We start from the raw sequence: 57671 nt of genomic DNA on the forward strand, positions 1-57671 counted from the left end.
CATCCGCGCTTCGTTGGTGCACGTTTTGCAGAATACAAACCTAAATTCAACTATGCATTTAGCCTTTTTTTTAAATACCGGGTGTTTTCCCGGCGACATCACGGGGTGCGGTCTTTCCGCATAAAAATAATAGTTGGTTATTCGGGATGGGAAAAATGCATACATCCGAGTTGCTAAAACATATCTATGACATCAACCTGTCATATTTACTGCTCGCGCAGCGATTGATTAGTCAGGACAAAGCGTCCGCGATGTTTCGTTTAGGTATTAACGAAGAGATGGCAACCATGCTGGGCGGGTTAACCCTGCCGCAAATGGTTAAACTGGCTGAAACGAATCAACTGGTTTGCCAGTTCCGCTTCGATAATCCTCAGACTATCACGCGGCTGACACAGGAATCTCGTGTGGACGATCTGCAACAGATCCATACCGGTATTCTTCTCTCCACCCGCTTGCTCAACGAAATCAGCCAGCCTGATGACGCAGCCCGTAAAAAAAGAGCGTAGAAATGAGCGAGAAAAGCATTGTTCAGGAAGCGCGTGACATACAGTTGGCCATGGAGCTGATTACACTGGGTGCTCGTTTACAAATGCTGGAAAGCGAAACTCAGTTGAGCCGTGGTCGTCTCATCAAACTGTACAAAGAGTTACGTGGTAGTCCCCCACCGAAAGGAATGTTGCCGTTTTCAACGGACTGGTTTATGACCTGGGAGCAGAACATTCACGCCTCAATGTTCTGTAATGCCTGGCAGTACCTTCTCAAAACCGGTTTGTGTAGCGGCGTCGATGCCGTGATCAAAGCGTATAAACTTTACCTTGAACAATGCCCACAGCAGGAAGAGGGTCCCCTGCTGGCGCTGACCCGCGCATGGACGCTGGTGCGTTTTGTTGAGAGCGGAATGCTTGAATTGTCGCGCTGCAACTGCTGCGATGGCAATTTCATTACCCATGCTCATCAGCCTGCAGGCAGCTTCGCCTGTAGTTTATGTCAGCCTCCATCCCGTGCAGTAAAAAGACGTAAACTTTCCCGGGATGCTGCCGATATTATTCCACAACTGCTGGATGAACAGATCGAACAAGCTGTTTAACCCGAACGTGTGGGAAAGATTCCAGCAGCGGTAAGCCATTACCGCTGCTTTTTTTTATCCTGGATTCGGTAAACGCTGCGAGCTGAACGTCCTTGCCATAGTCACTAGCGGAAGGATGATGTCGTGCTTATCTTATTAGGTTACCTGGTAGTTCTCGGTACAGTTTTCGGCGGTTACATGATGACCGGCGGGCACCTTGGAGCACTCTATCAACCGGCTGAACTTATTATCATCGGCGGCGCAGGGGTAGGGGCTTTTATCGTTGGCAACAACGGGAAATCGATCAAGGGGACGCTGAAAGCTATTCCATTGCTGTTCCGTCGCTCGAAATACACCAAAAGCATGTATATGGATCTACTGGCTCTGCTCTATCGCCTGATGGCGAAGTCGCGCCAGCAGGGGATGTTCTCGCTGGAACGGGATATCGAAAACCCGAAAGAGAGCGAGATTTTTGCCAGCTACCCGCGCATCCTTGCCGATGCCATGATGCTGGATTTCATTGTCGATTACCTGCGCCTGATCATCAGCGGCAATATGAATACCTTCGAAATTGAAGCGCTGATGGACGAAGAGATCGAAACCCACGAGAGCGAATCCGAAGTGCCGGCCAACAGCCTGGCGCTGGTGGGGGACTCATTGCCGGCCTTCGGTATCGTGGCGGCGGTCATGGGGGTTGTTCACGCGCTGGCCTCGGCGGATCGCCCGGCGGCAGAGCTGGGGGCGCTGATTGCCCACGCCATGGTGGGAACCTTCCTCGGTATTTTGCTGGCGTATGGTTTTATCTCTCCACTGGCCAGCGTTCTGCGCCAGAAGAGCGCGGAAACCACCAAAATGATGCAGTGCGTGAAGATTACGCTGCTCTCTAACCTCAACGGTTATGCGCCACCGATCGCGGTTGAGTTTGGCCGTAAAACGCTTTACTCCAGCGAGCGTCCGTCGTTTATCGAGCTTGAAGAACACGTGCGTGCGGTGAAAAACCCAAACCAACAGACGACAACTGAGGACGCATGAAAAACCAGTCCCATCCGATCGTCATCGTAAAAAAGCGCAAGCATAAGGGGCATGGGCACGGTGCGCATGGTTCCTGGAAAATTGCCTACGCCGATTTTATGACCGCAATGATGGCCTTCTTTCTGGTGATGTGGTTGATCTCGATCTCCAGCCCGAAAGAGCTGATTCAGATTGCGGAATACTTCCGTACGCCGTTGGCGACTGCGGTCTCCGGTGGGCCGCGTATCTCTAACAGTGACAGCCCGATCCCCGGCGGCGGTGATGATTACACCCAGAAGCAGGGTGAGGTGAAAAAAGAGCCGAACATCGATGAGCTGAAGAGAAAGATGGAGCAGGCGCGTCTGAAGAAACTGCGCGGCGATCTCGATCAGCTGATTGAAGCGGACCCGAAACTGCGCGCGCTGCGACCGCATCTGAAGATCGATCTGGTGCAGGAAGGGCTGCGTATCCAGATTATTGATAGCCAGAACCGCCCGATGTTCAAAACCGGTAGCGCCGAGGTTGAACCCTATATGCGCGATATTTTGCGCGCCATTGCCCCGGTGCTGAATGGTATTCCAAACCGCATTAGCCTGTCAGGCCACACGGATGACTTCCCGTACGCCACGGGCGAGAAGGGATACAGCAACTGGGAGCTTTCTGCCGATCGTGCCAACGCCTCGCGTCGCGAGCTGGTGGCGGGTGGGCTTGATGATGGCAAGGTACTGCGCGTGGTCGGCATGGCAGCAACCATGCGTGTCTCCGACCGCGGGCCGGATGACGCCATCAACCGTCGTATCAGTCTTTTAGTGCTGAACCAGCAGGCGGAGCAGGCCATCCTGCATGAAAACGCCGAAAGTCAGAATGAGTCACTGGACGATTTAAAACAGCCTGGGGCCGTTCCTTCGGCTGCCGTTCCAACATCGCCACCAGCCAATCCGAGGTGATAGCGTGAGCATGGATATTAGCGATTTTTACCAGACATTCTTTGATGAAGCCGACGAATTGTTGGCGGATATGGAGCAACATTTGCTGGATTTGGTGCCAGAAGCGCCAGACTCCGAGCAGCTCAATGCCATCTTCCGCGCTGCGCACTCCATTAAAGGCGGAGCCGGAACATTTGGATTTACCATCCTGCAGGAAACCACCCATTTAATGGAAAACCTGCTTGATGAAGCACGACGCGGTGAGTTGCAGCTCAATACCGACATTATCAACCTGTTTTTGGAAACCAAAGATATTATGCAGGAACAGCTCGACGCCTATAAAAGTTCGGCAGAGCCTGATGCCGCCAGCTTTGAATACATCTGCAATGCGCTGCGCCAGCTTGCGCTGGAAGCAAAAGGTGAGGTCGCCGCAGCCGTTGTTCCTGCAGCCAAACTGAGCGTTGTTGATGCGCCAGCGGCTGAAGATGCAGCACCTGCCGCCGCTAAAGCGGGGAAACTGCGCGTTGTGCTGTCGCGCCTGAAAGAGAACGAAGTCAACCTGCTGGAAGAGGAGCTGGGTAACCTGGCGACATTAAGCAACGTGGTAAAAGGCAAAGACAGCCTTGCTGCGACGCTCGATGACGGTATCAGCCAGGACGACATCGTGGCAGTGCTGTGTTTTGTTATCGAAGCCGATCAAATCGCCTTTGAAACGGAAGCGGTTGCCGTTGACGCGCCTGCTGCAGTGGGGGAGGTTGCCGCTGTGGCTCAGGCTGCTGCGCCCGCGGTCGCCCCTGCTGCCCCGGCGTTGAAAGCCGTTCCTAAAGAGGCTGCTGCCCCGGGCCGTGGTGAAAAACCGGCGGCGCGCTCCAGCGAATCGACCAGTATTCGCGTTGCCGTAGAGAAGGTTGACCAGCTGATCAACCTGGTCGGCGAGCTGGTGATCACCCAGTCAATGCTGGCCCAGCGTTCTAACGAACTGGACCCGGTCACGCACGGCGATCTGATTACCAGCATGGGGCAGTTACAGCGTAACGCCCGCGATCTGCAGGAATCGGTGATGTCCATCCGTATGATGCCGATGGAATACGTCTTCAGCCGCTTCCCGCGTCTGGTGCGCGACCTGGCCGGTAAACTCAATAAGCAGATTGAACTGACGCTGATGGGCAGCTCCACCGAGCTGGATAAGAGCCTGATTGAACGCATTATCGATCCGTTAACGCACCTGGTGCGTAACAGCCTGGACCACGGTATCGAACTGCCGGAAAACCGTATTGCCGCCGGAAAATCCCCGGTCGGTAACCTGATCCTGTCTGCGGAGCACCAGGGCGGGAACATCTGTATTGAAGTGACCGATGACGGCGCGGGCCTTAACCGCGAGCGTATCCTGGCGAAGGCGATTTCGCAGGGGATGGCGGTCAGCGAAAACATGACCGATGAAGAAGTGGGCATGCTGATCTTCGCCCCGGGTTTCTCAACCGCCGAGCAGGTGACGGATGTCTCCGGACGCGGCGTGGGAATGGACGTGGTGAAGCGTAACATTCAGGAAATGGGCGGCCACGTCGAAATCCAGTCTAAGCAAGGTTCTGGTACCACCATTCGTATTCTGCTGCCGCTGACGCTGGCGATCCTCGACGGTATGTCGGTGAAAGTGGCGGACGAAGTCTTCATTCTGCCGCTGAACGCGGTAATGGAATCACTGCAGCCACGTGAAGAAGATCTGCACCCACTGGCAGGTGGCGAGCGCGTGCTCGAAGTGCGTGGGGAATACCTGCCGCTGGTGGAACTGTGGAAAGTCTTCGAAGTCGACGGGGCGAAAACAGAGGCCACGCAGGGTATCGTCGTGATCCTGCAAAGTGCGGGTCGCCGCTACGCGCTGCTGGTTGACCAGTTGATTGGTCAGCACCAGGTGGTGGTGAAGAACCTCGAAAGCAACTACCGCAAAGTGCCGGGTATTTCTGCCGCCACCATTCTGGGTGATGGTAGCGTGGCGCTGATCGTCGACGTGTCGGCGCTTCAGGGATTAAATCGTGAACAACGTGTGGCGTACACAGCCGCCTGATTAAGTAAAGGGTAAGAACATGACCGGTATGAGTAATGTAACGAAACTGGCGGGCGAGCCATCAGGACAGGAGTTCCTGGTATTCACTTTAGGCGATGAGGAGTACGGCATCGATATCCTGAAAGTGCAGGAAATTCGTGGTTACGATCAGGTTACCCGCATCGCAAACACGCCAGCGTTTATTAAAGGCGTCACCAACCTGCGCGGCGTGATTGTGCCTATCGTTGACCTGCGCGTGAAGTTCAGCCAGGGCGATGTGGAGTATAACGATAACACCGTGGTGATTGTCCTCAATCTGGGGCAGCGCGTGGTCGGTATCGTGGTGGATGGCGTGTCTGACGTGCTTTCACTGACGTCTGACCAAATCCGTCCGGCGCCGGAGTTTGCGGTCACGCTGTCTACCGAGTACCTGACGGGGCTGGGGGCGCTGGGTGAGCGTATGTTGATTCTGGTAAACATCGAGAAGCTGTTGAACAGCGAAGAGATGGCGTTGCTGGATATCGCGGCGAACCATGTAGCGTAGGTAAATGCAAAACGGCAATCCAGGTTGCCGTTTTTTGTGTTTGCTCCCTCTCCCGGTGGGAGAGGGGTGGGGTGAGGGCATCAGGCCACACCCCTTTTGTATTCTTACACTTCCTGCTCTACCAGCTCCGCTTCAGCTTCCCGCGCCCCTTCATTCTGCGACAGCATCGCGGTTGCAATCCCGTTACCCAGCACGTTAATGGCGGAACGCCCCATATCCAGGAAGTGGTCGATCCCCATCAGCAGCAGAATACCCGCCACCGGAATATTAAAGCTTGGGATGGTCGCCGCCAGTACCACCAGCGAAGAGCGTGGTACCCCCGCAATGCCTTTTGATGCCAGCATCAGCGTCAGCATCAGAACGGTAACCTCAGAGAAACTCAAATGAATATTGTACGCCTGAGCGATAAACATTGAGGCAAAAGAGCAGTAGACCATCGAACCGACCAGGTTAAAGGAATACCCAATTGGCAGGACGAAAGAGGCGATGCTGCGCGAACAGCCAAATCGCTCCAGTTGCTCAAGGGTTTTCGGATACGCTGCCTCGGAGCTGCTGGTGGTAAAGGCGACCAGCACCGGATCTTTCAGCATGCTGAGCAGGCGGAACACCTCTTTTTTCAGCACCATGTAACCCACTGCCAGCAACACCATGCAGGTGAGCAGGATCGCCACATAGTAGCCGCCAATAAAGGAGGCATAGTTCAGTAGAATGCCGAGACCCTGGGTGGCAATCACCGACGAGATCGCAGCGAAAATCGCCAGCGGGGCAACATACATGACGTAGCCCGTGACCTTCAGCATGATATGGGATACCACATCCAGCGCCGCGACCAGCGGGGCGTTGAATTTCTGGCCCAGCGACGCGCCGCCGATGCCAAAGAACATGGAGAACACTACAATTTGCAGAATTTCATTGTTCGCCATCGCCCCGGCAATGCTGGTCGGAATGGTGTGGGAGAGGAACGCTTTCAGGGTCATGCCGCCGACGGCCAGCCCGGTTTCCACTGCTTCAGTGGGGATCGTCAGGTTCAGACCGCTGCCTGGATGCTCCAGAGTGACAATAAACAGCCCCACCAGAATAGAAAGTACCGATGAGCTGATAAACCATACCATCGCTTTACCGCCTACGCGGCCAATAGTCGAGGTTTCGCCCATTTTCATAATGCCGACCGTCAGCGTGCTGAAGACCAACGGTGCAATCACCATTTTGATCAGTCGCAGAAAAATATCGGTGAGAAGCGTAATGTTATCCGACCAGGTTTTGATGGCATCCGCAGATGCGTATTCATGAATGGCCGCCCCTGAAAGAATACCCGCCAGCATGAATATCACGATGAAGAGCGTAAGTTTGTTTGCACTTGCCACGAAAAAGACCCCTATGCGCTGTAGATGTCGCCCGCGCAGATATATATGGATTTTTTATTACTGCGCGGGAAATTATTCGGCACATAAATTGAAGTAAAGCGGGGGGAGATACAACTCCTTTTTAAATTTTATTAATTTTGTTGCTAATGCTGCGACGATATATTGTGACGCTCATCACACTTTAATGGGGTATATCCTCAGGCAACATTCGGTAAATTCCGTTTATAAATCAATAACCCAATGTTTCTAAAATCATTTCTCTGTCAATCGGACAAGGGGGTGACTGACATGGCCGCCAGTGGTCGAAGCGATAACCATAAACTAAATTCTCAATAACCCCCTCGGAGGAACATTAAGCGGGGCTAACATCTTGAACGTTAAAACTAAATTGTTGTACGTGAACGGAGACGTCTTCTGGAGGGTGGTAAATGAAAAGAAAACGCCTTTTGACCTGCGCTGGCATTCTGTTAACCGCGACAACCGCCCATCAGGCGCTGGCGGTCACCAGTAGTGGCACTATCGGCGCGACGCTGACATTGACAAACGGGTGCCTGATTAATGGATCGCCCACCCAAAACGGCATTAACTTCGGGACACTGGATTTCGGGACCCATCCTGCAACCTTTTCCACCCTGACGACGCAGTTGACCGGTGCCAGCGGCGGAAACACCTTCACGATTCAATGTACAACCGCCAGCTACACGGTGGCGATAACCGGGAATACCAACTCCACTGCGCCGGGCACCGTCGTTGGCACGACGGGGACACCCGCCCGCTATCTGATCAACACCACCAACACGGCGCAGGGTGTGGCATACAGCCTGTATAGCGACAGCGGATTTAATAACGTTGTGGCGAATAACGCGGCATTGCCGATCGCGTCCACGGCCGGTGGGGTGGACAGTTACACCCTCTACGGGCGTATTACCGGCGGCGGAAACAGCGTTACGGTGGTACCGGGGACCTACACCGACACCATAAATGTCAGCGTAACCTATTAGCCCACTTAGCCCATGAAGACCGCTTTTTCAGGTCTGCGCCACTGCGCAGAGGGGATCGTGCATCTTTTTTTTACGCTGATCCTCGGGCTGGCGCTGGTGCCGGTCGCTATGGCCGTCACGTCGCAGTCCTTTAAGGTCAGCGCGACCATTGTGCCGGGATGCGCGGTGAGCACCGGCAGTGGGGGGCTGTTAGGCACGCTGAACTTCGGTACCCATACCGGCGTGGAGAGTGCTCCGGTGAGCACCAGCTTCGTACCAAACGGGGCACTCTCGATCGCCTGTACGCCAGGCGTGGCGCTGAGTATGAGTATTAACGGCGGGCAGAATTACGCCTCCGTGCGGCGAATGACGCGCAACGGCGGGAACGACGTGGTGGGATACCGGCTTTACAGCAGCAGTTCACTTGCGGCGAACAGCGAAATAGGGGTCAACCAGGCGATTCCGGTGACCTATACCAACAGCAATAACATCGCGCTGCCGCTGTTTGGCGTGGCGCTATTGACCGGGTTCAGCCCGGCAGGAACCTATTCTGATCAACTTACCGTGACCTTGTCATGGTGATAAAGGGAGAGAGTCGATGACGGCATATTTCAGGCGCATATGTCTGGGAAGTTTGCTGGGGGTGATGGCCGTGGCGGCAGGCCAGGTGCAGGCCGCCGCGACCATTCTGTTATGGCCTATCGATCCGTGGCTGGCGGCTGATGCCAAAGCCACGGAGCTGTGGATCCAGAATCAAGGAAACAGCCCAACCACCATGCAGGTACGCATTGTGCGCTGGAAGCAGGAGGGCGGGTTCGAACGTTACAGTGCTCAGCAGGATGTGGTGGCCAGCCCGCCAATTGTCACCATCGCAGCGGGCAGCAAGCAGCTTATTCGTCTTATCAAACAGGGGACGGTTCCGGTGGGGGTCGAGCAGGCCTACCGCATTATTGTCGATGAAATTCCTCAGCCGGACAACAAAGCCGAACCGGCTATCGGCCTCAAACTGCAGATGCGTTATTCCATTCCCCTTTTTGTCTATGGGCAGGGGATCCCGACAAGCAAAGAGGGGGCGCACCATGCGTTTGTGGATACGCACAACCTCAGCTGGCGGGTAAAAAATGAGGGCGGACAGCCTCACCTGGAGGTTAACAACCGGGGAGATGTACACGTCAGGCTCAGTCAGGTTTCGCTGGTGCAGGGCGGGCAGAAACGTCCTGTTGCTGAGGGATTGCTGGGCTACGTGCTGGCGGGCAGTACCCGCAGCTGGGCCATCCCGGCCGGAATTCGGCAGCCAGACCAGATGCGCGCGCAGATTAACGCCAGGGATGAACAATGGCAGTCGACGCCCGTCAACTGAAACCGGCGATGATGATCCTGCTTTGCGTCACGACCAGCGCCTGGGCAGAACCCGGCGATGACAGTTTACCGCCGCCTCCCGAGGCCCGGGCGGTGAACGATGAGGCGGTTTTTCAGCTTGGCCTCATAGTGAACCACTACGATACCGGTCTGGTGGTGCCCGTGACGCAGCGTAAAGGCGCTTACTTTGTCTCGAGCGCCGATTTGCTGCGTGCCGGGCTGCCGCCGGAGCATGTGCCGACCGGCGAGGTGGATCTCTCATCGCTTGCTCAGGTTCGCGTGGAGTACGACAGCGCCGGACAGCGTCTGCTGCTCAGCGTGCCCCGCGAATGGGTGGCCTCCCGGGTGACCTCCTTTGGCGGGCAAACCGCGCAAAGCAAACCCCACTTTGGGCGCGGGGCGCTGCTGAATTACGATCTTTATACCAACCACACGGAACACGTGGGCGGCCAGGCTTCTCTGTGGCATGAGTTCCGCTACTTCAATGAACGCGGCTCGCTCTCTTCTACCGGTTATGTGCGGAAAAATTTCGCTGGCGATGACGGCCAGCAGGCCGGATATGTGCGCTATGACACCACCCTGCTGGTCACCAACGAAGAGGACGCCACCACCTGGACGGCCGGGGATGTGATCAGCGATGCCCTGAGCTGGAGCTCCAGCGTGCGTATGGGTGGGATAAGCTACGGGCGTGACTTCTCCCTGCGCCCGGATCTGGTGACCTGGCCGCTACCGGAATTCTCCGGGGAAGCAGCGGTTCCCACCTCGGTCGATCTCTTTATTAATGGCTATCGGTCTGGCTCTACGCAGCTTCAGCCGGGCCCCTTTACCCTGACGAATCTGCCCTATATTAACGGGGCCGGGGACGCGGTGCTGATCACCACCGATGCGCTGGGACGGCAGGTGAGCACTACGCTGCCGTTCTATGTCACCAGCGAACTGCTTAAACGCGGCTTGAGCGATGGGGCGGTGACGCTGGGAAGCCTGCGGCGCAACTACGGGATCGACAATTTTGACTATGGTCCGGCGGCGGGCAGCGGTTCGTATCGCTACGGGGTAACGGACTGGCTGACCCTTGAAGCTCACGCGGAAGGGGCGGAGTCGCTGGTGCTGGGTGGGGCCGGGACGGTGGTGAAGCTCGGGCACTTTGGCGTTGTGAATACCGCGTATACCCAAAGCCGGATGCGCGGCGATGAGGGCGGGCAGATCGCCTGGGGCTATCAGTACAGCACCAGCGATTTTAGCCTTGCCACTCAACATACGCGACGCGATCGCGGTTTTGGCAACCTGGCCCTCTATGACCAGCCGACGATCTATGACGAAAACGACCGGCCTGTCGCCAGCTTCAGCCGCAATACCGATCAATATTCCCTGACCTTTAACCTTGGGCAGTACGGCAATATCGGGGCTGCCTGGATCGGTGTGGAGAGTTTTGACAGCCAGAAAACAGAACTGCTTAACCTCTCATGGAGCCGCAACCTGTGGGGCGCGAGCAGTCTTTACCTCGCCGCAAGCCGTGATCAGCAGCGGGGCGACTGGACGGTTGCACTCTCGCTACAGGTCCCGCTTGGGGAACGGGACAGCGCCGCAGTCACCTTCGAAAACACGCCGGAGGCAGGCAGCACGCAGCGCATCAACTACAACCACTCCATGCCTTCCGATGGCGGGTTAAGCTGGAACATGGCATGGGCGCATCAGTCGCGGGCGAACAATTATCAGCAGGGAACCTTGGGCTGGCGTAACAATAATATCGAAGTGCAGGGTGGGGCCTACGGTGAAAAGGACATGATGACCTGGTGGAGCGAGGCGCTGGGCTCCATTGTGCTGATGGACGGCGAGCTGTTTGCGGCGAATAAAATCAACGACGCCTTTGTGGTGATCAGCACTGATGGTCAACCGGATGTACCCGTCAGCTATGAGAATCAGCCGGTCGGCAAAACGAATCGCAACGGCTATCTGCTGGTGAGCGGCGTGTCGGCCTATTACCCGGCCAGTTACCGCATTGACACCCTTAATCTGCCTGCCGATACGCGTCTGAAAGAGACCGAACGCCGGATTGCGATCCGCCGCCACAGTGGTTATCTGGTGGACTTCCCTATGGAGCAGGAGCGGGTGGCAAGCGTCATTCTGCATGATGCCGAGGGACAGGCCATTCCGGTGGGCAGCCAGGTCAGACGTGCCTCACGCAGCAACGCGGTGGTGGGTTATGACGGGATCGCCTGGCTGGAAAATCTTAGCGACGTCAATTTGCTGGAGGTTATTACCCCGACGGGGAAACGGTGCCAGGCGACGCTGACCGTTGGCGCGAACCCGGAACACAGGCTGCAAACCTACGGGCCGCTGGTATGTCGGGAGGCACGATGACGCGTTATCTGCTGGTGATTCTGCTGCTCTTCTCCGGTGCCAGCGGCGCGGCCTGCACCGTCAGTACGGTGAATGCGTCGTTTGGCAGCGTGACCTCGTTCGCGCTGAGCGGAACCGGGGAAGTGGAAACCACAGGCACGCTGGTGGTGGCCTGCGATACAGTCCTCAACCTGCTTACCAACGACTCGGTGGCGCTGACTTACACCTCGGCATCGATATTCGCCAACAGTCGCGCCACCCTGAAGCGCACGGACAATGCGGCTATTACCGATGTCATACCCACGCGCCTGTGCGCTGCCTCCGGCTGTGGCGGTAGCAGCGAAGTGCAGATCGGTAATGCCTATACCTGGAGCGGGAACACGCTGCTCGGGCTGCTGGGGTCGAAGCGCTACAACATTCCGCTCTATTTCCGTACGGTGCCGGGACAGAACGTCTCGGCCGGGCCGTATCAGGTGCTGCTGACATTCAGCATTAATTACAACGTCTGTGCCGTTGGCGCTGCCGGACTTTGCCTGACGCCGCAAACCGGCACGGCCACCACCACGATCCTTCTCAACATGACCGTCACTAACGACTGCAGCACCATGACCACCCCGGACGTGAATTTCAACAGCGCGCCGCTGGTACAAAGTTTTCCAACCGTCTCGCAGGCCATCGCCGTCACCTGCACCAAAGGCAGTACCTATACCATAGGGATTAATAATGGTGCCAACGCGCTGAACAACGTTCGTCGCATGGTGAGCGGCAGTAACTACATGAGTTACGACATCTATAAAGAAGCGACCACCAACCGCTGGGGCAGCAGCGGCACCGAACGCTGGACCAGTGCGACCTCGTCCCAGGTCAGTACCGACGGATTACTGCGTACCTACAATTACACCGCCAAAGTCCTGACCGGGCAGGCCACGCCCCCCGCCGGAACCTATACCGACACGCTGATTGTTGACGTGGCGTTCTAACCCCCGCGCTTTTCCCTTTCGCAAATGTAAAGTTCCTGTGGCCTGTGCCGATAACACCGTTAATAAATCTATGAGAAGGTGTTGTATGTTGAACCGTATCCGCGTTGTCACAATGCTCATGATGGTGCTGGTCATTTTCGCACTACTTCAGCTTATCTCCGGTGGGCTTTTTTTCTCGTCGTTAAAACAGAATCAGGACAGTTTCGCCGCCTCAAACGATCTGCGCCTGCAGCAGAGTGAACTCACGTCAACGTGGGATTTGATGCTGCAAACGCGTATCAACCTGAGCCGCTCCTCCGCCCGCATGATGATGGATCCCAATAACCAGCAGAGCAGCGCGAAAACCGATCTGCTGAAAAATGCCCGCGCGACCCTTGCGGATGCCGCAAAGCACTACGACGCCTTTAAGAAGATCGCCCCGCAGCCTGCCATGGAGCAGGTGAGTCAGAACATCGACGAAAAATATAACGCCTACTATGCCGGTCTGACGGAGCTAATCCAGTTCCTGGAGAGCGGCAACATGGACGCCTATTTCGCCCAGCCGACACAAGGAATGCAAAACGCGCTCGGCGCGGCGCTGAGTGAATACGCCAAAGCCAGCGCAGATCTCTACCACTCGGCCTTTACGGAAAGCCAGAATGATTACCGCTTTGCCAAATGGCAGATGGCGGTAATGGCGCTGGCGCTGGCCATTGTGCTGATCGCGGTATGGTACGGCATTCGCCATAGCCTGCTGAACCCATTGGGTCGCGTCATTGCCCATATCCGCGAGATTGCCAGCGGCGATTTGACCAAAACGCTGACCGTCTCCGGGCGTAACGAAATCACCGAACTGGCTAACAGCGTAGACCATATGCAGCGTTCGCTTATCGATACCGTTGCCAACGTGCGTAGCGGCACGGATGCCATCTATACCGGCACCAGCGAAATTGCGATGGGCAATAACGATCTCTCTTCCCGTACCGAACAGCAGGCCTCCGCGCTGGAAGAGACCGCGGCCAGCATGGAACAGCTCACCGCCACCGTGAAGCAGAACGCGGATAACGCGCGTCAGGCTTCTCAGCTGGCAGAAAGCGCGTCCGAAACGGCGCAACGTGGCGGTCGGGTGGTGGATGGGGTGGTGAAAACCATGCATGAAATTGCCGACAGCTCAAAGAAAATCGCTGACATCATCAGCGTGATCGACGGCATTGCCTTCCAGACCAATATCCTGGCGCTGAACGCCGCCGTTGAGGCCGCGCGTGCGGGTGAACAGGGGCGCGGGTTTGCGGTGGTAGCCGGTGAAGTGCGTAATCTCGCCAGCCGCAGCGCTAACGCGGCGAAAGAGATTAAAGCCCTGATTGAAGACTCGGTTTCCCGCGTCGATACCGGCTCCGTGCTGGTGGAAAGCGCAGGGGAGACCATGAATGACATCGTGAATGCCGTTACCCGCGTAACGGACATCATGGGTGAAATCGCCTCTGCCTCAGATGAGCAGAGTCGTGGTATCGACCAGGTTGCCCTGGCGGTATCGGAAATGGATCGCGTGACACAGCAAAACGCCGCTCTGGTGCAGGAGTCCGCCGCGGCGGCGGCTGCGCTGGAAGACCAGGCGAGCCGTCTGAAGATGGCCGTCTCGGCGTTTCGTCTCGCTTCACTCGCTGGAAATACGGTCACCCCGCAAGCCACGTATCGTGCGCCAGCCGCTGAGCCGGCGGCCACGCGTACCCGCGCCGCGACGACCGGACATGATGAAAACTGGGAAACATTTTGACTGACATTTAAACCGCGGCTGCTTGCCGCTTGATGGGAGCGTGGATGTTAAATCGTATTCGTATCTCGACCACACTGTTTTTGATTCTGATCCTTTGCGGTGTGTTGCAGGTTGGCAGTAACGGGTTGTCTTTTTGGGCGTTTCGCGATGGCTATCAGAATTTGCAGGAAGTTGAGGCGAGTAATCAGCAGCGCTCCGCACTGGCACAAACGCGTGCCGTGCTGTTGCAGGCAAGCACTGCGCTGAACAAGGCGGGAACCTTAACCGCGCTGAGTTATCCGCCGGATGATATCAAGGCGCTGATGGCGACGGCGCGCAACAGCCTTAAGCAGGCCGACGCGCAGTTCAAAACGTTCACCGCGCAGGAGGACGTCAGCGAAAAAGGGAAAGCGCTGAAAGCTGCCATGAAGAAGAACTTTGAGCAGTGGCACAGCGATCTGGATCACCAGGCGACCTGGCTTGAGAACAACCAGCTCTCGGACTTTATGAGCGCGCCGGTGCAGGCCTCACAGGCGGCGTTTGATGACAGCTTTAACGCCTGGCAGCAGGACATTAACCAGTTTGTGCAGCGTGCAGGGGAGAGCAGCCGCATGAGCTACCACATGTCCGGCGTGATTTTTACCGTGGTGGTGATTCTGGCGGCGCTGCTGACCGGTGCCGCGCTGCTCTGGTCGCGCAAGATGATTGTTCAGCCGCTGGCGATTATCAGCAGCCACTTCGACAGCATTGCGAAGGGGGATCTGGCGCGTCCGGTGGCGGTGTATGGCAAAAACGAAATTTCGGCGATCTTTGCCAGCCTGAAGGCGATGCAAGGATCGCTACGGGAAACGGTCTCCGATGTGCGCCAGGGCAGCTATGCCATGCACACCGGGATCTCAGAGATTGCGGCTGGCAATAACGATCTCTCTTCCCGCACCGAGCAACAGGCGGCCTCGCTGGCGCAAACGGCGGCCAGCATGGAACAGCTGACTGCGACGGTAAGCCAGAACGCCGACAACGCGCGCCAGGCGTCAGACCTGTCAAAACAGGCGGCGATGACGGCGAAGAAGGGGGGCGACCAGGCGTCTCATGTGGCCAGCACCATGCAGGATATTGCCGCCAGTTCGCAGAAAATTGGCGACATCATCAGCGTGATTGATGGCATTGCGTTCCAGACCAACATTCTGGCGCTGAACGCGGCTGTGGAAGCGGCGCGTGCGGGTGAGCAGGGGCGCGGGTTTGCTGTGGTGGCGGGTGAAGTCCGTAACCTGGCGAGCCGCAGCGCCAACGCGGCGAAAGAGATCAAAGGGCTGATTGAAGAGTCTGTCTCCCGCGTCCAGCAAGGCTCCGCGCTGGTGGATACGGCGGCGAAAACCATGCACGAGATTGTCACCTCCGTTAGGCGGGTGAACGACATCATGGGCGAAATTGCCTCGGCGTCTGATGAGCAGCGTCGCGGGATTGAGCAGGTGGCCCAGGCGGTAAGCCAGATGGATCAGGTCACGCAGCAGAATGCCTCGTTAGTGGAGGAAGCGGCAGCGGCAACCGATCAGCTGGCCAGTCAGGCGGATCATCTCACCGGGCTGGTCGCGGTATTTAATGTCAAAGAGCACGTTGAAGCAGTAACAGAAGTCGGGCGGTCGCAGGCCGTGCCAGTTGTATCCTGAATGTAATTAAGAAGGCGCTATGACATCACCAATGCCTCCAGGGCAAACGTCATTATTGTTGCAGATGACACAGCGCCTCGCGCTGTCCGACGCGCATTTTCGTCGGATATGTCAGTTAATTTACCAGCGTGCGGGGATCGTGCTTGCTGACCATAAGCGAGACATGGTCTACAACCGTCTGGTGCGGCGCCTGCGTACGCTGGGGCTGGATGACTTTGGTCGCTACCTGAGCATGCTCGAAGCGAACCAGAACAGCGCCGAGTGGCAGGCTTTTATTAACTCTTTAACCACTAACCTGACGGCCTTTTTCCGCGAAGCTCACCACTTCCCGGTACTGGCAGAGCACGCCCGCCGTCGCACCGGGGAATATCGCGTCTGGAGTGCGGCGGCTTCGACCGGGGAAGAGCCTTACTCGCTGGCGATCACCCTTGCCGATACCCTGGGAATGGCGCCGGGTCGCTGGAAAGTGTACGCCAGCGATATCGACACCGAAGTGCTGGAGAAGGCGCGTAACGGCGTCTATCGCCAGGATGAGCTGAAAACGTTGTCGCCTCAGCAGCTTCAGCGTTACTTCATGCGCGGTACCGGCCCGCATGAAGGGCTGGTGCGCGTGCGCCAGGAGCTGGCGAACTGCGTGGAGTTTGCACCGGTTAACCTGCTGGATAAGCAGTACAACGTGCCGGGGCCTTTCGACGCCATTTTTTGCCGTAACGTCATGATCTATTTTGATAAAACGACGCAACAGGACATTCTGCGTCGGTTTGTTCCGTTGCTCAAGCCTGACGGTTTACTGTTTGCCGGGCACTCGGAAAACTTCAGCAACCTCGTGCGTGAGTTTAGCCTGCGTGGGCAAACGGTATATGCGCTGAGTAAGGAAAAAGCATGAGTAAAATCAGGGTATTGTCTGTCGATGATTCGGCGCTGATGCGCCAGATCATGACTGAAATTATCAATAGCCACAGCGACATGGAGATGGTCGCTACCGCGCCGGATCCGCTGGTAGCGCGGGATTTAATTAAAAAATATAACCCCGACGTGCTGACGCTGGATGTCGAGATGCCGCGCATGGATGGCATTGATTTCCTGGAAAAGTTGATGCGTCTGCGTCCGATGCCGGTGGTGATGGTCTCATCGCTGACCGGCAAAGGCTCGGAAATTACGCTGCGCGCGCTGGAGCTGGGGGCGGTGGATTTCGTCACCAAACCCCAGCTTGGCATTCGTGAAGGCATGCTGGCCTACAGCGAAATGATCGCTGAGAAGATCCGCACCGCCTCGCGCGCGAAGCTCGCGGCCCATAAGCCAACGGCTGCCCCGGCAACCCTGAAGGCGGGTCCGTTACTCAGCTCGGAAAAACTGCTGGTGATTGGCGCATCAACCGGAGGAACAGAGGCAATTCGCCATGTACTCCAGCCATTGCCGCTTTCCAGTCCGGGTATTCTGATTACTCAACATATGCCGCCAGGCTTTACCCGCTCGTTCGCGGAGCGTCTGAACAAGCTGTGCCAGATAAGCGTGAAAGAGGCGGAAGATGGCGAACGTGTGCTCCCGGGTCATGCTTACATCGCGCCGGGCGATAAGCATATGGAGCTGGCGCGCAGCGGCGCTAACTATCAAATCAAAATTCATGACGGGCCGCCGGTAAACCGGCACCGTCCGTCGGTGGATGTGCTGTTTCATTCGGTGGCGAAACATGCGGGGCGCAACGCCGTTGGGGTGATCCTGACGGGGATGGGCAACGATGGTGCCGCCGGAATGCTTGCAATGCACCAGGCTGGCGCCTGGACGATTGCGCAGAATGAAGCAAGTTGTGTGGTGTTCGGCATGCCGCGCGAGGCCATCAATATGGGTGGCGTGAGCGAAGTGGTCGATCTTAGCCAGGTAAGCCAGCAGATGCTGGCGAAAATCAGTGCCGGACAGGCAATACGTATTTGACTCAGGAGTATTATTTTATGGCGGATAAAGAGCTTAAGTTTTTGGTTGTGGATGACTTTTCCACCATGCGTCGCATTGTGCGTAACCTGCTGAAAGAGTTGGGCTTCAACAACGTTGAAGAAGCAGAAGACGGCGTGGATGCGCTGAACAAACTGCAGGCGGGCGGGTTTGGTTTTGTTATCTCTGACTGGAACATGCCGAATATGGATGGTCTGGAACTGCTGAAAACCATCCGCGCGGATACAGGCATGGCCTCTATGCCGGTGCTGATGGTGACCGCAGAAGCGAAAAAAGAGAACATCATTGCCGCTGCACAGGCGGGCGCAAGCGGCTATGTGGTGAAGCCATTCACCGCGGCGACCCTGGAAGAGAAGCTCGGTAAGATCTTCGAGAAACTCGGCATGTGAGGTGTTGGTTATGATGCAACCTGCTATGAAACCCGTTGAAGAACATTCGCCCAGCGATATCATTGCCCGCATTGGCAGCCTGACACGCATGCTGCGTGACAGCCTGCGTGAACTGGGGCTGGACCAGGCAATCGCAGAAGCGGCGGAAGCGATTCCTGACGCGCGTGACCGTCTGGACTACGTTGTGCAGATGACCGCGCAAGCGGCTGAACGTGCGCTGAACAGCGTTGAAGCGTCACAACCGCACCAGGATGCGATGGAAAAGGGCGCGAAAGCGCTGACCAAACGCTGGGATGAGTGGTTTGAGAATCCTATCGAGCTGGCGGATGCCCGCGAGCTGGTGACGGATACCCGTCAGTTCCTGGGCGATGTACCGGGCCACACCAGCTTCACCAACGCTCAGCTGCTGGACATCATGATGGCGCAGGATTTCCAGGACCTGACCGGTCAGGTGATCAAGCGCATGATGGATGTGATTCAGGAGATTGAACGTCAGCTGCTGATGGTGCTGCTGGAAAACATCCCGGAACCGGCTGCACGTCCGAAACGCGAGAACGAAAGCCTGCTTAATGGCCCACAGCTCGACGCCACCAAAGCGGGCGTTGTGGCAAGCCAGGATCAGGTAGACGACCTGCTGGACAGCCTCGGCTTCTGATACGCCTTTCCGCCTCAGGTGTGCATGCGCCTGAGGCGGTTAACGCAGAATCACCGAAAAGAGCCCGAATAAACGGGCTTTTCCCGCCATTGGATTTCCTCTGCGCTGGCATGATACCCGTGACGTAATGGGCTGAGCATGCACTGTGGCAGAAGAGAACGACGACAAAACAGAAGCCCCCACACCCCACCGACTTGAAAAAGCGCGTGAGGAAGGGCAGATCCCCCGATCCCGAGAGCTGACATCCCTGCTGATCCTTATTGTGGGTGTGTGCATCATCTGGTGGGGTGGGGAGTCGCTCGCCCGAAAACTGGCGGGGATGCTCTCTGCCGGATTACGTTTCGACCACAGTATGGTCAACGACCCAAACCTTATCCTCAGCCAGATTATTCAGCTTATTAAAGGGGCCATGGTCGCACTGCTGCCACTGATTACCGGGGTGGTGCTGGTCGCGCTGATCTCGCCGGTGATGCTTGGCGGTCTGGTCTTTAGCACCAAATCGCTGCAACCAAAATTTTCCAAACTGAACCCGCTGTCCGGCATCGCGAAAATGTTCTCCGCACAGACCGGGGCAGAATTGCTTAAAGCCATCCTCAAAGCAGCGCTGATGGGCAGTGCCGCGGGGTTTTACCTCTGGCACAACTGGCCGGAAATGATGCGGCTTATCAGCGAGTCGCCTCTGACCGCGATGAGCAATGCATTGAATCTGGTCGGACTCTGCGCGCTGCTGGTGGTCCTCAGCATTATTCCGATGGTGGGGTTCGACGTCATCTTCCAGCTGTACAGCCATTTCAAAAAACTGCGCATGTCCCGTCAGGATATCCGTGACGAATATAAGCAGATGGAAGGTGACCCGCACGTGAAAGGGCGTATCCGCCAGATGCAGCGCGCCGCCGCCCGTCGACGGATGATGGAAGATGTGCCGAAAGCCGACGTTATTGTCACCAACCCGACCCACTATTCCGTTGCGCTGCAGTACGACGAAAACAAAATGAGCGCGCCGAAAGTGGTGGCGAAGGGGGCGGGCTTAATCGCCCTGCGCATCCGCGAGATTGGCACGGAAAACCGGGTGCCAATACTGGAAGCGCCGCCGCTGGCGCGTGCGTTGTACCGCCACGCGGAAATTGGACAACAGATCCCAGGACAACTCTACGCCGCCGTGGCGGAAGTGCTGGCCTGGGTATGGCAGTTGAAACGCTGGCGTCTGGCTGGCGGTCAACGACCTGTCAAACCTGAGAACCTTCCGGTGCCTGCTGCGCTGGATTTTATGAACGAGAAGGACACTGATGGCTAATCTGGTGGCAATGTTGCGCCTGCCCGGCAACCTGAAATCGACCCAATGGCAAATCCTTGCCGGGCCGATCCTCATCCTGCTAATCCTGTCGATGATGGTATTGCCGCTGCCGGCATTCATCCTCGACCTGCTTTTCACTTTCAACATTGCGTTGTCCATCATGGTGCTGCTGGTGGCGATGTTCACCCAGCGTACCCTTGAGTTTGCGGCGTTTCCGACCATCCTGCTGTTTACCACCCTGTTACGACTGGCGCTGAACGTGGCGTCCACGCGTATCATCCTGATGGAAGGCCACACCGGCGCGGCAGCGGCGGGTAAAGTGGTTGAGGCCTTTGGCCACTTCCTCGTGGGCGGTAACTTTGCCATCGGTATCGTGGTGTTTGTCATTCTCGTTATCATCAACTTTATGGTTATCACCAAAGGTGCAGGGCGTATTGCGGAAGTGGGTGCGCGCTTTGTGCTGGACGGGATGCCGGGTAAGCAGATGGCGATCGACGCCGACCTTAACGCCGGGCTTATCGCGGAAGATGAAGCGAAAAAACGCCGTGCGGAAGTGACCCAGGAAGCGGACTTCTACGGCTCAATGGACGGTGCGAGTAAGTTTGTGCGCGGTGACGCCATCGCGGGCATTCTCATCATGGTGATTAACGTGGTGGGTGGCCTGCTTGTTGGGGTGCTGCAGCATGGCATGGGCATGGGCCAGGCGGCTGAAAGCTATACGCTGCTGACCATTGGTGACGGTCTGGTTGCCCAGATCCCGGCGCTGGTCATTTCTACCGCTGCGGGCGTTATCGTTACCCGCGTCAGTACCGATCAGGACGTTGGCGAGCAGATGGTTGGCCAGCTGTTCAGCAACCCGCGCGTCATGCTGCTGGCGGCGGCGGTGCTGGGTCTGCTCGGCCTGGTGCCGGGCATGCCGAACCTGGTTTTCCTGCTGTTCACGGCAGCACTGCTGGGCCTTGCCTGGTGGATGCGTGGCCGTGAAATGAAACCCGCGGCAGAACCTGTACCGGTAAAAATGCCGGAGAACACGCAGGCCGTGGAAGCCACCTGGAACGACGTTCAGCTGGAAGATTCGCTGGGGATGGAAGTGGGTTACCGTCTGATCCCGATGGTCGATTTCCAGCAGGATGGCGAACTGCTTGGCCGCATCCGCAGTATCCGGAAAAAGTTCGCCCAGGATATGGGTTTCCTGCCGCCGGTTGTGCACATCCGCGACAACATGGATCTTCCGCCTGCCCGCTACCGTATTCTGATGAAAGGGGTAGAGATTGGCAGCGGCGATGCGTATCCAGGCCGCTGGCTGGCGATTAACCCGGGCACAGCCGCCGGTACGCTGCCGGGTGAACAGACCATCGATCCCGCGTTTGGTCTGGCCGCTATCTGGATTGAAAGCGCGCTCAAAGAGCAGGCGCAAATTCAGGGGTATACCGTGGTGGAGGCCAGTACCGTGGTGGCTACCCATCTTAACCACCTGATTGGACAGTTCTCAGCAGAGCTGTTTGGCCGTCAGGAAGCACAGCAGTTACTTGACCGCGTGAGCCAGGAGATGCCGAAGCTGACGGAGGATCTGGTGCCGGGCGTGCTGACGTTGACCACGCTGCATAAGGTGCTGCAAAACCTGCTTGATGAAAAAGTGCCGATCCGCGATATGCGCACCATTCTGGAAACCCTTGCCGAGCACGCGCCGCTGCAAAGCGATCCGCATGAGCTGACGGCGGTGGTGCGCGTGGCGCTGGGCCGCGCGATCACCCAGCAGTGGTTCCCGGGCACCGGCGAAGTGCAGGTGATTGGCCTGGATACGCCGCTGGAACGTCTGCTGTTGCAGGCCCTGCAGGGCGGTGGCGGGCTGGAGCCGGGTCTGGCGGACCGTCTGCTGGCGCAAACACAGGAGGCGCTGGCGCGTCAGGAGATGCTGGGGGCACCGCCGGTGCTACTGGTAAACCATGCGCTGCGTCCGCTGCTGTCACGCTTCCTGCGCCGTAGCCTGAACCAGCTGGTGGTGCTGTCGAATCTGGAGCTGTCTGATAATCGCCATATTCGTATGACGGCGACGATTGGAGGTAAATAATGCGTAAGTGGTTAGGGCTATTACTCTTCCCGCTGGTGGCGCAGGCCGCGGGCGAAGGGAGCTGGCAGGCCAGCAGCATCGGCGTGACCCTCAGCAACCGTGGCGTGGCGATGTCGTCGCGCCCGCTGGCGCCTTCTGAACCGGTGTCCGGTCAGATGAGCCTGGTGGTGTGGAACTATTCGCTGATTGGCCCGACGCCTGCCGGGTTGCAGGTGCGTCTGTGCTCCCAGAGCCGTTGCACGGAAATTGACGGAGAGAGCGGCACTACCCAGGCGTTTAACGGCGTACCTGCTATAGAACCTTTACGCTTTATCTGGGAAGTGCCGGGCGGCGGGCGGTTGATCCCGGCGCTCAAGGTGCAGAGTAATTCCGTTATCGTTAACTACCGCTAGTTGCCTGCCTCAACGCCCGTTATCAGTGATTATGATAGCGGGCTCGAAAAAATGACCTCGCCTTTTGAAGTAATAGAAACGCTGTTTTATAAATCAGTGATGCACGTAATGACACTCTTTGCATTTTTGCCAGCCTTTGCGGTGTGATGGCAGAAACAGAAAGGTTTCCACAGTGCGTTAATTCTACTGTAGCCGTGTAAAAACTCCCGGACGAGGTTTGCTTACAGGGGGTCTCCTAAAACTGATTAGGGTTGACGGCAATGAAAACACGAAAAATTGGACTCGCAAACTATCTTGCATACGGGGCAGGGGATTTCCTCGGCGCGGGAACGACCGCGCTGACGGCGGCCTGGCTTTTGTATTTTTATACGACCTTCTGTGGACTCACACCGATTGAAGCGACCTTTATTTTTGCTGCTGCAAGGGTGCTGGACGCGGTGGTCAGCCCGCTAATGGGCTTTTTAACCGATAACTTTGGCACCACCTGGCTGGGCAAACGCTTTGGCCGTCGCAAATTCTTTATTCTGCTCGGCATTCCCTGCGTCTTCAGCTACTCCCTGATGTGGGTTGGGGAGATGAATTTCTGGTACTACCTGCTGACCTATCTGGTCTTCGATATCGTCTACACCATGATTCTGGTGCCGTATGAAACGCTGGTCCCGGAGATGACCGATGACTTTAAACAGAAAACGAAATTCTCCGGTGCGCGTATTTCGATGGCGCAGATGTCCGCTATCCTGGCTTCGTTCCTGCCAGGGATCCTGCTGACCCACTTTGGTAAAGACAACGCGATCTCTTTCTTCTACGCAAGCCTGGTCTTCTCGGTGCTGTGCGCGCTGATGCTGACCTTTGTCTGGTTCTTCACCTGGGAGCGCCCGCGAGAGGAGTGGTCCGAAGCGGCCCTGCGCGCGGAAGAAGAGAAGAAAAAACTGACCCTGGGCCAGAGCCTGAACCGCCTGTTTGTGGAGTTAAGCTCGACGCTGCGCATCAAGATTTTCCGTCAGCACCTGGGCATGTACCTCGGCGGCTACATTGCGCAGGACGTCTTCAACGCCGTCTTTACCTATTACGTGGTGTTTGTGCTGATGCAGGAGGCGTCAATGGCGTCGAACCTGCTGGGCACGATGGCCATCTTCCAGTTCCTTGCCGTGATTGGGATGATCCCGCTGTGCATTCGCTTTGGGCCTGCGCCGTCTTACCGCATGGTGGTGGTGCTGTTTGGCCAGGCCTCTCTCTCTTACGCCGTGCTGTATTATGCCGGACTGAGCGACGTTTACGCTCTGCTGCTGCTTATCTCCGCGGTTGCCGGTCTCGGTCGCGGCGGTATCAACTATGTGCCGTGGAACACCTATACCTACATTGCTGACGTGGACGAGGTGATCACCGGCCAGCGTCGTGAGGGCATCTTCGCCGGTATCATGACGTTGACCCGAAAAGCGTCTCAGGCCGGTGCGGTAATGCTGGTGGGCATCGTGATGCAGATGTCCGGCTTTGTCAGCGGTCAGAAAACCCAGCCTGCTGAAGTCAGCCACACCATTCTGCTGATTTTGAGCGTGGGAACCCTCCTGGTGCTGTTCTGCGGTTTCCTGGTTTCCCTGCGCTTCAGGCTCAATCTACAAACCCACAGCACGCTGCGCGAAGAGACCGCGAAAATGCGCGAATCGGGCCGCGCCATGCCTGAAGCGGCCAGCCCGCACGCCCGCGCCACCGTAGAAATGCTGGCCGGTATGCCGTTCGAATCCTTGTGGGGGAATAACAACATTGGTTATCTCAATCGCAATAAACCAGCGGCTCCTTCGCTGAAGGGACGTGCGGTACTGAATTCGACATACAACAGAGGTTAAGATGATGAAAATTTGGCCTGTCAAACATAGCCCCTTGCTGCGTCAGCCAGAGCGTTTTATCGCCAGGGACGAGCTGAAATCGCTGATTCAGAAGGTGACGCATAACCTGGTCAATATCCACGACAAAACGGGTGAATTTTTGCTGCGGCTGGACGACGGGCGCGTCATAGATACCAAAGGCTGGGCAGGGTGGGAGTGGACGCACGGCGTCGGGTTGTACGGTATCTGGCAGTACTACTGCCTGACCGGCGACGACGGAATGCGCGACATTATCGACAGCTGGTTTGCGGACCGTTTTGCGGAAGGGGCAACCACCAAAAACGTGAATACCATGTCGCCGTTCCTGACGCTGGCGTACCGCTATGAAGAGACCCGAAATCCGGCCTGGCTGCCGTGGCTGGAGAGCTGGGCGGAGTGGGCGATGCATGAGATGCCGCGTACCGAACACGGCGGCATGCAGCACATTACCCTGGCGGAAGAGAACGCGCAGCAGATGTGGGATGACACGCTGATGATGACGGTCCTGCCGCTGGCCAAAATTGGCAAGCTGCTGAACAAACCGGAATACGTTGAGGAGGCGGTGTACCAGTTCCTGCTGCATGTGCAGAACCTGATGGACCGGGAGACCGGGCTGTGGTTCCACGGCTGGAACTATGACGGCAACCATAACTTTGCCCATGCCCGCTGGGCGCGTGGCAACAGCTGGCTCACCATTGTGATCCCGGACTTCCTCGAACTGGTCGATCTGCCGGAAAACAACGCCGTGCGCCGTTATCTGACGCAGGTTCTCAATGCGCAGATTGCCGCGCTGGCGACATGCCAGGACGACAGTGGCCTGTGGCATACGCTGCTCGACGACCCAGACTCATACCTGGAGGCGTCGGCCACGGCAGGCTTTGCCTACGGTATTCTTAAGGCCGTGCGTAAACGCTATGTGGCGGCGGAATACGCTGATGTCGCGGAGAAAGCCATCAGAGGGATTGTGAAAAACATCTCGCCGGAAGGGGAGCTGCTGCAAACGTCGTTCGGAACCGGGATGGGGAGCGATCTGGAGTTTTACCGCCAGAGCCCGCTGACGTCGATGCCGTACGGTCAGGCAATGGCAATCCTCTGTTTGACGGAGTATTTGCGGAAGTACTTCTGATCATAAAAAAACCCGGCGATGATAGCCGGGTTTTTTGTATTACATACGTTCTACGGTTTCGATACCCAGGGTATCCAGACCCAGCTTCAGGGTCTTCGCCGTCAGCTGCGCCAGCTTCAGGCGGCTGTTGCGGACCGATTCATTTTCCGCAGACAGAATAGGGCAGTGCTCGTAGAAGCCGGAGAACAGACCGGCCAGATCGTACAGGTAAGCACACATCACGTGCGGCGTACCGTCGCGCGCAACCACGGACAGCGTCTCTTCAAACTGCAGCAGACGGGCCGCCAGCTGGGCTTCGCGATCTTCGGTAATGGTAACGGTCGCATTCGCCAGCACGCTTTCATCGATATTCGCTTTACGGAACACCGAGAGCACGCGGGTGTAGGCATACTGCATGTACGGCGCGGTGTTACCTTCAAACGCCAGCATGTTGTCCCAGTCGAAGATATAGTCGGTGGTACGGTTCTTGGAGAGATCCGCGTATTTCACCGCACCGATACCCACGGCGTTCGCCAGTTTTTCCAGCTCCTCGGCCGGCATATCCGGGTTCTTCTCTGCCACCAGGCGACGGGCGCGTTCCAGCGCTTCATCCAGCAGGTCGGACAGCTTCACCGTACCGCCCGCACGGGTTTTGAACGGCTTGCCGTCTTTACCCAGCATCATGCCGAACATGTGGTGTTCCAGCGGCACGCAATCGGGAACATAACCGGCTTTACGCACGATAGTCCACGCCTGCATCAGGTGCTGGTGCTGACGGGAGTCGATGTAGTACAGCACGCGGTCAGCATGCAGCGTTTCGTAACGGTACTTCGCACAGGCGATATCGGTGGTGGTGTAGAGGTAGCCGCCATCCTTTTTCTGGATGATCACGCCCATCGGTTCGCCTTCCTTGTTTTTGTACTCATCAAGGAATACGACCGTTGCGCCTTCGCTCTCAACCGCCAGATGTTTGGCCTTCAGGTCGGCTACAATGCCCGGCAGCATTGGGTTATAGAGGCTTTCACCCATCACGTCGTCGCGGGTCAGGGTGACGTTCAGACGGTTATAGGTGAGCTGGTTCTGGGACATGGTGATGTCCACCAGCTTGCGCCACATCTCCAGGAAGTACGGGTCGCCGCCCTGCAGTTTCACCACATAGCTACGCGCGCGCTCGGCGAAGGCTTCATCTTCGTCGTAGTGTTTTTTGGCTTCACGGTAGAACCCTTCCAGGTCCGCCAGCGCCATTTCACCCGCGTTTTCCTGCTGCTGTTTTTCCAGGTAAGCAATCAGCATACCGAACTGGGTACCCCAGTCGCCCACGTGGTTCGCGCGGATCACCTTGTGACCGAGGAACTCAAGGGTGCGTACTGCCGCGTCACCGATGATGGTGGAGCGCAGGTGGCCAACGTGCATCTCTTTCGCGACGTTTGGCGCGGAGTAGTCAATCACCACGGTCTGTGGCTCTGGCTGGGTTACGCCCAGACGGTCAGATTTCAGCGCTGCGTCAACGTGGCTTGCCAGGAAGGCCGGCTCAAGGAAAATGTTGATAAAGCCCGGGCCCGCGATTTCGGTTTTGCTGGCAATGCCGGTGAGATCCAGATGAGTCAGCACCTGCTCAGCCAGTTGTCGCGGCGGCATGCCCAGTTTTTTAGCCACTGCCATCACGCCATTAGCCTGATAGTCGCCAAACTGTACTTTCGCTGACTGACGAACCTGCGGTTCGCAATCCGCAGGCGCACCTGCGGCAATCAGTGCCTGACTGACTTTTTCTGAGAGAAGAGCCTGAATATTCACCTGGATACCTTACGTTTTTGATGCGGGCTGACTGCCACCCGCGCCAGTTAAAGAATGAGGGCGGGAGTATACTGCAAATGCCTTCTGGCGTCAGCATTGCGGGGGGCGAAGATTGCGCAGAATCCAGGCTAAGAAAGCATGCATAATCATGCAGTGATAAAAAGCGTCATTCCGCGGTTGGTCAAAAGGGGGCAACAGAGTAAATTAGCGGCTTTGCGACACGATAAGAGACTGACTTATGGCGAACTGGCAATCCATTGACGAACTGCATGATATTTCCGCAGATTTACCGCGCTTCACCCAGGCGTTCACAGAACTTGCCACCCGTCTTGGTCTGGACATCGCACCGCTTGAGGCCGATCACATCTCCTTGCGCTGTCATCAGAACGCCACAGCCGAGCGCTGGCGTCGCGGGTTTGAACAGTGCGGGGAACTGCTCTCTGAGAACATCATCAACGGCCGTCCTATCTGCCTGTTTAAACTGCATGAGCCGGTCTGCGTAGCGCACTGGCAATTTAGCGTTGTTGAACTGCCGTGGCCGGGAGAAAAACGTTACCCGCATGAAGGCTGGGAGCACATCGAAATCGTGTTGCCTGGCGAGCCCGAAACGCTGAATGCGCGCGCGCTGGCGCTGCTGTCTGATGAGGGGTTGAGCAAGCCGGGTATCTTTGTGAAAACGAGTTCACCAAAAGGCGAGCGCGAGCGTTTACCGAACCCGACGCTGGCCGTGACTGACGGACAGGTGACGGTGAAGTTCCATCCCTGGACGATAGAACAGATTGTTGCCAGCGAAGAGTAAGCGTTGTGACGACACGCGAAGACCGGCCGGGAGCGGCGTGTCATGATGGTGCATTACGCGAAATTTTAGGAGGAGTGGATGGCGCTGCTGGAGATTTGCTGTTACAGCGTGGAGTGTGCCGCGACGGCGCAACAGCGGGGGGCTGACCGCATTGAACTGTGCGCGGCACCGAAAGAAGGGGGGTTAACGCCCTCGTACGGTGTGTTGAAGTCTGCCCGTCAGGCTGTCACCGTTCCGGTACACCCTATCATTCGTCCTCGGGGCGGTGATTTTTGTTACACGGCAGGCGAGTTCAATGCCATGCTTGACGATATCGCCCTTGTTCGCGATCTGGGTTTCCCGGGGCTGGTGACGGGGCTGCTCGATGAAGAAGGCAACGTCGATGTACCGCGTATGCGCCAGGTAATGGCGGCCGCAAAGGGGATGGCGGTAACATTTCATCGCGCGTTCGATATGTGTAAAAATCCATTGCAAGCCTTTGATACCCTTGCGGAACTTGGCGTGGCGCGTGTGCTGACATCGGGCCAGCAGTCGTCGGCTGAAAAAGGACTGCAATTAATTACGGAACTAAAAGCACATTCCGGTGTTCCAATAATAATGGCGGGTGCGGGAGTCCGTGCCAGCAATCTGGAACTGTTTTTAAACGCCGGGGTGGAAGAGCTTCACAGCTCTGCCGGGAAATGGATACCGTCGCCCATGCGTTATCGCAACACAGGGTTGTCTATGTCGACGGATGCTGAAGCGGATGAGTACTCACGCTACGGTGTAGATGGAGAGTCGGTTGCGGAAATGAAATCGCTGATTGAACGTCATCACGTGTAGCAACGTACCGATTTTTACCGCGCATCATGTCGCCCAATATGATGCTTGCTTGTACCAGGCCCCTGCCAATTACACAGGGGCCTTTTTTTCTCCTTCATATTTCAAGCCGCAGCTGCGTTGGCTGCCTCGCTCCCCCCAGTCACTTACTGATGTAAGCTCCTGGGGATTCGCTGCGTTGCCGCCTTGCTGCAACTTGAAATATTTTGGAGAAAACCTGCGATGACCAGGCCGGGTAAGGCGCAGCCGCCACCCGGCTAAAAGGCTACGGCTTCGTGGCAATCAACACCGCACGCATTGGCGCCGGATAGCCTTCAACGGTTTTGCTGTGGTCGGTTGGGTCAAGGAACTGCTCCAGCGATTCGGTCACCATCCACTCCGTGCGGCGTTGCTCCTCGATGGAGGTCACGCAGACGTCGGCGATGCGCACATCCACAAATCCGCACTTCTCCAGCCAGTTTTTCAGCGCCAGCGCGGAAGGAATGAAGTAGACGTTGCGCATTTGCGCGTAACGATCGCCGGGAACCAGAACGGTATTTTCATCGCCTTCGACCACCAGCGTTTCCAGCACCAGTTCGCCGCCGCTGACCAGCTGATCTTTCAGCTGCCATAAATGCTCCAGCGGGGAACGGCGGTGGTAAAGCACGCCCATGGAGAAGACGGTATCAAACGCTTTCAGCGCGGGCAGTTGCTCAATGCCCAGCGGCAGCAAATGCGCGCGCTGGTCGTTACCCAGTAGCTTACGCACGGCTTCGAACTGGCACAGGAACAACTGCATCGGGTCGATGCCAACGGCTAAATGCGCGCCCGCGCCAATCATGCGCCACATGTGGTAACCGCTACCGCAGCCGACGTCCAGAATGGTACGCCCGGTCAGGTCGGAGAGGTGCGGCAGCACGCGATCCCATTTCCAGTCGGAGCGCCATTCAGTATTGATATTCACCCCGTAGAGCGAAAACGGTCCTTTGCGCCACGGCATCAGGTTACGCATCAGCGTTTCGATGCGATTAATCTGCCCGGCGGGCAGCGGCTCTGCGCTTTCGGCCGTGACGCTGTGCAGCAGATCCAGACGGTGAGGCGTCAGCTCCGGCAGAAACTCCACCGCATTTGACCACTGCTTCAACAGCCCATGCTGCTGATCGCGCTGCCAGTTGGCAATCTGCGCAGGCAGGGTCTCCAGCCAGTGGGAGAGATGGTTTTTTGCAATCAGCTGATAGAAGTTACCGAACTCAATCATGCCGTATCCTCAGCTTTCAGCGCCACCAGGGAGCCAAAGTTAAAGCACTGGAACCACAGTTCGCTGTGCTCAAAGCCTGCCTGGCGCAGACGCGCTTTATGGGTTTCCACGGAGTCCGTCAGCATCACGTTTTCCAGCATGCTGCGTTTCTGGCTAATCTCCAGCTCGCTGTAGCCGTTTGCACGTTTGAAATCGTGGTGCATGTTGAACAGCAGTTCGCCGACGGTCGCGTCTTCAAAGCTAAATTTCTCAGACAGCACCAGCGCGCCACCGGGGTTAAGGCCCTGATAAATTTTGTCCAGCAGCCGCTGGCGGTCATCGGGCACCAGGAACTGCAGGGTAAAATTCAGCACGACCATCGAGGCGTTGCGGATTTCGATGTCACGAATGTCGCCTTCAACGACCTCGACCGGAGTTGCCGCTTTCCAGGCATCAATATGACGGCGGCAGCGTTCAACCATCGCCGGGGAGTTATCGACGGCAATGATTTTACAGCCTTCGTGATGAACGTTACGACGTACCGACAACGTTGCCGCGCCGAGCGAGCAGCCCAGGTCATACACCTGCGTGCCGGGTTGAACGAAGCGCTCAGCCAGCATGCCGATCATGGAGATAATATTGGAATAACCGGGAACAGAGCGCTGGATCATATCCGGGAAGACTTCGGCTACCCGTTCATCGAAGGTCCAGTCGCCCAGGCTGGCGATAGGCGCGGAAAAAAGCGTGTCGCGATCTGACATAACGTAAAAATCCGGGAAAAATAAAGTGGCGTATTGTGCGCTAACGGAAGGAGAAAACCAACTCCCACGGCATATACCAAAGGTTAGCCAGCACCATCAGCAAAAGCGAACACCATGTCGCGCTCATGCCGGAACGACGCCAGCGGAATAAGCGGTGGTGAAAGCCGTAATAATGCATTAACCGACCCGCAATCAGCAGCAGGCCACAAATGTGTACCATCCATGTTTCGGCGCCATTCATCTCCATAAACAGCAGCAAAATGAGTGCCACCGGAATGTACTCAACCGCGTTGCCGTGGATACGGATAGCGCTTTGCAGTTCGGAAAACCCCCCGTCGCCGTATGAGACGCGGTACTGCATTCTGAGTCGCACAACATCAAATGAAAATTTAATCAGCAGTAATGCACCTAGCACCGCATACAACGCGCTGACCATACAAACTCCCTGTGTTTTGGCAGATGGCGTCTCTATGATATGGCGTGATCTCAGAAAAGAGAAGATTGTTGTGGGATGGAGGGCGCGCTGCCGAGCGACGGAACCGCGGTTTGCAGGGCCTGCCAGAGCGTATCGACCAGTTCGGGGGCCTGGGCGATATCCGGCGTATGTAAAAAAAGATACGGCGTGGTGGTCTGTTCCCATTTCGCTAACGTGTGCAGCCAGACGGCGAACATCTCCTGATTTTGCTGCATATTGTCGCTGCCGATAAACCGGACCATCGGATTGTGCGCGGTTACGATAGCGTGGACCGGGACTTTGGGCTTCTTGCGCTGGGCATCAATAATGGCTTCGTTATGCGCAATTGCGCTGTGAACAGGACGACTGTCAAGGATGACGCGGTTGACTGAGCGCTCATGCAATCCCCGGTTGAGTGCTTTCTCCACCTCGCCTTTGGCAAAAAATTCAGGATGTCTCACTTCAACGCCGTAGGTAAAGTCCCGGGGCAGGCCATCAAGGAATGGCCAGAGCGCGGGCAGATCGCGCGGACCAAAGGTGGCGGGAAGCTGCAGCCAGTACTGGCCGATACGGTTTGCCAGTGGCGACATTCGGCCAAAAAACTCTTCGGTTAAATCACCGCAGTTACGCAGGGCGGCGTTATGGGAGATGGTTGCCGGAAATTTAAAGCAGAAGCGGAAATCATCCGTGGTTTGATCCCGCCAGCGCTCGACAATCTCTGCCCGGGGAAGGGCATACAGCGTGGTGTTGCCCTCCACGCAGTTAAAGTGCCGGGCGTACTCTTCAAGGCTGGTTATGCCAAGGCGCACCCATTTCGGGTGCGACCACTGGGGCAGGCCCACGTACATCATAACGCGCTTAAAATCTCATCCGTGCTGCGCACGCGACCGATGCGCGGGAAAATGTGGGTCATGCTGCCCTGGTGTTGTTCCGCAGAAGCCGCGCTACATGCGTCTTCGGCAATCACCAGGTTAAAGCCCAACTCCCAGGCGTTACGGGCGGTGGATTCCACGCCAATGTTGGTGGAGATCCCGCACAGGATAATGGTGTCGATACCGCGGCGACGCAGCTGCAGCTCCAGGTCGGTGCCATAGAAGGCGCCCCACTGGCGTTTGGTCACTTCGATATCGCTGTCGCGTTTGCCGAGCGAGACCGGATACGTCCACCAGTTGTCCGGCAGGGCGTGCGCGGGCGCCTGGGCGTCAACCGGCTGTTTTAACGCTTCGGCAAAATCGGCCGACCAGCCAACGCGCACCATGACAACCGGTGCGCCGCTGGCGCGGCATTTTTCCGCCAGACGGGCGGCACGGCTGACGACATCATCAGCGGTGTGCGGGCCACCGGCAAAGGGAAGGATCCCTTCCTGTAGATCAATCACCACCAGGGCGGTTTTGCGGGCATCAAGTGTCAGCATGGTAACTCCAGTTAAATGAATCGCTTCCGTTACACCTTACGACGTTATGGCCTGTTATCGGTCGGATAATTTTGTTAATTTTTGTGAGAATGCGCAATAAGAGCGCAGCAAACGTGCGTCTGGCCGTGCTTCGCTCTTATCGTCCGGCGGAATTTCCAGTATAATAGCCGCCTTTTTTCATCCAGTTGTGACATACAGAAAGCTGCGACATAGTAGCCTGCATACCAGGCGACATTTAGCCTGCGGCTAATTAAGGGATATCTCATGCGTACAGAATATTGCGGGCAGCTGCGTCAGTCCCACGTCGGACAGCAGGTGACCCTGTGTGGTTGGGTCAACCGTCGTCGTGATCTTGGTAGCCTTATCTTCATTGATATGCGCGACCGCGAAGGTATCGTTCAGGTGTTCTTCGATCCGGATCGCGCGGACGCGTTGAAGCTGGCTTCTGAGCTGCGTAATGAGTTCTGCATTCAGGTCACCGGCACCGTACGTGCGCGTGACGAGAAAAACGTCAACGCAGATATGGCGACCGGTGCCATTGAAGTGCTGGCCTCCGATCTGACGATCATCAACCGTGCTGAAGCGCTGCCGCTGGACTCCAACCACGTCAACACTGAAGAAGCGCGTCTGAAATACCGCTACCTGGATCTGCGTCGCCCGGAGATGGCACAGCGCCTGAAAACCCGTGCGAAAATCACCAGCCTGGTGCGTCGCTTTATGGATGACCACGGTTTCCTCGATATCGAAACCCCGATGCTGACCAAAGCCACGCCGGAAGGCGCGCGCGATTACCTGGTGCCATCCCGCGTTCATAAAGGCAAATTCTACGCGCTGCCGCAGTCTCCACAGCTGTTTAAACAGCTGCTGATGATGTCCGGCTTCGATCGCTACTATCAGATCGTAAAATGCTTCCGTGACGAAGACCTGCGCGCTGACCGTCAGCCAGAATTTACCCAGATCGATGTGGAAACCTCCTTCATGACCGCTGAGCAGGTGCGTGAAGTGATGGAAGCGCTGGTGCGCAGCCTGTGGAATGACGTGAAGGGCGTGGAGCTGGGCGACTTCCCCATTATGACCTTCGCCGAAGCCGAGCGTCGTTACGGCTCCGACAAACCAGACCTGCGTAACCCTATGGAGCTGGTGGACGTTGCTGACCTGGTGAAATCCGTTGAGTTTGCGGTGTTTGCCGGCCCGGCTAACGATCCGAAAGGTCGCGTAGCAGCCCTGCGTGTACCGGGCGGTGCAGCGCTTAGCCGTAAGCAGATTGACGACTACGGCAACTTCATCAAGATCTACGGCGCGAAAGGTCTGGCCTATATTAAAGTAACCGAGCGTGCGAAAGGTCTGGAAGGTATCACCAGCCCGGTGGCGAAGTTCCTGAACGCGGAGATTGTAGAAGCGATCCTTGAGCGCACCGGCGCACAGGATGGCGACATGATCTTCTTCGGCGCTGACAACAAGAAAATTGTTGCCGATGCAATGGGCGCGCTGCGTCTGAAACTGGGCAAAGATCTGAACCTCACCGACGAGAGCAAATGGGCGCCGTTGTGGGTTATCGACTTCCCGATGTTTGAAGACGACGGTGAAGGCGGCCTGACTGCCATGCACCACCCGTTCACCTCGCCAAAAGACATGACGGCGGCAGAGCTGAAAGCGGCACCGGAAGAGGCGGTCGCGAACGCCTACGATATGGTTATCAACGGCTATGAAGTGGGCGGCGGCTCCGTGCGTATTCACAGCGGTGAGATGCAGCAGACGGTGTTCGGCATTCTGGGCATCAACGAACAGGAACAGCGCGAGAAGTTCGGCTTCCTGCTGGATGCGCTGAAGTACGGTACGCCGCCTCACGCAGGCCTGGCATTCGGTCTCGACCGTCTGACTATGCTGCTGACCGGCACCGACAACATCCGTGACGTTATTGCCTTCCCGAAAACCACCGCAGCGGCGTGTCTGATGACCGAAGCGCCAAGCTTCGCTAACCCGGCCGCGCTGGCTGAGCTGGGTATCGACGTGGTGAAAAAGGAAGAGAAAAACTGATATGGCATATAAGCGTCCCGTTTCTGTCTTAGTTGTAATTTACGCTCAGGACACGAAGCGGGTGCTGATGTTGCAGCGGCGCGATGACCCTGAATTCTGGCAGTCGGTTACCGGCAGTCTGGAAGAGGGCGAAACCGCGCCGCAGGCCGCCGCGCGTGAAGTAAAGGAAGAGGTCACCATTGACGTTGCTTGCGAGCAACTGACCCTGAAGGACTGTCAGCGCACGGTGGAGTTCGAAATTTTTAGCCATTTACGTCATCGCTATGCACCGGGTATCGAGCGCAACACGGAATCGTGGTTCTGTCTCGCGCTCCCTCACGAACGGGAGATCGTGTTCACTGAACATCTGACCTACCGCTGGGTGGATGCGGCGGATGCCGCCGCACTGACCAAATCGTGGAGCAACCGGCAGGCGATTGAAGAATTTGTAATTAACGCAGCCTGAAAAGGCGCGATTTTTGGAGAACTTTTTATGGCAGGTCATAGTAAGTGGGCCAACACCAAACACCGCAAAGCGGCACAGGATGCCAAGCGCGGTAAGATCTTTACCAAAATCATTCGCGAGCTGGTGACAGCAGCGCGTCTGGGCGGCGGCGATCCGGCGTCTAACCCACGTCTGCGTGCGGCAGTAGATAAAGCGCTGTCCAACAACATGACGCGTGACACCCTGAACCGTGCTATCGCTCGTGGCGTGGGCGGTGATGAAGACACGAACATGGAAACCATCATTTATGAAGGTTACGGTCCTGGCGGCACCGCGGTAATGGTTGAATGTCTGTCCGACAACCGTAACCGTACCGTTGCAGAAGTGCGCCATGCGTTCACCAAAACCGGCGGTAACCTGGGGACTGACGGTTCTGTAGCGTATCTGTTCAGCAAAAAAGGCGTCATCTCCTTCGAGAAAGGCGACGAAGATGTCATCATGGAAGCGGCACTGGAAGCGGGTGCGGAAGACGTAGTCACCTTCGACGATGGCGCTATCGATGTCTACACCGCGTGGGAAGAGATGGGCGCAGTACGTGATGCGCTGGAAGCGGCGGGCCTGAAAGCCGACAACGCTGAAGTCTCCATGATCCCGTCCACCAAAGCGGATATGGATGCTGAAACGGCACCAAAACTGCTGCGTCTGATCGACATGCTTGAAGACTGCGACGACGTGCAGGAAGTGTATCACAACGGTGAGATCTCTGATGAGGTTGCAGCGACTCTCTGATGAGAGCGTTTAAACCGTTTACGGGAGACGCGTGATGTCGATTATCCTTGGGATTGACCCCGGCTCACGCGTCACCGGTTACGGCGTTATCCGTCAGGTTGGACGCCAGTTAACCTACCTTGGCAGTGGCTGTATTCGCACCAAAGTCGAAGATCTGCCGTCGCGACTGAAGCTCATTTATGCAGGCGTGACGGAGATTATCACCCAGTTTCAGCCTGACTATTTCGCCATCGAGCAGGTCTTCATGGCGAAAAACGCCGATTCGGCGTTAAAGCTCGGTCAGGCGCGGGGCGTGGCAATTGTTGCTGCCGTGAACCAGGATCTTCCGGTATTTGAATACGCGGCAAGACAGGTCAAGCAGACGGTGGTGGGGATTGGTAGCGCGGAGAAAAGCCAGGTGCAGCATATGGTGCGTACCCTGTTGAAGCTCCCCGCGAACCCGCAGGCCGATGCCGCCGATGCGCTGGCAATTGCGATCACCCACTGTCATGTCAGCCAGAACGCGATGCAAATGAGCGAGTCGCGGCTCAATCTGGCGCGAGGCAGGTTACGATAATGAGAAATCAGGCTGGATGTTTATCCAGCCTTTTTTTATTATGTCGCAAATCAATAATTTTCCAGAACGCAGGAGCGTCACGTGATAGGCAGACTCAGAGGCATCATCATTGAAAAACAACCCCCGTTAGTGCTGCTGGAAGTGGGCGGCGTGGGCTATGAAGTCCATATGCCAATGACCTGCTTCTACGAGCTGCCTGACGCGGGCAAAGAGGCGATTGTCTTTACCCAGTTTGTGGTGCGTGAAGATGCTCAACTGCTCTATGGCTTCAACAACAAACAGGAACGCACCCTGTTCCGCGAGCTGATTAAAACCAACGGCGTCGGGCCGAAGCTGGCGCTGGCCATTCTCTCCGGTATGTCCGCCCAGCAGTTCGTGAATGCCGTTGAGCGCGAAGATCCTGCCGCGCTGGTTAAGCTCCCGGGCATTGGTAAGAAAACGGCAGAGCGCCTGATTGTTGAGATGAAAGACCGCTTTAAAGGTCTGCATGGCGATCTCTTTACCCCTGCTGCCGATCTGGTGCTGACTTCGCCGGGTGCGCCTGTGTCGGATGATGATGCCGAGCAGGAAGCGGTTGCCGCGCTGGTGGCGCTGGGCTATAAACCTCAGGAGGCCAGCCGAATGGTGAGCAAAATTGCCAAACCGGATGCCAGCAGTGAAACTCTGATTCGTGAAGCGCTGCGCGCTGCATTGTGAGGTAAAGGATGATTGAAGCAGATCGCCTGGTATCGGCAGGCACTATTCAGGCAGACGACGTGGTGGATCGTGCGATCCGTCCGAAGTTGCTTGATGAGTATATTGGCCAGCCGCAGGTGCGTTCCCAGATGGAGATCTTCATCCAGGCGGCAAAGCTGCGCGGCGATGCGCTCGATCACCTGCTGATTTTCGGTCCTCCGGGTTTGGGGAAAACCACCCTGGCGAATATCGTTGCTAATGAAATGGGCGTGAACCTGCGTACCACGTCTGGCCCGGTGCTGGAAAAAGCAGGCGATCTGGCGGCGATGCTGACCAATCTTGAACCGCACGACGTGCTGTTTATCGATGAGATCCACCGCCTGTCGCCGGTGGTGGAAGAGGTTCTCTATCCGGCAATGGAAGACTATCAGCTGGATATCATGATCGGCGAAGGCCCTGCCGCGCGTTCGATCAAAATCGATCTGCCGCCGTTTACCCTGATTGGCGCCACCACCCGCGCCGGGTCGTTAACCTCTCCACTGCGCGACCGCTTTGGTATTGTGCAGCGCCTCGAGTTCTATCAGGTCGCCGACCTCCAGCATATCGTGGGCCGCAGTGCCCGCTATATGGGGCTGGATATGAGCGAAGAGGGGGCATTTGAAGTGGCGAAGCGTTCGCGCGGAACACCGCGTATCGCTAACCGCCTGCTGCGCCGCGTCCGTGACTTTGCAGAAGTGAAGCACGATGGTTCTATTTCTGCCGAAATTGCTGCTCAGGCGCTGGATATGCTGAATGTCGATGCTGAGGGTTTTGACTACATGGACCGCAAGCTGCTGCTGGCGGTGCTGGACAAATTCTTTGGCGGGCCGGTCGGGCTGGATAACCTGGCGGCGGCAATCGGGGAAGAGCGCGAGACAATTGAAGATGTACTCGAACCGTATCTGATCCAGCAGGGCTTCCTGCAACGTACCCCGCGTGGGCGTATGGCCACGGTGCGGGCGTGGAATCATTTTGGTATCACGCCACCGGCAATGCCGTAATGCTTAATTCCCTCTCCCAAAGGGCTGAGGGATCCCCATAAATAATGCCTGCACAGACGGCCCCCTCTCCCTTTGGGAGAGGGCTGGGGTGAGGGGGAACATACGGCTGTGGAGGTCATTCCGTTCACTTTATGTTCCTTGCTACTCTGCAACAACATGATCCGTGAACGTGCCAGGGCGGCTCAGTCGCCACCGCCCTGGCGACCCGGGCTCCCGGCGGTAAATCGCCGCTTCGCGGTGCCTTCGGCTTATTCCTTCCGGCTTATCGGGGACGGGCGGATGTAACGTCCCTGTAAAGCCGCCCTCTCGGCGCATCCCTGCGCCTCGCCCCGGCCTGCAGGAAACGCCTCAGCGATTTACAGCCGGACCAGGGCGTCGCTGTAAGTCATTCATTTTCCTGAAGCAACATTCATCGCTTTCGGTAAAAAATTACTGGGGATTCCTCAGCCCAAAGGGAGAGGGGTTAGGGTGAGGGCATCAGCGCCCTCGATATCAACTAGCGGTCTTCTTCATCATACTGAAAATAAACAGCACCGCCGCACACAGCACCACTGACGGCCCCGCAGGCGTGTCATAGAACGCCGAGAAGGTTAACCCGCCCGTTACCGCAATCATCCCGATAATCACCGCCACGCCTGCCATCTGCTCCGGCGTACGGGCAAAACGACGCGCGGTGGCCGCAGGAATAATCAGTAGCGACGTAATAATCAGCGCACCGACGAACTTCATCGCCACGCCGATGGTTAACGCCGTCACCAGCATCAGCAGCAGTTTCACCCGCTGCAGCTTCACGCCGTCTACAAACGCCAGATCCGGGCTGACGGTCATCGCCAGCAAATTACGCCACTGCCACAGCAGAATACCCAGCACCACCACCACGCCAATGGCAATAGCAATGAGATCTTCAGGCGTCACGGCGAGCAGGTCGCCAAACAGATAGGCCATCAGGTCAACGCGGATATTGGACATCAGGCTCACTACCACCAGGCCCAGCGACAGCGCACTGTGCGCCATAATGCCGAGCAGGGTATCAATGGCGAGGTGAGGGCGTTTTTCCAGCCAGACCAGACCGGCGGCGAGGAGCAGCGTAACGACAATCACCGCATAGAACGGGTTGACGTCCAGCAGCAAACCAAAAGCCACGCCCAGCAGTGAAGCATGGGCCAGGGTATCGCCGAAATAGGACATTCTGCGCCAGACCACAAACGAGCCAAGCGGACCCGCGGCGCAGGCGAGCATAATCCCGGCCAGCCAGCCGGGCAGTAACAGTTCAATCATGAGTGTCCATTTCCCCGGCGCAGGACAATTCGTCCCTGTAAATCATGGCGGTGGTTATGATGATGGCGATAAATACCCAGTTGTTCAGCCCCGCGAGGGCCAAACATAGAGATAAATTCGGGGTGCATTGACACCACTTCAGGCGTGCCGGAACAGCAGATATGATGGTTCAGACAGAGCACTTCGTCGGTTTTCGCCATCACCAGATGCAGGTCGTGGGAGACCATCAGCACCGCGCAGTTCAGTTCGTGGCGCAGCTGGTCAATTAAATCGTAAAGCGCGACCTGACCATTGACGTCCACACCCTGCGTTGGCTCATCCAGTACCAGCAGCTGGGGGCTGCTGAGCAGCGCCCGGGCAAGTAACACGCGCTGGGTTTCCCCGCCGGACAGTTTTTGCAGTGGCGCGTCAACCAGGTGGCCCGCCTGGACACGTTTCAGCGCCGGAAGAATATCGGCTTTACGCGTGCCCGGGCGCAGGCGCAGGAAGCGGCTGACGGTCAGCGGCAGCGTGGCATCAAGATGTAATTTTTGCGGCACGTAGCCGATACGCAATTTTTCTTCACGCTTGATGACACCTTCATCAGGGGCTACCAGACCCAGCACCACGCGCACAAGGGTGGATTTACCCGCGCCGTTCGGACCGAGCAGCGTCAGAATTTTACCGGGCTTCAGATCCAGCGACACGTCAGAAAGGACGCGGCGCTGACCGAAAGAGACCGAAACATTTTCAAGAGAAACCAAAGTTGTCATGTCAATTTAAGCTTGCAGAAGTCAACGAATGTTATAATATCACATTCCACGCATTCATTACGATGATTAGTCGCATTATGTTACATAAAAATACGCTTCTTTTCGCAGCATTATCCGCTGCCCTTTGGGGCACAACAGCACAAGATGTTAACGCTGCCGTTGTCGCTTCGCTCAAACCGCTGGGATTCATTGCATCGGCCATTGCAGATGGGGTGACGGAAACCCAGGTTCTGCTGCCCGATGGTGCCTCTGAGCATGATTATTCCCTGCGTCCATCTGATGTAAAACGCTTACAAAACGCGGACTTAGTTGTCTGGATTGGGCCGGAGATGGAAGCCTTCATGCAGAAGTCTGCGAACCAGATCGCGGACACGAAAAAGGTCACCATTGCCGAACTTTCTGGCGTGAAACCGTTGCTCATGAAGGGGAGTGATGACGACGGTGACGAACACGAAGGTCATCATGCTCATGATGAAAAAGGTGACGGGGATCACCATCACGGCGAGTACAATATGCATCTTTGGCTCTCCCCAGAGATAGCGCGGCTTTCGGCGGTTGCAATCCATGACAAATTAGTGGAACTTATGCCGCAAAGTCGAGCCAAACTAGACGCCAACCTGAAAGATTTTGAGGCACAATTAGCCGCAACCGATAAGCAGGTGGGTAACGAGCTGGCACCGCTGAAAGGAAAAGGGTATTTCGTTTTTCATGACGCCTATGGCTATTACGAAAAACACTACGGCCTGACCCCGCGTGGGCATTTTACCGTCAACCCTGAAATTCAGCCTGGTGCGCAGCGTTTACATGAGATCAGAACACAGTTGGTTGAGCAAAAAGCGTCCTGCGTTTTTGCTGAGCCACAGTTCAGGCCAGCGGTCGTAGAAGCCGTGGCCAGGGGAACATCCGTGCGCATGGGAACCCTTGACCCGCTAGGAACGAACATCCAGTTGAGTAAAGCGAGCTATTCGCAGTTCCTCACTCAACTGGCGAACCAGTATGCGAGCTGCCTGAAAGGAGATTAACGAGGAAGTGAATACGTGCAACAGATAGCCCGCTCTGTCGCCTTGGCATTTAACAATCTGCCCCGACCCCATCGCGTTATGCTGGGGTCGCTTACAGTTCTCACCTTAGCGGTCGCCGTCTGGCGGCCCTATGTTTACCACCCGAGTTCTGCCCCTATCATCAAAACCATCGAGCTTGAGAAGAACGAAATCCGTTCTCTGCTGCCGGAGGCCAGTGAGCCTATCGACCAGGCGGCTCAGGAAGATGAAGCCATTCCGCAGGATGAGCTGGACGATAAAACCGAGAATGAAGCCGGGATCCATGAATATGTGGTCTCCACTGGCGATACGCTGAGCAGCGTACTGAACCAGTACGGCATTGACATGGGGAATATCAGCCAGCTGGCTGCCGCAGATAAAGACCTGCGTAACCTGAAAATTGGCCAGCAGCTCTCGTGGACGTTAACGCCAGAGGGCGATCTGCAGCGCCTGACCTGGGAAATGTCCCGTCGCGAAACGCGCACCTACGACCGCACTGCAAACGGTTTCAAGATGACCAGCGAGTTGCAGAAGGGCGACTGGGTTAACAGCGTGATGAAAGGGACCGTAGGCGCAAGCTTTGTCTCCAGCGCGCGCAATGCGGGCCTGACCAGCGCTGAAATCAGCTCGGTTATCAAAGCCATGCAGTGGCAGATGGATTTCCGTAAGCTGAAAAAAGGTGATGAGTTCTCCGTACTGATGTCCCGCGAAATGCTGGACGGCAAGCGTGAGCAGAGCCAACTGGTGGGGGTACGTTTGCGCTCTGATGGCAAAGATTACTACGCCATTCGCGCTGAAGACGGCAAATTCTATGACCGCAGCGGTACCGGGCTTGCGAAAGGCTTCCTGCGCTTCCCAACGGCGAAACAGTTCCGCATCTCATCCAACTTCAACCCGCGTCGTCTGAACCCGGTCACAGGGCGCGTTGCGCCGCACCGTGGCGTGGACTTCGCCATGCCACAGGGCACACCGGTGCTGGCGGTGGGAGATGGTGAAGTGGTTGTCGCAAAACGCAGCGGGGCTGCCGGGTACTATGTTGCGGTCCGTCATGGTCGCACTTATACCACCCGTTATATGCACCTGCGTAAGCTGCTGGTGAAACCAGGCCAGAAAGTGAAACGTGGCGACCGTATCGCCCTCTCAGGCAATACCGGACGTTCTACAGGGCCACACCTGCATTATGAAGTGTGGATCAACCAGCAGGCGGTAAACCCGCTGACGGCGAAACTGCCGCGCACCGAAGGGCTGACGGGTAAAGATCGTAAAGATTACCTGGCGCAGGTGAAAGAGGTTGTGCCGCAACTGCGTTTCGACTAAACCCTTCCGTTTTGTCTAAAGCCGGCGTCAGTAAGCGCCGGCTTTTTCTTTTGTGCGTGGGGCGCTGCCTCGCTACACTATCGTCATTATATTTTGCTTCACCAGACCCTGGAACCAGCATGGAAACCAAAAAAAACAATATTGAGTTCATTCCTGAGTTTGAAAAATCCTTTCGCCACCCGCGTAACTGGGGCGCCTGGCTTGGCGTTTACGCGTTTGCTGGCATTGCCATGTTACCTGCCTCTGTGCGCGATCCCGTTCTGGGGAAAATTGGCCGTCTTGCAGGACGAATGGGCAAAAGTGCCCGCCGTCGCGCGCAAATCAATCTCTATTACTGCTTCCCGGAAAAGAGCGATGCCGAGCGCGAAGCGATTATTGATGACATGTATACCACCGCGCCACAGGCCATGGCGATGATGGCAGAGCTGGCGCTAAAAGGGCCAGAAAAGGTCCTTAAGCGTGTTGACTGGAAAGGGCTGGAGATCATTGACGAGATGCGCCGCAACGATGAAAAAGTGATTTTTCTCGTTCCGCACGGCTGGGGAGTGGATATTCCGGCCATGCTGATGGCATCTCAGGGCCAGAAGATGGCGGCCATGTTCCATAACCAAGGTAATAAAGTCTTTGATTTCGTCTGGAACACCGTGCGTCGTCGTTTTGGTGGACGCCTGCACGCCCGTAACGATGGTATTAAGCCGTTTATTCAGTCCGTGCGACAGGGGTACTGGGGTTATTATCTGCCGGATCAGGATCACGGTCCTGAGCACAGCGAGTTTGTCGATTTCTTTGCCACCTATAAGGCGACACTTCCGGCGATTGGCCGTCTGATGAAAGTCTGCCGCGCCCGGGTTATTCCGCTGTTCCCGGTCTACGATGGCAACACGCACCGTCTGAGCATTGAGGTTCGCCCGCCGATGGACGACTTACTGACCGCGGACGATAACACCATCGCGCGTCGCATGAACGAAGAGGTGGAGGTGTTGGTGGGACCGCATCTTGAGCAATACACGTGGATCCTGAAGTTGCTCAAAACGCGTAAGCCTGGCGAGAAAGAGCCGTATCAGCGCAAAGAACTTTACCCAAAGAAATAAAACCCCTCACGCTGACCCTCTCCCCGTGGGGGAGAGGGAAACATCTGTTTATTATTCGACGGTTAATACGCGGGTGGTGTTGGTTGAGCCGATGGTGCTCATGACATCACCCTGGGTCACGATGACAATATCACCGGATACCAGGTAGCCTTTGTCGCGCAGCAGATTAACGGCATCGTGCGCCGCTGCCACACCGTCATTGGTGCTGTCAAAGTAAACCGGGGTTACGCCACGGTACAGCGCCGTCAGGTTCAGCGTACGCTCGTGGCGGGACATCGCGAAGATCGGCAGACCGGAGCTGATACGGGACGTCATTAGCGCGGTACGGCCTGATTCGGTCATGGTTATGATCGCCGTGACGCCCTTCAGATGGTTAGCCGCATACATGGCGGACATCGCAATCGCTTCTTCCACGTTGTCGAACTGCACGTCCAGACGGTGTTTAGAGACGTTGATGCTTGGGATCTTCTCCGCGCCCAGACAGACGCGCGCCATCGCGGCAACGGTCTCTGCCGGGTACTGACCGGCTGCGGTTTCAGCGGAAAGCATGACCGCATCGGTACCGTCCAGCACGGCGTTAGCCACGTCCATCACCTCTGCACGGGTCGGCATTGGGTTGGTGATCATGGATTCCATCATCTGGGTTGCGGTGATCACCGCGCGGTTCAACTGACGCGCGCGACGGATCAGCGCTTTCTGGATGCCGACCAGTTCCGGGTCGCCAATTTCCACACCCAGATCGCCACGGGCAACCATCACCACGTCAGACGCCAGAATCACGTCGTCCATGGCATCCTGATCGCAAACGGCTTCCGCACGTTCAACTTTTGCTACGATTTTGGCATCGCAGCCTGCATCACGCGCCAGACGACGGGCATAGTTCAGGTCTTCGCCGCAGCGCGGGAAGGAGACGGCCAGATAGTCCACGCCGATCAGCGCCGCGGTAACGATATCCGCTTTGTCTTTATCGGTCAGCGCTTCGGCAGACAGGCCACCGCCGAGCTTGTTAATGCCTTTGTTGTTAGAGAGTGGGCCGCCGACGGTGACTTCGGTGAACACCTTCATCCCCTGAACTTCCAGCACTTTCAGCTGAACACGACCGTCGTCGAGCAGCAGGATATCGCCAGGCACAACGTCAGCCGGCAGACCTTTATAGTCGATACCCACTTTCTCTTTATCGCCTTCACCTTTACCCAGGTTGGCATCAAGCAGGAATTTATCGCCGATATTGAGGAAAACTTTGCCTTCTTTGAAGGTCGAGACACGAATTTTTGGACCCTGCAGGTCACCGAGGATAGCAACATGGCGGCCCAGTTTAGCCGCGATCTCACGCACTTTGTCGGCACGTAATTTATGGTCTTCTGGCGTACCGTGAGAGAAGTTCATACGCACCACGTTGGCACCCGCGGCGATAATCTTTTCGAGGTTATTATCGCGATCGGTGGCCGGGCCTAAGGTGGTGACGATCTTGGTTCTGCGAAGCCTTCTGGACATGTAATACTCCGTTGACTGAAACAACTTTGGTGTTGCGTGAAGATTGAATCGGCCTTCATCTGCTGCAAAGCAACCGCGAGGGGACCGAATGCCGTAAATCGTTACATCGTAATTATTCGTTACGTCTTAGTTATCTACTATCAGGGAACATCGCTCTTTATAAGCAATTCTTTATCAAAACGCGATTCCTTGAGCGCTTCCTTGACACGCTTCAAGTTATCTCTGAATTTAGCGCCGCGGCGTAAGGTAAAACCGGTTGCCAGGACGTCAATCACCGTCAGCTGCGCCAGACGGGAGACCATTGGCATATAGATATCCGTATCTTCCGGAACGTCCAGAGTGATGGCGAGCGTGGCTTCTCTTGCCAGCGGCGTGCCTGCCGTCGTGAGGGCGATAACCATGGCATCGTTTTCACGCGCCAGCTGCGCCAGCTCAACCTGACTTTTAGTGCGCCCGGTATGGGAAATCAGGACCACCACGTCATCCTCGCTACAATTCATACAGCTCATGCGTTGCAACACGATGTCATCGGAATAAATGACCGGGACGTTAAAGCGGAAGAATTTATTCATGGCGTCATGCGCCACGGCCGCCGACGAACCGAGTCCGAAGAATGCAATTCGCTTGGCCTGGGTCAGTAAATCGACCGCCCGGTTAACGGAACTCATATCCAGCGACTGACGCACGTGGTCAAGCGTGGCCATGGCCGATTCAAATATTTTCGCCGTGTATGCATCAACGCTGTCGTCTTCATCCACATTGCGATTAACATAGGGCGTACCATTTGCCAGACTTTGTGCCAGATGCAGTTTAAAATCAGGAAAGCCACGCGTTTCCAGGCTCCGGCAGAACCGATTCACCGTCGGCTCGCTGACGCCTGCATCCTGTGCCAGAGCGGCGATGCTTGAATGAATCGCCTGAGCAGGCGAGGCGAGAATAACTTCAGCCACTTTTCGCTCGGATTTGCTAAGGTGTTCCAGTTGAAACTGGATTTTTTCCAGCATGTTCATGTTAACAGGACGCTCATGGGTGTAAACGATTTCATCCATAGATGAAATTGAGATTCGATTTAGCCGATATTACCCTCGTGGCTTCCATAAAGGGTAACAGTCGACAAGATAATGTTGTTGTTTTTTTTCATTACTTGATCGGTGTCGGGTTTTACTGTGACCGTGTTGCGCAAAGAATCGACGCTTGTTGCGTCATCAGGCCAGCGTAATCCTCTTAAGGGGTGAAAAATCGCCGTATCGCACGCGACGTTAAGCGCTAATGGTTTCGGGAATGACGTAAAAGCAGTACAGTGCATTGTAATAAAATTACAACGATACCTGGCAGAAGCACCAGGTGATCCAACTGAGGAGAATGACATGGCGGTAACGCAAACAGCCCAGGCATGTGACCTGGTCATTTTCGGCGCGAAAGGCGATCTTGCACGCCGAAAATTGCTGCCTTCCCTGTATCAACTGGAGAAAGCGGGCCAACTTCATCCGGATACCCGTATCCTGGGTGTAGGGCGCGCCGACTGGGACAAGGACGCATACACCAAAGTCGTGCGTGAAGCGCTCGAAACTTTCATGAAAGAGAAAATTGATGAAAGTTTGTGGGATACCCTGAGCGGACGTCTCGATTTCTGCAATCTGGATGTGAACGACGTGAGCGCGTTTACCCGTATGGGTGAGATGCTGGATCAGAAAAACCGGGTCACCATTAACTATTTCGCCATGCCACCAAGCACCTTCGGCGCCATCTGTAAAGGTCTGGGCGAAGCGAATCTGAACGCCAAACCTGCGCGTGTGGTAATGGAAAAACCGCTGGGTACCTCACTGTCTACCTCCCGCGAAATCAACGACCAGGTGGGCGAATACTTCGAAGAGTGCCAGGTCTACCGCATCGACCACTATCTGGGCAAAGAGACGGTACTGAACCTGCTGGCGCTGCGTTTTGCCAACTCCCTGTTTGTGAACAACTGGGACAACCGTACCATCGACCACGTGGAAATCACCGTGGCCGAAGAGGTGGGTATCGAAGGCCGCTGGGGCTACTTTGACCAGGCCGGTCAGATGCGTGACATGATCCAGAACCACCTGCTGCAGGTACTCTGCATGATTGCCATGTCTCCGCCATCAGACCTGACCGCTGACAGCATCCGCGACGCGAAGGTGAAAGTGCTGAAGTCACTGCGTCGTATCGACCGTTCTAACGTGCGCGAGAAGACGGTGCGTGGTCAGTACACATCCGGCTTTGCGCAGGGCAAAAAAGTCCCTGGTTATCTGGAAGAAGAGGGCGCGAACAAGTCCAGCAACACAGAGACGTTCGTGGCGATCCGCGTGGATATCGATGACTGGCGTTGGGCGGGTGTGCCGTTCTACCTGCGTACCGGTAAACGTCTGCCAGCCAAATGCTCTGAAGTTGTCGTTTACTTCAAAAACCCTGAGCTGAACCTGTTCAAAGAGTCGTGGCAGGAGCTGCCGCAGAACAAACTGACTATCCGTCTGCAGCCGGATGAAGGTGTGGATATCCAGATACTGAACAAAGTGCCGGGACTGGATCACAAACATAACCTGCAGACTACCAAACTGGATCTGAGCTACTCCGAGACCTTCAATCAAACGCACCTGGCGGATGCTTACGAGCGCCTGCTGCTGGAAACCATGCGCGGTATCCAGGCGCTGTTTGTGCGTCGCGACGAAGTGGAAGAGGCGTGGAAATGGGTCGACTCCATCACCGAAGCCTGGGCTGCCGATCAGGATCCGCCAAAACCGTATCAGGCGGGCACCTGGGGACCTGTCGCCTCCGTGGCGATGATCACCCGTGATGGCCGCTCCTGGAACGAGTTTGAGTAAGATAATCCTCTAGCCCGAAGGTGTTATTTTACCGGTAACATGTTCTAACACAGCTAGTGGCACAATTTTTATACTTTTAAGCTCCGCGTGGATTCACCCACGGGGCTTTTTTTATTACACTGCCGGAAGCGATTTTGCCCCTGAGCTCCGGACAGCAAGCGTTTCAGCGTTGTTAACAACTGCCAGCGACTTTGTAAACTCCCGAGCCCGGACAGATAAATTAGAGGAGCTTCTATGAATCCGACATTGTTACGCGTAACACAACGCATTATCGAGCGCTCGAAAGAGACCCGTTCGGCCTACCTCGCCCGCATTGAACAGGCTAAGACCAATACCGTACACCGCTCGCAGCTGGCCTGCGGTAACCTGGCGCACGGTTTCGCCGCCTGTCAGCCTGAAGACAAAGCCTCATTAAAGAGCATGCTGCGTAACAATATCGCCATCATTACCTCCTATAACGACATGCTCTCTGCGCATCAGCCGTACGAAGTGTACCCGGACATCATCCGTAAAGCGCTGCACAGCGTGAATGCGGTGGGCCAGGTGGCGGGGGGCGTGCCGGCCATGTGTGACGGTGTGACCCAGGGGCAGGACGGGATGGAGCTGTCGCTGCTGAGCCGCGAAGTCATTGCCATGTCTGCAGCGGTCGGTCTTTCTCACAATATGTTCGATGGCGCGCTGTACCTCGGCGTGTGCGACAAGATTGTCCCGGGGCTCGCCATGGCGGCTCTGTCGTTTGGTCATCTTCCGGCCATTTTTGTGCCGTCAGGTCCGATGGCCAGCGGTTTGCCAAACAAAGAAAAAGTGCGTATCCGCCAGCTGTATGCCGAAGGTAAAGCAGACCGCCAGGCGCTGCTGGAAGCGGAAGCCGCCTCTTACCATGCGCCGGGTACCTGTACCTTCTACGGTACGGCCAACACCAACCAGATGGTGGTGGAATTTATGGGGATGCAGCTTCCGGGCTCCTCCTTCATTCAACCCGATGCGCCGCTGCGCAAGGCTCTGACCGAAGCCGCCGCCCGTCAGGTGACGCGTCTGACCGGGAACGGCAACGAGTGGATGCCGCTGGGTAAAATGGTCGACGAGAAAGTGATCGTTAACGGCATCGTGGCCCTGCTGGCAACGGGGGGCTCAACCAACCACACCATGCACCTTGTGGCAATGGCACGTGCGGCTGGCATCCTGATCAACTGGGATGATTTCTCCGACATCTCTTCCGTGGTGCCGCTGATGGCGCGCCTGTATCCGAACGGTCCGGCAGACATTAACCACTTCCAGGCCGCCGGTGGCGTACCGGTGTTGATGCGTGAGCTGCTCAAGGGTGGTCTGCTGCACGAAGACGTGAACACGGTGGCGGGTTATGGTCTGCATCGCTATACCCTTGAGCCGTGGCTGAACAACGGTGAGCTGGACTGGCGTGATGGGGCGAGCGCCTCTCTTGATCCACAGGTCATTGCTACCTTCGAACAGCCGTTCTCACGCCACGGCGGCACGAAAGTGCTGAGCGGCAACCTGGGACGCGCGGTGATGAAAACCTCTGCCGTGCCGGAAGAGAACCAGGTGATTGAAGCCCCGGCAGTGGTCTTTGAGAGCCAGCATGATGTTTTACCTGCCTTTGATGCGGGCCTTCTCGACAAGGATTGCGTGGTGGTGGTGCGTCATCAGGGACCCAAAGCGAACGGGATGCCAGAATTACATAAACTTATGCCACCACTTGGTGTATTATTGGACCGCCGTTTCAAAATTGCACTGGTCACCGATGGACGCCTTTCGGGTGCCTCAGGTAAAGTGCCTTCAGCCATTCACGTAACGCCTGAAGCGTATGATGGTGGTTTGCTGGCTAAGGTGCGTGACGGCGACATCATCCGCGTCAATGGCCAGACAGGTGAGTTAACCCTGCTGGTGGACGAAGCCGAGCTGGCGGCCCGTCAGCCGCATATTCCAGACCTGAGCGCATCGCGCGTGGGAACCGGACGCGAAATGTTTAGCGCGCTGCGTGAGAAACTCTCCGGGGCGGAGCAGGGCGCAACCTGTATTACGTTTTAAGACGACTTGATTTTATCGATCTGGCGAGAGAAAACTCTGATGAAAAACTGGAAAACAAGTGCAGAAGCAATCCTGACCACAGGCCCCGTTGTGCCGGTTATCGTGGTGAACAAACTGGAGCACGCGGTACCGATGGCGAAAGCGCTGGTCGCGGGTGGCGTTCGCGTTCTGGAAGTGACCCTGCGTACCGCCTGCGCGATGGACGCGATTCGCGCAATCGCTAAAGAAGTGCCGGATGCCATCATTGGTGCGGGTACCGTTACGAACGCAAAACAGCTGGCTGAAGTGACCGAAGCGGGCGCGCAGTTTGCCATCAGCCCGGGTCTGACCGAGCCGCTGTTAAAAGCGGCAACCGAGGGCACCATCCCGCTGATCCCGGGGATCAGCACCGTTTCTGAACTGATGCTGGGTATGGACTACGGTCTGAAAGAGTTCAAATTCTTCCCGGCAGAAGCCAACGGCGGCACCAAAGCGCTGCAGGCGATTGCGGGTCCCTTCTCTCAGGTGCGCTTCTGCCCGACGGGCGGCATCTCTCCGGCCAACTACCGTGATTACCTGGCGCTGAAGAGCGTGCTGTGCATCGGCGGCTCCTGGCTGGTACCGGCGGATGCCCTGGAAGCAGGCGACTGGGATCGCATCACCAGACTGGCTCGCGAAGCGGTTGAAGGCGCGAAGCAGTAAGCACCTCGCATCATGAAAAACGGGCCATCAGGCCCGTTTTTTTATCCGTTAACGCTAACCGCGGCAGCGGCAGCTTTCGCCCTTGCCACGGCATCATCCACGCTATCGCCAGTGGCTAATGCCACGCCCAGTCGACGCGTACCGTCGATCTCCGGTTTCCCGAACAGGCGAACCTGCAGACCTGCCCCAACCGCGCCTTCAACGTTGTCAAAGGTGACGTTCTGGCTGGTCAGTTGCGGGAGGATCACCGCCGAGGCGGCCGGGCCGTACTGGCGAATACCGCCAACCGGCAGGCCGAGGAACGCGCGCACGTGCAGGGCGAACTCGGAGAGATCCTGGGAAATCAGGGTCACCATCCCGGTATCGTGCGGGCGAGGGGACACTTCGCTGAAAATCACCTCATCACCGCAGACAAACAGTTCCACGCCGAACAGGCCGTAACCGCCCAGCGCCAGCACCGTTTTACGGGCGATCTCCTGCGCGCGCGCCAGCGCCAGGGCGCTCATCTGCTGCGGCTGCCAGGATTCACGGTAATCGCCATCCTCCTGACGGTGTCCAATCGGATCGCAGAAATGGACGCCATCAACGGCACTGACGGTCAGGAGGGTAATTTCGAAATCAAACTTCACCACGCCTTCAACAATCACGCGACCGGCTCCGGCGCGACCGCCCTGTTGGGCATAATCCCACGCCTTGTCCAGCGTGCTGCTGTCGCGAATAAAGCTCTGCCCTTTACCGGAGGAGCTCATCACCGGCTTAATGATGCACGGATAGCCAATCTCCTCAACGGCCTGCAGGAAAGCATCTTTATCGCCGGCAAAACGATAGCCAGAGGTGGGTAATCCCAGCTCTTCCGCCGCCAGGCGACGAATGCCTTCGCGATTCATGGTCAGCTTCGCGGCCTTTGCACAGGGCACCACGCGCTGGCCTTCCTGTTCAAGGGCAAGCAGCGTATCGGTGGCGATGGCTTCGATTTCCGGTACGACAAAATCCGGTTTCTCACGCGTAATCAGCTCGCGCAGGGCATCGCCATCCAGCATGTTAATCACATAAGAACGGTGGGCAACGTGCATGGCGGGTGCATCGGCGTACCGGTCTACGGCAATGACTTCCACGCCTAAACGCTGACACTCAATAGCGACCTCTTTGCCCAGTTCACCCGATCCCAACAGCATTACACGCGTCGCCGCAGGTCGCAGCGCGGTTCCTAAACGAGTCATAACAATCCCCCTGAAAAAGTTGCGCGCAGTATAAACGAAAACGTTTGCGTGTGTCTTGATCGGGGCCCGTGCGCGGGGAAGAAATTTGCGCTTCTTTAGCCCCGCCAGACATTTCCTGACGCCTGCTCGCTTACGCTGTGGAACATGTACACCGTTAAGTGAGGGAAACCATGTCTGGCTGGTTAAATCAATTGCAATCACTGTTAGGGCAGAAAACGTCGCCATCCGGCGAGCAGGGGCTGAGCAAACTGGTCCCCGGGGCGCTCGGCGGGCTGGCGGGCCTGCTGGTGGCGAATAAATCCTCGCGCAAGTTGCTGGCAAAATATGGCACCGGCGCGTTACTGGCCGGTGGCGGAGCCATTGCGGGCACGGTTCTGTGGAACAAATACAAGGACAGAGTGCGAACCGCACATAGCGATGAACCCGATTATGGTCAACACACGTCACCGTTGGATCTGCGCACTGAACGGCTGATCCTTGCGCTGGTTTTTGCCGCGAAAAGTGACGGGCATATCGACGATAAAGAACGGTCGGCGATTGAGCAGCAGCTGCGGGAGGCCGGTGTGGAAGAGCAGGGCAGAACGCTGGTGGCTCAGGCCATAGAACAGCCGCTGGATCCGCAGCGCCTTGCGCAAAGCGTAAAGAATGAGGAGGAGGCGCTTGAACTCTATTTCTTAAGCTGTGCCGCCATTGATATTGACCACTTTATGGAGCGCAGCTACCTCAATGCCCTCGGCGACGCGTTGAAGATCCCTCAGGACGTGCGCGACGGCATTGAGAAGGATATCAGGGAGCAAAAACAGGCGTTAGCGGGTTAACTGTCACCGTCGCGGTCATGTTTCGCTTGCATCATGCGCGTGTTTTGCCAACCTTATAGGGTGTAAAACTCAAAAGAAACATGACATGCCACCAAAAGCCCGACGTACTCCTTATGCGATCACCACGCATGGCGATACGCGCATTGACAACTATTACTGGCTCCGGGACGATTCGCGTTCCCGGCCAGAGGTGCTCGACTATTTGCACGCGGAAAATGACTATGGCCGCAAGGTCATGGCCAGCCAGCAGGCGCTTCAGGATCAGTTGTTGAATGAAATGGTGCAGCGTATTCCCCAGCGCGATGTCTCCGCACCCTGGACCAAAAACGGCTATCGTTATCGCCATATCTACGAGCCCGGTAACGAATATCCCATCTACCAGCGTCAGTCGGTGTTAAGCGCCGACTGGGATGAATGGGATATTTTGCTGGATGCCAACCAGCGTGCTGCCCACAGCGAGTTTTATACGCTGGGCGGCATGTCGGTCTCGCCCGATAACGCCATTATGGCGCTGGCGGAAGATTACCTCTCCCGGCGTCAGTACGGCCTGCGTTTTCGCAATCTGGAAACCGGTAACTGGTACCCGGAGATGATTGCGAACGTTTCGCCGGATTTTGTCTGGGCGAATGATTCTGAAACCGTCTACTACGTGAAGAAACATGCCTCCACGCTGCTGCCTTATCAGGTATGGCGTCATACCGTCGGCACCAGTGCGGATGATGACGAGCTGGTCTACGAAGAGAAAGATGAAACGTTCTATGTCAGTCTGCATAAAACGTCGTCACGCCACTATGTGATTATCTTCCTCGCCAGCGCAACCACCTCTGAAGTTCTGCTCCTTGATGCCGAGCTGCCTGATGCGCAGCCGCTCTGCTTCCTGCCGCGTCGTAAAGATCATGAGTACAGCCTGGATCACTTCCAGCACAGCTTTTACCTGCGCTCTAACCGCGAGGGCAAAAACTTTGGCCTCTATAAAACCAAAGTACGCGATGAACGAAAATGGGAAGTGCTCATTCCTGCGCGGGAACAGGTGATGCTCGAAGGATTTACCCTCTTTACCGACTGGCTGGTGGTGGAAGAGCGCCAGCGGGGGCTGACCAGCCTGCGGCAAATTAACCGCAAAACGCGGGAGGTCATCGGGATTGCGTTTGACGATCCGGCCTATGTTACGTGGATTGGGTTTAATCCCGAGCCGGAATCTTCCCGCTTGCGCTATGGCTACTCGTCAATGACCACGCCGGATACGCTGTTTGAGCTGGACATGGAGACCGGACAACGTCAGGTGCTTAAGCAGTCTGAGGTAAAAGGGTTTGATTCCGATAACTACCGAAGCGAACACCTGTGGGTCACCGCCCGGGATGGCGTTGAGGTGCCCGTCTCGCTCGTCTATCACAAGGCGCATTTCCAGAAAGGGAAAAACCCGATCCTGGTCTACGGGTATGGATCCTACGGCTCAAGCATGGATGCCGATTTCAGCAGCAGCAGATTAAGCCTGCTCGATCGTGGCTTTGTTTTCGCCATCGCTCACGTGCGCGGTGGCGGCGAGCTGGGCCAGCACTGGTACGAAGACGGGAAATTCCTGAAGAAGAAAAACACCTTTAACGATTACCTCGACGTCTGTGATGCGCTAATAGAGCAGGGCTATGGCGATCCGCAGCTCTGCTTTGGCATGGGCGGCAGTGCGGGAGGGCTGCTGATGGGGGCTGCCATTAACCAGCGTCCTGACCGCTTCAAAGGGGTCATCGCGCAGGTTCCGTTTGTCGACGTGGTGACCACGATGCTGGATGAGTCTATTCCGCTGACGACCGGTGAGTTTGAAGAGTGGGGGAATCCTCAGGACGAGATCTATTACCGCTACATGAAAGAGTACAGCCCGTACGATAACGTGGAAGCCAAAGCCTATCCGCACATGCTGGTGACCACCGGTCTGCACGATTCACAGGTGCAATACTGGGAGCCCGCAAAATGGGTGGCGAAGCTGCGGGAGCTGAAAACCGATAATAACCTGCTGCTACTCTGTACCGACATGGACTCCGGACACGGCGGGAAATCGGGACGATTCAAATCGTATGAAGGGGTCGCGCTGGAGTATGCCTTTTTGATTGGCCTGGCGCAGGAAACGCTGCCAGGCCGTGCCGGAAGTTAAGCTTCACCCAGATAGTGCTTGAGCGTTAAGCGAAGCTCCGGGCTCATTTTGTCGAGGTTGTTATACAGCCAGCGCAGGTAGCCCGGATCTTTATCGGCGATATCGGACACCGCTTTGCCGCGGTATTTGCCAAAGGTGAAGGTGGTCATAAGCGCCGGTCGCCCGGTGATCGTCGCCATATCATCCGGCGTCCAGCCAGAGGTATTCATAATGTCTATGAGTAGCGCCGCGGTGATATAGCAGTCGTACAGGGCGCGGTGATGATGCAGCCCCTCGGGCGTTCTGACGCTGAGCTTACGCGATTTATACAGCGCCATATTGCTGTATTTGATCCCCGGCCACAGACGACGCGCCAGCTTCATGGTGCAAATCCATTCGCCGGGCATCTCGGGCAGTACCCGGCGGTCAAAGCTGGCGTTGTGCGCGACATACCACGGGCTACCGTAATAGTGTGGAATGACCTCTTCAATCCAGGGTTTATCCGCCACCATCGATTCTGTAATGCGATGAATGGCCATCGCCTGCGGGCTAATCGGGCGGTCGGGACGCACCAGATGGCTCATTGGATTGACGATTTTACCGTCAATGACGTCAACAGACGCCACTTCCACTATTCCGCCCTGAAGATCGCAAGTTTCGGTATCGATGACGCGCAGCATTGAACGCTCCTGAGCTAAAACGCTTAGCCTAAAGGAATGATATCGCCTTGCCAACCCTGTCGGCCCAGAGATCCGGTCAATAATAGTTCGCCCTTATCCGCACGGACAATCAGCTGGCCTTTTTCATCCCACAGCGCGCTACCGCCACGGGCGTTCGCCATTAACACGGCAATGGCATACCTGTGCGCGAAGCGCTGCAACGTGTTGATGGACTGGCGCCAGCGGGTATCGCCCACCGACTGACAGCTGGTAAACAGCGTCGCCTGCGGATCCAGATTGGGGGAATCGGCATGCGTATCAACAATCGTCAGCTGTTTATCACCCGGCACCAGGCTGGCTCCACTTCCCTGGGGGTAGCGCAGGATGCTGTGCCGGGACGGCGAAAACAGGGCGAGGCCCTTAACGCGCTGACCATTCAGATCAAGGGGCAGACCGGCAATGATGGTTATTCGGTAACGCTTTGCGGCGGCCAGCAAAGGGGCCAGCTGTGCGTCATCGGGTGGGGGAGGTAGGTCCGTCCTTCCCGGTCCTGTTAACGAGAGTTCAGGAAAGACCAGGAGATCGCACCGCTGTTGTGCCGCTTCCGCAACGAAACGGAGGTGGTGCGCTACGTGGTCATCTACACTGTGATGCTGCCCGTCATACTGGGCGGCGGCAATATTCCATTGTGACATCGTGACTTCCTTATACACAGAGTCGCAGGATTTAAGAATACACCTAAACTAATCAGGGTTTTCTTATCCTGGCATATTCCGCGTAAGGAAGTGTAACGAGTCGTTAAGCTTATTTAACTTTAGGTTCGTACGGCAAACGAGAGAGATTGACCGACGCGAGTCGGTGCGCAATCAAACGTTCGCGGAACCAGTCACGCAGATGGGCGGGTTGTTCACGTTCCACCACCTCAGCCACGATTGGCATGTTGTAACGCTCTTTAAACGCGACACCTGCGGCAGCGAGATCGACATTCACTTTATCCATCTCGTCCTGAGGAAGGGCAGCCAGATTGATCTTCATTACCTTCTCCTTTTTATGCGGCGGCAACGTTACCGCGATTGCACGATGATGACAAGCGGAGGTGGGATGATCCTCGACTCGATTATTATACAGCGTTATTCTTTAGCATACAGGCATAACAAAAAGGAATGATTGCGATGGGTTTATCCGCTTCCCGCGCGGTATGCGCGCTGGCTTTTCTCTTCTCTTCCGTTACAGCGACCCCGGTGCTGGCGCATGCGCACCTCCAGCAGCAAATCCCGGCAGCCGATAGCCAGGTAGCAGCTCCTCAGGCGCTTACCCTGAATTTTTCCGAAGGCATTGAACCCGGATTCAGCGGTGTCGTGGTGAAGGATGCACAGGGGAATGTGGTTAAAACCGGTGATATACAGCGTGACGAGCAGAATAAGGCCCAGTTCCATGTTCCGCTGGAGCAGACGCTGGTGACCGGCACGTACCAGGTTGACTGGCATGTGGTCTCGGTAGATGGTCACAAAACCAAAGGCAGCTATCGCTTCAGCGTGAAATAATATGCTGGCCTTCATCTACGTGGGGTTGCGCTTTATCCATTTCGGCGCGCTGATGCTGATTTTTGGTAATGCGCTGTATAGCGTCTGGTTCGCGCCGTCTTCTTTGTACCGTCTGATGTCCTGTCGTTTTCAGGTGCAGCAGCAGATTGCGGCGCTGATCAGTCTGACGTCAGCCATGCTGATGTTCATGATCCAGGCGGGGCTCATGGGCAACGGCTGGGGAGACGTGTTTAACCCGAACGTCTGGCAGAGCGTGC

General features: G+C 56.4%; 55 protein-coding genes (1 of these 55 running past the window's edge). 40 read left to right on the forward strand and 15 right to left on the reverse strand.

The genetic code is table 11. From position 1 onward, the window contains the following. The first annotated feature begins 155 nt into the window (after positions 1-155). The 6 genes from flhD (at position 156) to cheW (ending at position 5588) form a co-directional block, all read left to right on the forward strand. A complete protein-coding gene (gene flhD, locus M8370_RS04260) occupies positions 156-506 on the forward strand; it encodes a flagellar transcriptional regulator FlhD (RefSeq protein ID WP_013096050.1) in 351 nt (116 codons plus the stop codon). 2 nt (positions 507-508) lie between these two features. Beyond that, on the forward strand, positions 509-1087 hold the full coding sequence (gene flhC, locus M8370_RS04265; RefSeq protein WP_013096051.1) for a flagellar transcriptional regulator FlhC: 579 nt from the start codon (positions 509-511) through the stop codon (positions 1085-1087). Positions 1088-1210: 123 nt separating this feature from the next. Then, positions 1211-2098, forward strand: coding sequence for a flagellar motor stator protein MotA (gene motA, locus M8370_RS04270; protein ID WP_008500417.1), 888 nt, complete (start codon positions 1211-1213; stop codon positions 2096-2098). Beyond that, positions 2095-3024, forward strand: coding sequence for a flagellar motor protein MotB (gene motB, locus M8370_RS04275; RefSeq protein WP_013096052.1), 930 nt, complete (start codon positions 2095-2097; stop codon positions 3022-3024). The genes motA and motB overlap by 4 nt, the downstream gene beginning before the upstream one ends. A gap of 4 nt (positions 3025-3028) precedes the next feature. Beyond that, positions 3029-5065 (forward strand): chemotaxis protein CheA, encoded by a 2037-nt coding sequence (cheA, locus tag M8370_RS04280; RefSeq protein WP_250020541.1) that lies wholly within the window; start codon positions 3029-3031, stop codon positions 5063-5065. A gap of 19 nt (positions 5066-5084) precedes the next feature. Continuing rightward, the gene (cheW, locus tag M8370_RS04285; RefSeq protein ID WP_013096054.1) at positions 5085-5588 is read left to right on the forward strand and encodes a chemotaxis protein CheW; all 504 of its coding nucleotides are present in this window, start codon (positions 5085-5087) and stop codon (positions 5586-5588) included. A gap of 104 nt (positions 5589-5692) precedes the next feature. Here the strand turns inward: cheW and M8370_RS04290 are convergent, their stop codons facing one another. Further along, on the reverse strand, positions 5693-6952 hold the full coding sequence (locus M8370_RS04290) for a dicarboxylate/amino acid:cation symporter (protein WP_250020542.1): 1260 nt from the start codon (positions 6950-6952) through the stop codon (positions 5693-5695). A gap of 428 nt (positions 6953-7380) precedes the next feature. Between M8370_RS04290 and M8370_RS04295 the strand changes: the two genes are divergently transcribed. From M8370_RS04295 to bglB, 16 genes are all read left to right on the forward strand, one after another. Beyond that, on the forward strand, positions 7381-7953 hold the full coding sequence (locus tag M8370_RS04295; RefSeq protein WP_013096056.1) for a Csu type fimbrial protein: 573 nt from the start codon (positions 7381-7383) through the stop codon (positions 7951-7953). A gap of 12 nt (positions 7954-7965) precedes the next feature. Next, on the forward strand, positions 7966-8514 hold the full coding sequence (locus tag M8370_RS04300; RefSeq protein WP_020687631.1) for a Csu type fimbrial protein: 549 nt from the start codon (positions 7966-7968) through the stop codon (positions 8512-8514). 16 nt (positions 8515-8530) lie between these two features. After that, the gene (locus M8370_RS04305) at positions 8531-9292 is read left to right on the forward strand and encodes a fimbrial biogenesis chaperone (RefSeq protein ID WP_038419938.1); all 762 of its coding nucleotides are present in this window, start codon (positions 8531-8533) and stop codon (positions 9290-9292) included. Next, on the forward strand, positions 9268-11652 hold the full coding sequence (locus M8370_RS04310) for a fimbria/pilus outer membrane usher protein (protein WP_250020543.1): 2385 nt from the start codon (positions 9268-9270) through the stop codon (positions 11650-11652). Before M8370_RS04305 ends, M8370_RS04310 begins: the two co-directional genes overlap by 25 nt. Continuing rightward, positions 11649-12611, forward strand: a complete 963-nt coding sequence (locus M8370_RS04315) for a Csu type fimbrial protein (RefSeq protein WP_038420939.1) — start codon at positions 11649-11651, stop codon at positions 12609-12611. Before M8370_RS04310 ends, M8370_RS04315 begins: the two co-directional genes overlap by 4 nt. Before the next feature lie 85 nt (positions 12612-12696). Next, positions 12697-14364 carry a methyl-accepting chemotaxis protein II gene (gene tar / locus M8370_RS04320; protein ID WP_013096061.1) on the forward strand — a complete coding sequence of 556 codons (1668 nt, stop codon included), beginning with the start codon at positions 12697-12699 and terminating at the stop codon, positions 14362-14364. A 44-nt stretch (positions 14365-14408) separates the two neighbouring features. Further along, a complete protein-coding gene (tap, locus tag M8370_RS04325) occupies positions 14409-16010 on the forward strand; it encodes a methyl-accepting chemotaxis protein IV (protein ID WP_250020544.1) in 1602 nt (533 codons plus the stop codon). Positions 16011-16029: 19 nt separating this feature from the next. Continuing rightward, positions 16030-16896, forward strand: coding sequence for a protein-glutamate O-methyltransferase CheR (gene cheR, locus M8370_RS04330; RefSeq protein WP_008500429.1), 867 nt, complete (start codon positions 16030-16032; stop codon positions 16894-16896). After that, the gene (locus M8370_RS04335) at positions 16893-17942 is read left to right on the forward strand and encodes a protein-glutamate methylesterase/protein-glutamine glutaminase (protein ID WP_003859716.1); all 1050 of its coding nucleotides are present in this window, start codon (positions 16893-16895) and stop codon (positions 17940-17942) included. The genes cheR and M8370_RS04335 overlap by 4 nt, the downstream gene beginning before the upstream one ends. Positions 17943-17959: 17 nt before the next feature. Then, positions 17960-18349 carry a chemotaxis response regulator CheY gene (cheY, locus tag M8370_RS04340; RefSeq protein WP_250020545.1) on the forward strand — a complete coding sequence of 130 codons (390 nt, stop codon included), beginning with the start codon at positions 17960-17962 and terminating at the stop codon, positions 18347-18349. A gap of 10 nt (positions 18350-18359) precedes the next feature. Then, positions 18360-19004, forward strand: a complete 645-nt coding sequence (gene cheZ / locus M8370_RS04345) for a protein phosphatase CheZ (RefSeq protein ID WP_013096065.1) — start codon at positions 18360-18362, stop codon at positions 19002-19004. Positions 19005-19149: 145 nt separating this feature from the next. Then, entirely contained in the window at positions 19150-20298 is a 1149-nt protein-coding gene (flhB, locus tag M8370_RS04350) for a flagellar biosynthesis protein FlhB (RefSeq protein WP_013096066.1), read from the forward strand. Beyond that, complete coding sequence (gene flhA, locus M8370_RS04355) at positions 20291-22369, forward strand: flagellar biosynthesis protein FlhA (protein WP_020687642.1); 2079 nt, start codon at positions 20291-20293, stop codon at positions 22367-22369. The genes flhB and flhA overlap by 8 nt, the downstream gene beginning before the upstream one ends. Next, entirely contained in the window at positions 22369-22761 is a 393-nt protein-coding gene (gene flhE, locus M8370_RS04360) for a flagellar protein FlhE (protein ID WP_013096068.1), read from the forward strand. The genes flhA and flhE overlap by 1 nt, the downstream gene beginning before the upstream one ends. Before the next feature lie 260 nt (positions 22762-23021). Beyond that, complete coding sequence (locus tag M8370_RS04365) at positions 23022-24605, forward strand: MFS transporter (protein WP_250020546.1); 1584 nt, start codon at positions 23022-23024, stop codon at positions 24603-24605. 4 nt (positions 24606-24609) lie between these two features. Next, positions 24610-25749, forward strand: a complete 1140-nt coding sequence (bglB, locus tag M8370_RS04370) for a beta-galactosidase BglB (protein WP_250020578.1) — start codon at positions 24610-24612, stop codon at positions 25747-25749. 39 nt (positions 25750-25788) lie between these two features. Here the strand turns inward: bglB and argS are convergent, their stop codons facing one another. Then, positions 25789-27522 (reverse strand): arginine--tRNA ligase, encoded by a 1734-nt coding sequence (argS, locus tag M8370_RS04375; RefSeq protein ID WP_029882318.1) that lies wholly within the window; start codon positions 27520-27522, stop codon positions 25789-25791. Positions 27523-27760: 238 nt separating this feature from the next. Here argS and M8370_RS04380 point away from each other — a divergent pair, with 238 nt between their 5' ends. Together M8370_RS04380 and cutC are read left to right on the forward strand one after the other, a co-directional pair. Then, positions 27761-28321, forward strand: coding sequence for a VOC family protein (locus M8370_RS04380; protein WP_038419925.1), 561 nt, complete (start codon positions 27761-27763; stop codon positions 28319-28321). 78 nt (positions 28322-28399) lie between these two features. Further along, positions 28400-29143 carry a copper homeostasis protein CutC gene (gene cutC, locus M8370_RS04385; RefSeq protein WP_047352442.1) on the forward strand — a complete coding sequence of 248 codons (744 nt, stop codon included), beginning with the start codon at positions 28400-28402 and terminating at the stop codon, positions 29141-29143. A gap of 262 nt (positions 29144-29405) precedes the next feature. On the opposite strand, the gene cmoB is transcribed toward cutC, so the two are convergent. The 5 genes from cmoB to M8370_RS04410 are packed head-to-tail and all read right to left on the reverse strand — an operon-like array spanning position 29406 to position 32985. Next, on the reverse strand, positions 29406-30377 hold the full coding sequence (gene cmoB / locus M8370_RS04390) for a tRNA 5-methoxyuridine(34)/uridine 5-oxyacetic acid(34) synthase CmoB (protein WP_095439701.1): 972 nt from the start codon (positions 30375-30377) through the stop codon (positions 29406-29408). Beyond that, on the reverse strand, positions 30374-31117 hold the full coding sequence (gene cmoA, locus M8370_RS04395; protein ID WP_250020547.1) for a carboxy-S-adenosyl-L-methionine synthase CmoA: 744 nt from the start codon (positions 31115-31117) through the stop codon (positions 30374-30376). The genes cmoB and cmoA overlap by 4 nt, the downstream gene beginning before the upstream one ends. Before the next feature lie 40 nt (positions 31118-31157). Then, a complete protein-coding gene (locus M8370_RS04400) occupies positions 31158-31553 on the reverse strand; it encodes an MAPEG family protein (protein ID WP_013096077.1) in 396 nt (131 codons plus the stop codon). A 50-nt stretch (positions 31554-31603) separates the two neighbouring features. Then, positions 31604-32422: a DUF72 domain-containing protein gene (locus M8370_RS04405; RefSeq protein WP_013096078.1), complete on the reverse strand. Its 819-nt coding sequence runs from the start codon at positions 32420-32422 to the stop codon at positions 31604-31606. Then, positions 32419-32985, reverse strand: a complete 567-nt coding sequence (locus M8370_RS04410) for a hydrolase (RefSeq protein ID WP_013096079.1) — start codon at positions 32983-32985, stop codon at positions 32419-32421. The genes M8370_RS04405 and M8370_RS04410 overlap by 4 nt, the downstream gene beginning before the upstream one ends. Before the next feature lie 264 nt (positions 32986-33249). Between M8370_RS04410 and aspS the strand changes: the two genes are divergently transcribed. The 6 genes from aspS (at position 33250) to ruvB (ending at position 38506) form a co-directional block, all read left to right on the forward strand. Next, a complete protein-coding gene (gene aspS, locus M8370_RS04415; RefSeq protein WP_013096080.1) occupies positions 33250-35022 on the forward strand; it encodes an aspartate--tRNA ligase in 1773 nt (590 codons plus the stop codon). A 1-nt stretch (position 35023) separates the two neighbouring features. After that, positions 35024-35467, forward strand: coding sequence for a dihydroneopterin triphosphate diphosphatase (gene nudB / locus M8370_RS04420; RefSeq protein ID WP_023620451.1), 444 nt, complete (start codon positions 35024-35026; stop codon positions 35465-35467). Between the two features lie 27 nt (positions 35468-35494). Further along, positions 35495-36235, forward strand: a complete 741-nt coding sequence (locus tag M8370_RS04425; protein ID WP_013096082.1) for a YebC/PmpR family DNA-binding transcriptional regulator — start codon at positions 35495-35497, stop codon at positions 36233-36235. A gap of 34 nt (positions 36236-36269) precedes the next feature. After that, the gene (ruvC, locus tag M8370_RS04430) at positions 36270-36791 is read left to right on the forward strand and encodes a crossover junction endodeoxyribonuclease RuvC (RefSeq protein ID WP_013096083.1); all 522 of its coding nucleotides are present in this window, start codon (positions 36270-36272) and stop codon (positions 36789-36791) included. An 81-nt stretch (positions 36792-36872) separates the two neighbouring features. After that, on the forward strand, positions 36873-37487 hold the full coding sequence (gene ruvA, locus M8370_RS04435) for a Holliday junction branch migration protein RuvA (protein WP_013096085.1): 615 nt from the start codon (positions 36873-36875) through the stop codon (positions 37485-37487). 8 nt (positions 37488-37495) lie between these two features. Beyond that, complete coding sequence (gene ruvB, locus M8370_RS04440; RefSeq protein WP_013096086.1) at positions 37496-38506, forward strand: Holliday junction branch migration DNA helicase RuvB; 1011 nt, start codon at positions 37496-37498, stop codon at positions 38504-38506. Positions 38507-38998: 492 nt separating this feature from the next. Here ruvB and znuB read toward each other — a convergent pair whose 3' ends face one another. Both znuB and znuC read right to left on the reverse strand, forming a co-directional pair. Continuing rightward, the gene (gene znuB, locus M8370_RS04445; RefSeq protein ID WP_013096087.1) at positions 38999-39784 is read right to left on the reverse strand and encodes a zinc ABC transporter permease subunit ZnuB; all 786 of its coding nucleotides are present in this window, start codon (positions 39782-39784) and stop codon (positions 38999-39001) included. Further along, complete coding sequence (znuC, locus tag M8370_RS04450; protein WP_014832401.1) at positions 39781-40536, reverse strand: zinc ABC transporter ATP-binding protein ZnuC; 756 nt, start codon at positions 40534-40536, stop codon at positions 39781-39783. The genes znuB and znuC overlap by 4 nt, the downstream gene beginning before the upstream one ends. 77 nt (positions 40537-40613) lie before the next feature. Between znuC and znuA the strand changes: the two genes are divergently transcribed. From znuA to lpxM, 3 genes are all read left to right on the forward strand, one after another. Continuing rightward, on the forward strand, positions 40614-41558 hold the full coding sequence (gene znuA / locus M8370_RS04455) for a zinc ABC transporter substrate-binding protein ZnuA (protein ID WP_013096089.1): 945 nt from the start codon (positions 40614-40616) through the stop codon (positions 41556-41558). A 15-nt stretch (positions 41559-41573) separates the two neighbouring features. After that, entirely contained in the window at positions 41574-42893 is a 1320-nt protein-coding gene (gene mepM, locus M8370_RS04460; RefSeq protein ID WP_250020549.1) for a murein DD-endopeptidase MepM, read from the forward strand. A gap of 119 nt (positions 42894-43012) precedes the next feature. After that, a complete protein-coding gene (lpxM, locus tag M8370_RS04465) occupies positions 43013-43984 on the forward strand; it encodes a lauroyl-Kdo(2)-lipid IV(A) myristoyltransferase (protein ID WP_040019981.1) in 972 nt (323 codons plus the stop codon). A gap of 51 nt (positions 43985-44035) precedes the next feature. Here the strand turns inward: lpxM and pyk are convergent, their stop codons facing one another. Together pyk and M8370_RS04475 are read right to left on the reverse strand one after the other, a co-directional pair. Beyond that, entirely contained in the window at positions 44036-45478 is a 1443-nt protein-coding gene (gene pyk / locus M8370_RS04470; protein ID WP_013096092.1) for a pyruvate kinase, read from the reverse strand. Between the two features lie 140 nt (positions 45479-45618). After that, the gene (locus M8370_RS04475; RefSeq protein WP_029882312.1) at positions 45619-46488 is read right to left on the reverse strand and encodes a MurR/RpiR family transcriptional regulator; all 870 of its coding nucleotides are present in this window, start codon (positions 46486-46488) and stop codon (positions 45619-45621) included. Positions 46489-46845: 357 nt separating this feature from the next. Between M8370_RS04475 and zwf the strand changes: the two genes are divergently transcribed. The 3 genes from zwf (at position 46846) to kdgA (ending at position 51048) form a co-directional block, all read left to right on the forward strand. Further along, on the forward strand, positions 46846-48321 hold the full coding sequence (gene zwf, locus M8370_RS04480) for a glucose-6-phosphate dehydrogenase (protein ID WP_250020550.1): 1476 nt from the start codon (positions 46846-46848) through the stop codon (positions 48319-48321). 234 nt (positions 48322-48555) lie between these two features. Next, positions 48556-50367: a phosphogluconate dehydratase gene (gene edd, locus M8370_RS04485; RefSeq protein ID WP_250020552.1), complete on the forward strand. Its 1812-nt coding sequence runs from the start codon at positions 48556-48558 to the stop codon at positions 50365-50367. 39 nt (positions 50368-50406) lie between these two features. Further along, positions 50407-51048: a bifunctional 4-hydroxy-2-oxoglutarate aldolase/2-dehydro-3-deoxy-phosphogluconate aldolase gene (gene kdgA / locus M8370_RS04490; protein WP_029882310.1), complete on the forward strand. Its 642-nt coding sequence runs from the start codon at positions 50407-50409 to the stop codon at positions 51046-51048. A gap of 41 nt (positions 51049-51089) precedes the next feature. Here the strand turns inward: kdgA and purT are convergent, their stop codons facing one another. Continuing rightward, positions 51090-52268: a formate-dependent phosphoribosylglycinamide formyltransferase gene (gene purT, locus M8370_RS04495; RefSeq protein WP_194500463.1), complete on the reverse strand. Its 1179-nt coding sequence runs from the start codon at positions 52266-52268 to the stop codon at positions 51090-51092. A gap of 170 nt (positions 52269-52438) precedes the next feature. Here purT and M8370_RS04500 point away from each other — a divergent pair, with 170 nt between their 5' ends. Continuing rightward, complete coding sequence (locus tag M8370_RS04500; protein ID WP_020690815.1) at positions 52439-53086, forward strand: tellurite resistance TerB family protein; 648 nt, start codon at positions 52439-52441, stop codon at positions 53084-53086. A gap of 85 nt (positions 53087-53171) precedes the next feature. Continuing rightward, complete coding sequence (ptrB, locus tag M8370_RS04505; RefSeq protein WP_250020553.1) at positions 53172-55232, forward strand: oligopeptidase B; 2061 nt, start codon at positions 53172-53174, stop codon at positions 55230-55232. Here ptrB and exoX read toward each other — a convergent pair. The 3 genes from exoX to M8370_RS04520 form a co-directional block, all read right to left on the reverse strand. After that, positions 55229-55891 (reverse strand): exodeoxyribonuclease X, encoded by a 663-nt coding sequence (gene exoX / locus M8370_RS04510; protein ID WP_020690817.1) that lies wholly within the window; start codon positions 55889-55891, stop codon positions 55229-55231. The genes ptrB and exoX overlap by 4 nt on opposite strands. Before the next feature lie 23 nt (positions 55892-55914). After that, positions 55915-56565, reverse strand: a complete 651-nt coding sequence (locus M8370_RS04515; protein WP_250020554.1) for a carbon-nitrogen hydrolase family protein — start codon at positions 56563-56565, stop codon at positions 55915-55917. 109 nt (positions 56566-56674) lie between these two features. Continuing rightward, positions 56675-56905, reverse strand: a complete 231-nt coding sequence (locus M8370_RS04520) for a DNA polymerase III subunit theta (protein ID WP_013096102.1) — start codon at positions 56903-56905, stop codon at positions 56675-56677. Positions 56906-57042: 137 nt separating this feature from the next. On the opposite strand from M8370_RS04520, the gene yobA reads away from it, so the two are divergent. Next, positions 57043-57414: a CopC domain-containing protein YobA gene (gene yobA, locus M8370_RS04525; RefSeq protein ID WP_020690820.1), complete on the forward strand. Its 372-nt coding sequence runs from the start codon at positions 57043-57045 to the stop codon at positions 57412-57414. A 1-nt stretch (position 57415) separates the two neighbouring features. Beyond that, positions 57416-57671 carry the 5' portion of a copper homeostasis membrane protein CopD gene (gene copD / locus M8370_RS04530; protein ID WP_038984481.1) on the forward strand. The gene runs 614 nt beyond the window's last position, so the window shows 256 of its 870 coding nt (coding positions 1-256); its start codon is at positions 57416-57418; its stop codon lies off the right edge, out of view.

Source organism: Enterobacter cloacae complex sp. OE43NF, assembly GCF_023544405.1.
Taxonomy (GTDB): Bacteria; Pseudomonadota; Gammaproteobacteria; order Enterobacterales; family Enterobacteriaceae; genus Enterobacter; species Enterobacter cloacae.

What these genes read in the sequence shown, in the direction of transcription:
- flhD (WP_013096050.1), top strand. Translation starts at nt 156, where the DNA reads ATGCATACATCCGAGTTGCTAAAACATATCTATGACATCAACCTGTCA.
- flhC (WP_013096051.1), top strand. Translation starts at nt 509, where the DNA reads ATGAGCGAGAAAAGCATTGTTCAGGAAGCGCGTGACATACAGTTGGCC.
- motB (WP_013096052.1), top strand. Translation starts at nt 2,095, where the DNA reads ATGAAAAACCAGTCCCATCCGATCGTCATCGTAAAAAAGCGCAAGCAT.
- cheW (WP_013096054.1), top strand. Translation starts at nt 5,085, where the DNA reads ATGACCGGTATGAGTAATGTAACGAAACTGGCGGGCGAGCCATCAGGA.
- M8370_RS04295 (WP_013096056.1), top strand. Translation starts at nt 7,381, where the DNA reads ATGAAAAGAAAACGCCTTTTGACCTGCGCTGGCATTCTGTTAACCGCG.
- M8370_RS04300 (WP_020687631.1), top strand. Translation starts at nt 7,966, where the DNA reads ATGAAGACCGCTTTTTCAGGTCTGCGCCACTGCGCAGAGGGGATCGTG.
- M8370_RS04305 (WP_038419938.1), top strand. Translation starts at nt 8,531, where the DNA reads ATGACGGCATATTTCAGGCGCATATGTCTGGGAAGTTTGCTGGGGGTG.
- M8370_RS04310 (WP_250020543.1), top strand. Translation starts at nt 9,268, where the DNA reads ATGGCAGTCGACGCCCGTCAACTGAAACCGGCGATGATGATCCTGCTT.
- M8370_RS04315 (WP_038420939.1), top strand. Translation starts at nt 11,649, where the DNA reads ATGACGCGTTATCTGCTGGTGATTCTGCTGCTCTTCTCCGGTGCCAGC.
- tar (WP_013096061.1), top strand. Translation starts at nt 12,697, where the DNA reads ATGTTGAACCGTATCCGCGTTGTCACAATGCTCATGATGGTGCTGGTC.
- tap (WP_250020544.1), top strand. Translation starts at nt 14,409, where the DNA reads ATGTTAAATCGTATTCGTATCTCGACCACACTGTTTTTGATTCTGATC.
- cheR (WP_008500429.1), top strand. Translation starts at nt 16,030, where the DNA reads ATGACATCACCAATGCCTCCAGGGCAAACGTCATTATTGTTGCAGATG.
- M8370_RS04335 (WP_003859716.1), top strand. Translation starts at nt 16,893, where the DNA reads ATGAGTAAAATCAGGGTATTGTCTGTCGATGATTCGGCGCTGATGCGC.
- cheY (WP_250020545.1), top strand. Translation starts at nt 17,960, where the DNA reads ATGGCGGATAAAGAGCTTAAGTTTTTGGTTGTGGATGACTTTTCCACC.
- cheZ (WP_013096065.1), top strand. Translation starts at nt 18,360, where the DNA reads ATGATGCAACCTGCTATGAAACCCGTTGAAGAACATTCGCCCAGCGAT.
- flhA (WP_020687642.1), top strand. Translation starts at nt 20,291, where the DNA reads ATGGCTAATCTGGTGGCAATGTTGCGCCTGCCCGGCAACCTGAAATCG.
- flhE (WP_013096068.1), top strand. Translation starts at nt 22,369, where the DNA reads ATGCGTAAGTGGTTAGGGCTATTACTCTTCCCGCTGGTGGCGCAGGCC.
- M8370_RS04365 (WP_250020546.1), top strand. Translation starts at nt 23,022, where the DNA reads ATGAAAACACGAAAAATTGGACTCGCAAACTATCTTGCATACGGGGCA.
- bglB (WP_250020578.1), top strand. Translation starts at nt 24,610, where the DNA reads ATGAAAATTTGGCCTGTCAAACATAGCCCCTTGCTGCGTCAGCCAGAG.
- M8370_RS04380 (WP_038419925.1), top strand. Translation starts at nt 27,761, where the DNA reads ATGGCGAACTGGCAATCCATTGACGAACTGCATGATATTTCCGCAGAT.
- cutC (WP_047352442.1), top strand. Translation starts at nt 28,400, where the DNA reads ATGGCGCTGCTGGAGATTTGCTGTTACAGCGTGGAGTGTGCCGCGACG.
- cmoB (WP_095439701.1), bottom strand. Translation starts at nt 30,377, where the DNA reads ATGATTGAGTTCGGTAACTTCTATCAGCTGATTGCAAAAAACCATCTC.
- cmoA (WP_250020547.1), bottom strand. Translation starts at nt 31,117, where the DNA reads ATGTCAGATCGCGACACGCTTTTTTCCGCGCCTATCGCCAGCCTGGGC.
- M8370_RS04400 (WP_013096077.1), bottom strand. Translation starts at nt 31,553, where the DNA reads ATGGTCAGCGCGTTGTATGCGGTGCTAGGTGCATTACTGCTGATTAAA.
- M8370_RS04405 (WP_013096078.1), bottom strand. Translation starts at nt 32,422, where the DNA reads ATGATGTACGTGGGCCTGCCCCAGTGGTCGCACCCGAAATGGGTGCGC.
- M8370_RS04410 (WP_013096079.1), bottom strand. Translation starts at nt 32,985, where the DNA reads ATGCTGACACTTGATGCCCGCAAAACCGCCCTGGTGGTGATTGATCTA.
- aspS (WP_013096080.1), top strand. Translation starts at nt 33,250, where the DNA reads ATGCGTACAGAATATTGCGGGCAGCTGCGTCAGTCCCACGTCGGACAG.
- nudB (WP_023620451.1), top strand. Translation starts at nt 35,024, where the DNA reads ATGGCATATAAGCGTCCCGTTTCTGTCTTAGTTGTAATTTACGCTCAG.
- M8370_RS04425 (WP_013096082.1), top strand. Translation starts at nt 35,495, where the DNA reads ATGGCAGGTCATAGTAAGTGGGCCAACACCAAACACCGCAAAGCGGCA.
- ruvC (WP_013096083.1), top strand. Translation starts at nt 36,270, where the DNA reads ATGTCGATTATCCTTGGGATTGACCCCGGCTCACGCGTCACCGGTTAC.
- ruvB (WP_013096086.1), top strand. Translation starts at nt 37,496, where the DNA reads ATGATTGAAGCAGATCGCCTGGTATCGGCAGGCACTATTCAGGCAGAC.
- znuB (WP_013096087.1), bottom strand. Translation starts at nt 39,784, where the DNA reads ATGATTGAACTGTTACTGCCCGGCTGGCTGGCCGGGATTATGCTCGCC.
- znuC (WP_014832401.1), bottom strand. Translation starts at nt 40,536, where the DNA reads ATGACAACTTTGGTTTCTCTTGAAAATGTTTCGGTCTCTTTCGGTCAG.
- znuA (WP_013096089.1), top strand. Translation starts at nt 40,614, where the DNA reads ATGTTACATAAAAATACGCTTCTTTTCGCAGCATTATCCGCTGCCCTT.
- lpxM (WP_040019981.1), top strand. Translation starts at nt 43,013, where the DNA reads ATGGAAACCAAAAAAAACAATATTGAGTTCATTCCTGAGTTTGAAAAA.
- pyk (WP_013096092.1), bottom strand. Translation starts at nt 45,478, where the DNA reads ATGTCCAGAAGGCTTCGCAGAACCAAGATCGTCACCACCTTAGGCCCG.
- M8370_RS04475 (WP_029882312.1), bottom strand. Translation starts at nt 46,488, where the DNA reads ATGAACATGCTGGAAAAAATCCAGTTTCAACTGGAACACCTTAGCAAA.
- zwf (WP_250020550.1), top strand. Translation starts at nt 46,846, where the DNA reads ATGGCGGTAACGCAAACAGCCCAGGCATGTGACCTGGTCATTTTCGGC.
- edd (WP_250020552.1), top strand. Translation starts at nt 48,556, where the DNA reads ATGAATCCGACATTGTTACGCGTAACACAACGCATTATCGAGCGCTCG.
- kdgA (WP_029882310.1), top strand. Translation starts at nt 50,407, where the DNA reads ATGAAAAACTGGAAAACAAGTGCAGAAGCAATCCTGACCACAGGCCCC.
- purT (WP_194500463.1), bottom strand. Translation starts at nt 52,268, where the DNA reads ATGACTCGTTTAGGAACCGCGCTGCGACCTGCGGCGACGCGTGTAATG.
- M8370_RS04500 (WP_020690815.1), top strand. Translation starts at nt 52,439, where the DNA reads ATGTCTGGCTGGTTAAATCAATTGCAATCACTGTTAGGGCAGAAAACG.
- ptrB (WP_250020553.1), top strand. Translation starts at nt 53,172, where the DNA reads ATGCCACCAAAAGCCCGACGTACTCCTTATGCGATCACCACGCATGGC.
- exoX (WP_020690817.1), bottom strand. Translation starts at nt 55,891, where the DNA reads ATGCTGCGCGTCATCGATACCGAAACTTGCGATCTTCAGGGCGGAATA.
- M8370_RS04515 (WP_250020554.1), bottom strand. Translation starts at nt 56,565, where the DNA reads ATGTCACAATGGAATATTGCCGCCGCCCAGTATGACGGGCAGCATCAC.
- M8370_RS04520 (WP_013096102.1), bottom strand. Translation starts at nt 56,905, where the DNA reads ATGAAGATCAATCTGGCTGCCCTTCCTCAGGACGAGATGGATAAAGTG.
- yobA (WP_020690820.1), top strand. Translation starts at nt 57,043, where the DNA reads ATGGGTTTATCCGCTTCCCGCGCGGTATGCGCGCTGGCTTTTCTCTTC.